The sequence below is a fragment of the Glutamicibacter sp. genome (assembly GCF_050701915.1).
Classification (GTDB): domain Bacteria; phylum Actinomycetota; class Actinomycetes; order Actinomycetales; family Micrococcaceae; genus Glutamicibacter.
Genome location: NZ_JBOGEG010000025.1, coordinates 1 through 54662 on the forward strand (window position 1 = coordinate 1; position 54662 = coordinate 54662).

The window sequence follows — 54662 nt, forward strand, 5'->3', positions numbered from 1 at the left end:
GGCCAGGCATGAAAGCCTGGCCCCTCCACTTGTTTAAACGCTGTTCCTGTTGACTTGCCTTGCGGCCGGCCTATTATCGAAGTACGGCCGAGAAAGCATCGCACCTGTCCGCAGGACCGGCGATCGCCTCAATAGTATTTGCTGTAATTGCTATTGGAATCGCCTTGTTCACGCTGAATATCCCGTATACCTCGATCAAAGTTCTGCTGATCCTGGTTGCTGTCGCGTTTATTGCCGCCGCCGGGGCAACTATCGCAATCGCCCTGACCCGGTTCAGGCAGTCCAAGGACTGGGGAGACTAGTGGGATGCTTCTTCAGCTTCAATTATTGAAGCGAGTGCCAGGTCTTCAACGGTAAGCATCACGGTGCTATCCCGCCGATCAAATAACTGCAGGGTGATGCTCCGGCCATTGCAGTTCCAAATGCAGACTGGCTGATCTTCATCGTCCCAAGGGCGCTCCGGAGCTCCATACAGTTGGGATAGCTGCGCCTGCAGGACTTCATAGCCGTACTGGGCCACTGGGTCCTGGGGGTTCAGCGAACCGTAGAGGTGGGTGCAGACACTGAGGAATTGCTGACGGTAAGTATCCCAAAAACTCACCATTGTTCCTGGCAGGCCGAGGTCTAAGCTCGTCATTTGATGTGGTGAATCGTGGTCTTCGGCATCAACGTTGGTACCCGAAACGAATCCAAGGGCACCTAACAAGACTTCACGCTCAACTTCGGTCTTGGGCCAAGGGCCTTGGACCAGGCCCTGAACAATAAGCAGGAGGTCGCGGGGACCAGGGGACAAGCTTGGGGCTGAGTCTGGTTGCAGCATACTGCGAGCCTACCTTTGACGCATGGTCTCTCGGAAGATGCCCGTGTAATTGTGCTCCGCTAACAGGTTCTGCATCCGACGCAGATGCTGGGCAGATATCGCCGATGCGAACGGGCCGGGCTCTGCTTTCCCGCCGGTTTCCTGATGACGCAACGACGCTGCTTGACGTGACTGGCCGGGAATCCTACAGTCAAGGCACCGGGGACCTGGCGGTAAGGCTATAGCTACAGGAGCTTCTGATGGGCCAACTGACATTTAGCATCAACGTCACGCTGGATGGCTGTGTAGATCATCGCGAAGGCATCGCCGACGACGAATTGCACGACTACTTCACGCGACTGATGAATGCGCATGGAGCGATGCTCTGGGGGCGTGCCACCTACGAGCTGATGGAAGATTACTGGCCGGCCGTCGCTCATGGAGATATCTCTTCGCCTCCAGCTCTGCTTCGTTGGGCGCAACAGCTGGAGGCGAAGCCCAAGTACGTTGTCTCGAGCACCCGCACCGCGTATTCATGGAATAATTCCCATTTGCTAAGCGGAGATCTACGCGCCTCCGTGCTGAAGCTGAAGGACCAGTACCCCGATGGGGTGCTGCTCGGTAGCGGCAAATTGGCAACGGCTCTGGACCGGATGGAACTCATCGATGAATACCACTTCCTAGTCCATCCAGTTATCGCCGGACATGGTCCAACCCTGTATGAGGCAGGATTGCAGGATTCCCGCCACCTCCAGTTCATATCAGCGCAGCCCCTGGCCAGCGGGGCAATCGCAGCCAGCTATCGGCGCGCAGGCTGAATCCCATGACGATGACGATTTTGCCTTGGAATTTCGGGGCATAATCAGGAAAACGGACACCTTTTCTTGCCGGGTAACTTCGTGTATTGCACGATGGCAGCATGCGCTTGTATGCGCAGGTCGAAGACATGAACGCAGTCGAAGAAATAAGCGTCTGGGCAGAGGCCAATCTACGTTGCCAGAGAGCGAGGATCGCGTAGCGTAGGAATTATGGATACGCTTTTTTTCGCCCATCGCGGCAGCTCCCATAAATATTCGGAGAACACTCGTGCTGCCTATCTGCAGGCCATCGACGAAGGCGCCGATGGAATCGAATGCGACGTCCATCTGAGCAAAGACGGAATCGTCGTCTGCCACCACGATCCAACAGTCGACCGCACCTCGGATTCAACTGGTCTCGTAGCCGGATATACCTTGGCGGAAATGAAAGCCATGGACTTCACCGGAGTCGTTCCGAGCATGGTCCCGGCCGAGTATGGGGCTGAGAATGAACAGCTTATGAGCCTCGGCGAACTTTTCGAGCTCATTGAAGCACGTGGCAAGCCAATTGGCCTGGCTATCGAAATCAAGCATCCAAGCCCATATGGCCACCTGCTCGAAAAGGGTGTGCTGCAGGTTCTCGCAGCCCATGGCTTCGACCCGCAGACGGGCACGGCCGGCTCGCAAGGGCAGATCGCGGTGACCCTGATGAGCTTTGAGCCGAATTCCCTGCGCTATCTGGCACGCACCGTCAGCACTTCACTATTGTGCCAGCTGATGACCGAGGTCAACCCGGACTATGTCCGGCAGCTCATTGATTCCGGCGACCTGGGGCGAGCAGGTGTCTACGATGTTCTTTACCGCTCCGTGACTGAAGGAATCGAACTGATCAACGCAGGAGGAGCTGGCATCATTGGATCCGGGGTCGCCTGGACCCGAGCCAATGAGCATCTTGTGCGCCGATGGCTGGAACAAGGGCTGAAGGCGCGCATCTGGACGGTTGACCGTCCCGCGGATGCGCAATTCCTGGTGGATCTGGGTGTCGGGGAATTGACGAGCAACCGCCCGGCAGAACTGCGCAAAGAATTGGAGCTGAGCTAGGCCACATGAACACCGGAGAAATCGCACAGGTCAACCTGTACCTGCAGGACACGTACATTTTTGCTGCGGAGGCCCGAGTCATTGCAACGGGAAGCGGCGAAGACGGGCAGTGGATTGCCCTGAGCCCCAATATCTTCCATCCCCGTGGTGGAGGCCAGCCCGAAGACTCAGGCACCGTGGACGGGCTGCCTGTCTCAGTCCAGCGCGACGCGAATGCACTGGTGGTCTTGTACGGCGCCGGCGCCCGGCAGGTGGGTGATCAGGTCCTAGCTGAGATCGATGGCGAGCTGCGCCTTTCCCATGCCGCATTGCACACCGCAGGGCACGTCCTGGGCTTCGCTGGCGAAGACCGCGGCTGGCAGCACCAGGGCCACTCGCACTTCCCTGGGCAGTCGCGCCTCGACTTCGATCCGGCCAGCGTCGACCTGCCATTGGGCGATGAGAACGAACGGGCCGCCGCCAAGGCCTGGCTCCAAGGACGCGTCGATGAACTCATCGCTGGCGGCGGAGAAATCACAACGGCCACCGATGCTCAGGGCATCCGTACCGTGAGCATCGCCGGGGTGAATGCCGAACCTTGCGGTGGCACCCACGTGAAGCACCTGAACCAGCTGCAGCACGTCGAGATCGGCGACGCAAAGGTCAAGCGCGGTGTCTACAAGGTCAGGTACGATGCACGCCACGTCCGCTAGCTGGTTCACTCCGGCGACCAGGATGGGCCTTTCCATCGCGATCGCCACCGGGCTCTACGGCATTTCCTTCGGGGCCCTGTCCATTGCTGCAGGACTGGATCTGTGGCAAACCGTTGCCTTGAGCGCCTTGATGTTCACCGGCGGATCGCAGTTCGCCTTTATCGGCGTGATCTCAGGCGGAGGTGCTGCCTCGGCAGCGTTCTCCGCCGCTTCGCTGCTGGGAATCCGCAATGCCGTGTACGGGATGCAGATCAAGCAGGCATTGCGGCCTTTGGGACGGCATGTGCCCTGGATGGCCCAGGTGACCATCGATGAATCCACCGCAGTCAGCTTGGGGCAATCGGACCTGGCCGAGAAGCGCCGTGGTTTCTTCACCGCCGGGGTGGGCGTCTACGTCCTGTGGAATCTGTTCACCCTCGTCGGAGCCTTGCTCGGAGAACGCATGGGGGACCCCGCGGCTTGGGGGCTCGATGGCGCCGCGGTCGCCGCCTTCATCGGTTTGCTCTGGCCGCGCTTGAAGTCAGTTGAACCGGTCATGATCGCGATTGCGGCCGCAATCCTCACCGCGCTGGCTGTGCCGGTCACCGCGCCGGGCTTGCCGATTCTGGTAACCGCGGCCTGCGCTGCGATCTACGCGGTGGCCACCGGCCGCCGGACCCCGGCTGCGACCGAGCACGGCGATCTGGAAAGCATTGAGGAGGACCAGCCTTGAGCGAATTGAGCTGGTGGATTCTGGGAGCCTGCCTGACGGCCTACGCAATCAAGCTCTGCGGCTACTTTGTGCCACGCAGGGTTTTGGACTCGCCGACCATGTCCCATGTCGCGGCCACGCTGACCATCGCGTTGCTCGCCTCATTGGTGACGGTCAATGCCTTCACCTCGGGGCAAGAACTGGTTATTGACGCCCGTATCGGTGCCCTCGCGGCTGCGATTATCGCCCTGGCTTTCAAAGCACCCTATCTTGTCGTCGTTGTCGTGGGTGCGCTGGCGGCCATCGTCTTGAGGGCGAGCGGACTAGCTGCCTAAATATTGCCTGCAAGGCTGATGACAAGCTCAAGGCGTAGTGGGACAGTGGAAGCATGATTGTAGCTTTCTCAGTAGCGCCCAGTAATGACAACCCCAACGGTTCGGTCCACGACGCAGTGGCCGAAGCGGTGAAAGTCGTCCGCGATTCCGGCCTTCCTAATCGCACCAGCTCCATGTTCACCGAGATCGAAGGTGAATGGGACGAGGTCATGGAGGTGGTCAAGCAGGCCACCATGGCTGCCGGCCGATTCGGTTCGCGCGTATCGCTGGTGCTGAAAGCCGATATTCGGCCCGGTTACGAAGGTGAGCTTGACGGCAAAATCCAGCGGCTGGAGAAGGCTATTAAGGATAGTGAGGAGAACATGTCGTCATGATCCACCATTCAGCCGAACACCATGCCGCAGCCGTTGATGAATACTTGGAACGGGAGCTGGGGCTACGCGTTGATGCCTTGGAAGCAGGCCGCGAGCATTCCCATAGCGCCGGGCTGCCGCGGATTGAAGTCAGCCCTGCCCAGGGAAAGTTCCTCCAGCTGCTCACCGAGATCATAGGTGCCCGCAGGGTCCTTGAAATCGGAACCCTCGGCGGCTACTCGACCAGCTGGCTCGCCCGTGGCGTCGGAGCGACCGGTACCGTCATCAGCTGCGAATTTGAACCCCTGCATGCCTCGATTGCACGTGAGAATTTGCAGCGGGCAGGGCTTTCCGAACGTGTTGAAATCAGGTTGGGTGCGGCTCAGGGTTCCATGGATTCGCTGATTTCCAAGCGCGTTGCACCATTTGACCTGATCTTCATAGATGCCGATAAACGCAACAACGTACCCTACCTCGAACGCGCATTGGAGCTGGCGCATTCAGGCACCGCGCTGGTGCTCGACAATGTGGTGCGCAGCGGTGCGGTCTTGGATGACCCCACCCAGCATGGGACGCAAGAAGCCGATGTTCGCGGAATCCAGGACTCTTTGCGGTGGTTGCGCGACGACCCGCGCGTATCAGCCACCGCGCTGCAGACTGTAGGCGTCAAGGGGTGGGACGGTTTCGCGCTAGCGCGGGTCCTCTAGTGGCTGAAGCTAGTGCGTTGGATAGCGCTCGGGGAGCTCGAATTCGAGTTCCCCGGCTTCGTCGTGCTTGAACGGCGGCGACTTCAGGATCAAGAAGTACACGCCCAATCCGCAAAGAACACCCATCGGCGGGCCTACCCACAGGGCATAACCGGTATTGCGCACCAGGCCAGCAACCACGGGGCCGACCAGCATGGGAACGATGTAGTAGTAGTGGTCTGGTTCGGCAGGGCCCCAGAAGCGTTCGAACCTGGCCAAAATGCTGAAGCCGGCGGCTAAAAGGACGCAGCCGAGCAAAATCACCCAGAAGGTCGAGGAAAGGCTAATGGTCAGGGTCAGGGAACCGACAAGGCCACCGGTCAAGGCAGCGTATTTTGTATTCCGGTTCAAGTCCGACCCCCTTTGAGCCAAAAAGTTTACGACTACATGAATAGTTTTTCAAACATTTGGACAGTCCGCAATACTACTTTAGTAGGAGGGGGCCTTGGTGCGTTGGAAGAAAATAGCGAAGTCACTGCCGTAGGCTAGAGATGTGCCACAAATGAACGACTATCGAATCCGACTGGCTACTGAACAAGACGTCCGCCCAGCGCTGCAAATGAAATTGCAAGCCTGGAGAGAAGCGTACGCCACACTTCGCGATGAATCCTTTTTCGCCCACCACGAAGGCCAACTTGATGGCCAGGTAGCCTGGTGGGAACGCGGGCTGGCATCCGGAGCGCAATTCTTCATCGCGGAAGACCGCGATGGTCGCATCATCGGGTTAGCCGGCGGAACACCGGCCATCGAAGAAGACCAGGACACCGGAGTGGACGTCGAATTGGGCATGCTCTATGTCCTGGAAGAGTACTACGGTACCGGACTGGGCCAGCACCTCTTTGATGTAGTCCTTGGACAGCACGACGCCTTGGTTTGGGTCCTGCAAGGCAACGAGCGGGCCCTGGCCTTCTTCGCGAAGCAGGGATTCACCCCTGATGGGACCAGTGAAGACCTGACTGGCAGCTGGAACGGCTTAATCGAACAACGAATGGTGCGCGCGCGTGGCTAGGGATACCAAGGAATCAATGCTCGGAGAATTTCCGATTGACACCGGAACGGCGATCATTGAAGCTGATCCCTACGGCGCCAGCCGCTATATCCTGAAGGTCAACGGCGTGCCGTCCTCCCATGTGGATCTGGACGACCCGACCTACCTCGATTTCGAGTACATGCGCTGGATGGAACCGGTCTTCGCCATCGGTTTCCCGACCGGGCAATACGACGGCCGCGCCCGCAAACTGCGCGTGCTCCACCTCGGCGGAGGTGGCTGCTCCATGGCCCGCTGGGTCGCGGCCAGCTATGAAAACGCCCGGCAGGTCGTGGTGGAGCTGGATGCCAAGCTGGCAGAGCTGGTGCGCGTCCACTTCGACGTTCCGCGCGCTCCCCTGGTTCGCCTGCGCGTGGGAGACGCAGCCCAGGTGCTGCCCACCTTGAGCGATGCGAGCCGCGATGTGATCATCCGCGATGTCTTTGCCGGAAGCACCACCCCGCGCGTGCTGACCACGGCGGACTACGCCCGCGAAGCCCAGCGCGTGCTGGATGCCGGTGGCGTCTACATCATGAATTGCGGCGATACCGCGGACCTTTCCGGGGCCAAGGCAGAAGCCGCGACGCTGCTGGAGGTCTTCGAGCATGTGGCGATGGTCGCCGACCCGCCGATGCTCAAGGGCCGCCGTTACGGGAACATCGTGTTCCTGGCCAGCGACGAACCGCTCAAGCTCGGCCCTGCATTCGAACGCAGCCTGCGTACCGCGCCGTTGCCGGCGCAGCTGGTTTCCGGGGCGGCAGTGCAGCGCTTCGCCACCGGGGCTGCGCCGATCACCGGCTAGCTCCCGGTCCCCATCCGGTAGCCGCTACCGTCTGCCGCGCGCTGCAGCAGGCCGTGGTCAACCATGTAGCGGCGGAGCAGCGCGACATCCGGGTGGAATACCCGCAGGCGTTCGTTGAGCTGCTCTTCGCGCAGTTCGTCCTCGGCTCCAATCACCGCATTGCGCAGGTAGACCAGCACTTCGTGGCGGTCCGCTGGTTTCGCTGGGAGGGCATGGAGCCTGTGCCCGTCGAAGAAGCGGCGGATCCCGTTGCGGTCGGCCTTCGCAGCCGAGGCAGAAGCCAAGGTCTTCTCCAGCAGTTCATCGTTCAGCGCCCAGCCGGACCCCTCTTGGCGGAGAAGCCCGATGCTGGCCCAACGCTCCAAGTCCTTGCGTTCGGACTTATTGGCCGGCTCGGGTACCCCGCACCCGCTCAATACCGCCCCGAGAAGCCGCCGCATCGAGGGGTTCTTCAAGCCTGCGGCCACCTGGATCCACTGCCCAGCGGGGTTCTGCTGTTCGCTCATAGAGCCCATCCTAGCCAGTTCCCGCCGGTGCGAAGGCAAAAAACGCCCCGCCATCGCCGGAGCAATGACGGGGCGCCTGAGGGGCCGCGGGGCTACTTGACCCCGGCCCACATCTCAATCAGGCCGATGCCGAAGAACAGCACGAAGGCCGCGGAAACAACCCACATCAATGGGTGGATTTCCTTGGCACGGCCCTGGGTGGCGCGGATGAAGACGTAGGAGATGAAGCCAGCGCCGATGCCGTTGGCGATCGAGTAGGTGAATGGCATCAGGGTGAAGGTCAGGAAGGCCGGCAGCGCGATGCCCCAGTCGTTCCAGTCGATCTTGGAGATCTGGGTGATCATCATGAAGCCGACGACCACCAGTGCCGGAGCCACGGCTTCGAAAGGCACCAGGTAGATCAGCGGGCTCAGGAACATTGCGACGATCATCAGCAGGCCGGTGACTACCGAGGCCAGGCCGGTACGCGCGCCTTCGCCAATGCCGGCGCCGGACTCCACGAAGATCTGCGCCGAGGAGCTGGAGGTGCCGCCGCCGACGATCGCGCCGGCCGCGTCCACCAGCAGGACCTTGTCCACGTCGGGGATCTGCCCGTTCTCGTCCATGGAACCGGCTTCGGAAGCCAAGCCCACCATGGTGCCCATGGCATCGAAGAAGATCGAGAGCAGGATGACGAAGGCCAGCAGCGAAGCGGCAGTGACGCCGATCTTGCTGAAGGCGCCGAACACGCTGACCTGGCCGATCAGCGACAGGTCCGGAAGGGTCCACTCCGGCAGCGAAGGAACCACCAGCGACCAGGTATTGGTTTCCATCTCGCCGACGTGGAAGACGGCTTCGAGGATGTTGGCAAGGATCGCGGAAGCGACAATGCCGATCAGGATCGCGCCCTTGACCTTGCGCACCACCAGGGCCATGGTCAGCAGCAGGCCAACGACGAAGACCAGGATCGGCCAGCCCATCAGCTCGCCATCGAAGCCCAGGCCCACCGGAACGGTGGTGTTCGCGGCATCCGGAAGGCGCTGGACGAAGCCGGCGTTGACCAGGCCGATCAGTGCGATGAACATGCCGATGCCCACCACGATCGCGGTCTTCAATCCGGCTGGAACCGCGTTGAACACCGCGGTCCGGAATCCTGTGAGCACCAGGCCGAACATGACCACACCCGCAATGAGCACCAAGCCCATGACATCGGCCCAGGTCAGTTCCGGGTTGGTTGCCACAGTGATAGCGACGAAGGCATTCACGCCCAAGCCGGTAGCCATGGCGAATGGGTGGCGGGCCCAGATGCCCATCAGGATGGTCAGGATGCCGGCGACAAACGCGGTCACCGCGGCAACGCGCTGGATGCCCAACTCGCCGCCCGAGGAATCGGCACCGGAAAGAACCAGCGGGTTGAGGACGACGATGTAGCTCATCGCGAAGAAGGTGGCGATGCCGCCGCGAACTTCGGTAGAGAACGTTGAACGCCGTTCCGAAATCTTGAAGTATCGGTCGATGCGCGCGGCCATAGCATTCCCGGACGCGGTTTGTGTGGAGGAGGACATGGAAAAATTCTATGACGTTTTAGGCACTGATTCATATCGATCTGAGCGTTCAGTAGGCTGTACGCGAAAACTTTAGACCCAACTCACACCTAGAACTGCGGAAGCAAGTACATTGGTGGTAAGGGAAATCACATCCCGTTATATCTGAGGTAGTTGAGGAGCGAGTCTGATGAGTGACGAAGCACCAGTCGCAGCAGAGAAGATTGAAGGAATTGTCGTTGGCGTGGACGGATCCCAGCAGAGCAGATGTGCTTTGCGCTGGGCCGAGCGCGAAGCGGTACGCCGCGGCAGCGTGTTGAATATCGTGTCCGCTTACACCATCCCGGTGTTCGCCGCGTCCTCCATGGACGCCGGCTATTCGACCCTGGATGATGACCTGATCCGTGGGGGAGCCGAGGACATTGTGCGCCAGGCCCGCGCTGACCTTGAAGGCAGCACGGCGACCATCCGCACCTATATCGAATCCGGTGACCCGTCGGGCGTGCTGCTGGACCTGAGCCAGGACGCCGAATTGGTAGTTGTCGGAACCCGTGGCCGCGGCGGCTTTGTTGGCCGCCTGCTTGGCTCGGTTTCCTCGGCGCTGCCAGCGCACTCCAAGTGCCCTACTGTCGTGGTTCCGCTGGCCATGGCCAAGGAGCAAGAAGAGGCCGGCGCCGCGGTAGCGCCCGACCGCAACTGCATCGTGGTCGGCGTTGACGGGTCTGACCGCGCTCGTTCAGCGGTGCTGGCGGCCGCGGACGCGGCTATTGCCAGCGACCTGACGCTGCGCCTGATCTGCGCGGTGCCGCCGGTGGGGGCGGCGCTGGCATGGATGCCAGCGACCGTGGACCAAGAAGCCGTGCTGGAAGACGTGCGTTACCAGATGAGTGTGGGCGCTAAATGGCTGAGGTCGCACTATCCGGCGCTGAAGATGGAAACCGATGTGGTCTCCGGGCCTCCCGTTGAGGTGCTGATCCGCGAATCCGAGCATGCGGTACTGACCGTGACCGGCTCGCGTGGCCGCGGCGGCTTTACCGGGATGCTGCTTGGTTCAACCTCGCAGGGCGTCTTGCACCACTCCAAGGGCCCGGTGATGGTCGTGCCGGACTCGGATGACCCTCGCCTGGAGAACCGCAAGGACTTCGATACGCGGGAGCAGGAGCAGTGACCGTGCCCCTGTAGCCAGAATGCAGGAAGGCCGCACACCCAAAGGGCGTGCGGCCTTCCTGCTCGAGGGGATCTCGCTTAGTAGCGGGCTGCCTTCGGGTAGAGGTTGTTGACGTAGCTCAGTGGAGTCACCGAGATGCCGACGCTCGGGTTGCGAGCGTGGACTACCTGTCCGTTGCCGATGTAGATAGCTACGTGGTAGAACGAGGAACCGCCGTTGGAAGACGAGAACACCAGGTCGCCTGGGCGCAGGTTGCTCAGCGACACGTACTGCGGAGCGCTAGCGAACTGCTGGGACGAGGTACGTGGCAGGCTGATTCCGGACTTGCCGAAGGCTCGCTGAGAGAAGCTCGAGCAGTCAAAGGCATCGGGACCGTTGGCGCCGTAGACGTAGTACTTGCTCGGATCATCTGCGGTCTTCAAGGCCCAGGAAAACGCTGCAGAGTAGTTGTTGCTGGACTGCGGAGCGACCTCAGGCTTCGGCTCTGGCTTAGGTGCTGGCTTTGGTTCCGGCTTAGGCGTCGGCTTCGGGGTGACCTTCGGCTTTGGCTCCGGCTTTGGTTCCGGCTTAGGCGTCGGCTTCGGGGTGACCTTCGGCTTTGGCTCCGGCTTTGGTTCCGGCTTAGGCGTCGGCTTCGGGGTGACCTTCGGCTTTGGTTCGGCCTTTTTGGTTGGCTCTGGCTTCGGTTCGGCCTTTTTGGTTGGCTCTGGCTTCGGTTCGGCCTTTTTGGTTGGCTCTGGCTTTGGCTCGGCCTTTTTGATTGGCTCTGGCTTCGGCGCTACGGGAGGCTGGACAGCTTCCGGTTCCTCTTCAACCTTCTCGGGCTTCGGCTTGACCGTTTCCTCTTCAGGTTCGGTCTGCTCCAGCTCACGTGGCTTTTCAACCGAGAGCGGCTGAATGGAGTCTTGCTTCGCTTCGGGAACCTTGGCGGTTTCCTCTTCGGCGATAGCGTCCGCGAGAGCTTCTTCCTGCTCCTGCGCTTCGCGCTCTTCAACCGCCTGGCGAACCTCGGACTCTTCCTTCTGCTTCAAGGTAGCGAGGTGGCCGATCAAGTCATCGCGCAGCTGCTTCTCAGGTGCGATAGCTGCTTCGTAGGTGGATAGGGTGCTGTTCGCGGTCGCTGCGGCTGCGTCATAGTTGGCTGCAGCTTCTTCGGCGGCGTTCTGCGCCGCATCAGCATATTCCTGCCAAGCCGAAACGAGGCCTTCGGCCTCGGTGGCGGTGTTGACGGACTGAACCTTCTGTTCGCTCAATGCGTCGATGGTAGCGGCCTTGTAGAACAGGTCGCCTTCCTGGTTGTCGTCAAGGAGCAGGCTCAGGGTCGAGGTGCCTGCGCCATTGCGGTAGATATCCGAAGCGATAGCGCCCAGATCGTTGCGGCTCTGCTCCAGGTAAGTCTTGGCGTACTCGAGCTGTTCAACGGCCTTCTCGGCCGCAGCGGTGCGCAGATCGCGCTCTTCGCCGGCGGTGAGCAGGGATTCCTGAGCCTGAGCGGCCTCAGTTTCAACGCGCTGCAGTTCGGCGCGGCTGGAAGCCAGGGATGCTTCGATGCGCGCGATCATCGCGTTCGTCGAAGCCTTATCCTTCTTTGCTTCCTGGACTTCTGCGTCCGAAGGCAGCGCGGAAGCGTTAGGTGCGGCAGTGATAGCCACAGACTGAGGAAGCAGAGCTGAAGTAGATGCGGAAGCGGGCAGAGCGCCTGCAATGCAGGACACCGCTAGGGCTAGGGTGCTTGCAGCAACACCGAGCGTGTGGCGAGTAGCCATATCGTTCCTCACTAAGTACTTGGATGACGCGGAGTGCGTGAGTCGTGACCTTCACCGATGAGTAGGTCACGATTCGGATAAGACTCCAAATAGCACATTAGGCCAATTAAGACACGCTTGGCAACAATGTTCACATCAGTCACATGAATCCCATCCGTGTAATTCACCTGGGTATTCTGCGGTGATCTGCGTAGATAGCGGCATTTGGGATCTGTGTGGCTGATCAAGAGTGGCTGGGAAATTACTTAGACATGTATCTCGCCCCGTTACCAAGGCATTGATCGTCATGAAGCTTGGGTAACGTGCGGGACGGATAAATATGGCTACAAAAAAGGGGTGCCTTTAAAAGGGGAGGGTACTCCCGAAGCGCGCAAAGCCCCTTACGTTGCCGGCGGGCGCTAGCTTCGTGCTTCGCTTGCGGCCTCGGCTCGTTGGGTCCGCTTCGGAGCCGCTGGCTCCCAGGGTGTAGTCGCTTCGAGTGGGGATGCGGGACCGCGCTCCTAACCGGCAATCTCCCCGCTGCCCTTGGCGCTTGGCGGCGGCACCCGGGCCGTTGGCCGGGCAGGGGCACGGGGCATGTCAGGCTCCACCGGCTTCCTCCTGCCGGCAGCACCTATGATCCTCGGATTGAAGGGCTGCCAGTGGCGCTAAGGGCAATCGAACGGCGCGCCTATCGTTGCGAGCCGGCTTTTGGGCGGCGTGACCGCCGGTGCGACTGAACCCAGGGGTGAATTTCAAACACCACGTCTGTGCCCTGGGTCTCTTTCAACCTCGATGCGACCACCGCATTCCGGTATTTTTGTGAGGCAGATCTCAAAAGAAGATTTTGTGGATACGGCGCTATGACCACCCTAAATCGTGCAATTTCGCATCGTCGATTCCGAAGTGATGGGCCACTTCGTGCATGACTGTAACTCCGATTTCTCGCACTACATCTTCACGTGTTTCGCAGGCTCTGAGCGTCGGATTCTTGAAGATCGTTATGCGGTCGGGAAGTGCGCCCGTGCCCCAGTCCAGGTCTCGTTCCGTGAGTGTGATGCCCTCGTATAGCCCCAGAATCTCAGGGTTTTCGGGTTCTCCTGGGAGTGGCTCGCACTCATCTTCGATGAAGAAAATGACATTGTCCATCATTGCGAATGCAGCCTCCGGAATGGCGTCGATGGCCTGCTCGACCAAGGTCTGGAATTCGTCGTCATCCATCTCAAAAAGCATGCTCCCAGACTATGCCTGCGCACCCGATTTGGCATGGGCAAAACTCGTCCGGGTTCCGATTTTGCAAAAGCAAAAAACACTGCGTATAGTTATTGGAGTCCGCTACGGAGAAGCAAGAAACCGAAGCGAACAACTTAGGCCCCCATCGTCTAGCGGCCTAGGACACTGCCCTTTCACGGCAGCGGCACGGGTTCGAATCCCGTTGGGGGTACAAACAACCACTTTGTGGTTGTCAGATGGAGAAATCCATTGGCTTGCGAAAGCAAGGCCCTGTAGCGCAGTTGGTTAGCGCGCCGCCCTGTCACGGCGGAGGTCGCGGGTTCAAGTCCCGTCAGGGTCGCTCAATTTACTATTGTAATAGTAAATTTGGTGTCCACTTAGTGGTACCAGGCTCTGTAGCTCAGTTGGTAGAGCGTTCGACTGAAAATCGAAAGGTCACCGGATCGACGCCGGTCGGAGCCACGCAGGCCCTCGGTTTATCCCGGGGGTTTTACTGTGTGACTTGAATTTATTCAAAGCACTAGGCCCTGTAGCGCAGTTGGTTAGCGCGCCGCCCTGTCACGGCGGAGGTCGCGGGTTCAAGTCCCGTCAGGGTCGCACACTAAACAGAAGCTCCGGATTCCGGAGCTTTTGCTGTATCCAGGGGCAATTAGTTCGCGCGGCCAAGATGCCGCGGACCAATCCAGCGATTGCTCAGCCGCCGGTATGCGGCTGCAGCGCTAGTCATGTCCTCGTCTTCCAATGCCTGAATGCCGTGCATCAAATCGTTCACGGAATCATCGGGCCACACAATTTCTGCCAACAGGCCATAATCCAGTTCTATGACCGAGCGGCTGTCGAAGGATTCCAGCCAGCCGCCAAGGCTGCCCAGCTCTTCGAAGAGCTGCGACTGCGGCGCGTGGGATGCCAGCGCTTGGACTGCCCAAGCCAAGCGGTCAATGGCCTGTTCAAAGGTGGCGTACATGCGGACCGCCTTCAGCTGCTCACCGCTGTGAACCAGCTCGTGCTCGTCATCCTCGCGGAAGAGGGCAAACCAGCCCAGCGGGATGCCCCATGAAGAGGTCCTCGTGTGCAGATGGGTCAGGTCATTGGCCAGGCGGTCGGCATCAACGCGTTGCGCGTTAGCCTGCCGCGCTGCCGGCGGTACCAGCAGGTCGAAAACCTCGGTCCGCATGGCTTCTTCGGCTTGTTCGGCAGCGAGCAGGCTACGTGCCTGCAGTTGCCCCGGGCAGTAGCGGGTGTGCTCGGTGCCTTGGTAGTCCAATGACTTCACGCTGCGGAAGAATTCCGGCTCGTTGTGCGGGAACGGGTCGGAGACATTGCGCAGGGTGCGGCTCCAAAGCCGTTCGTTTTCAAAGGCATCCCACTGCTCCCCGGTGCGCCGCGGGGTGCGCAGGATGATGGACTGGGCCCAATCCTCAAAAGCATCCAGCGGCTCGTAGACGCGCAAGTGCGCTGTAGCGGCGGTCAGCTCTGCGGCAGGCCCAGTCATCTTTGCCGTCATGACTAGTCGGCCAGCTCCACGATGACCGGGGCGTGGTCGCTGGCGCCCTTGCCCTTGCGTTCTTCGCGGTCAATATTTGCGCCGGTTACACGTGCGGTCAGCGCCGGCGAGGTCAGTGAGAAATCGATGCGCATGCCTTCGCCCTTCGGGAAACGCAACTGCGTGTAATCCCAATAGGTGTATTCGCCTTCGGTGTGCGGGCGCACGACGTCGGTGAAGCCTAGCTCCTCGAAGGCGGCGAAGGCGGCACGCTCTGGCGCCGACACATGGGTCAATTTGTTCTCGATGAAGAAGTCGATATCCCAAACGTCTTCGTCCTTTGGCGCGATGTTCCAATCGCCCATCAATGCAATCTGCGCCTCGGGGTTTTCCTGCAGCCACCCGGCGGATTCCTGCTTGAGCACATCCAACCAGTTCAGCTTGTAGCCCATGTGCTCATCAGCCAACGCGCGTCCGTTAGGTACATACAGGCTCCAGATGCGCACCCCGCCACAGGTTGCCGCGATGGCGCGAGGTTCTTGGATCGGGTTCTTTCCGGCCTTGCCGAACTCTGGCTGCCCAGGGAAGGTGCGTTCAACATCGTCGAGACCAACGCGAGAAGCGATGGCAACGCCATTCCACTGGTTGACTCCGAAGTGCGCTACCTCGTAATCGTTGTTCTCGAACAGTTCCCAGGGGAAATTGTCGTCTTTGCACTTAGTTTCCTGGATAGCCAGGACATCTACATCGGTACGTCGCAGCCAATCCTCAACACGGTCGGCGCGGGCTCGTAGCGAGTTCACATTCCAGGTTGCAATCTTCACTAGTTCAACCTATCAAGTTTGCTGTCTTGTGCCACTTCAATTTAGTTGGAAGTCCGAGTATATTCGACACTAGTAGGTGACCTCAATCACTCAAAGGAGAGTCTGTTGCCTGAGATTCTGACCGAACGCCGTGGGCACCTGGGACTCATTGCGCTGAACCGGCCGAAGGCCCTGAATGCCCTGAACGCGGACATGTGCCGGGAATTCCTCGACGCACTACTGGAGTGGCGCGATGACCCGGATATTGCCCAGGTTGTGGTTATGGGCGCAGGAGAGCGCGGCCTGTGCGCAGGCGGGGATATCGTAGCGATCTACCGGGATATCGTGGACCGCAGCGGTGCTTCGGCGGAATTCTGGCGCATCGAATATCAGCTCAACGTCCTGATCGACGAGTACCCTAAGCCGTACATTGCGCTCATGGACGGAATCGTCCTTGGCGGCGGCATCGGCATATCGGCGCATGGCAGCCATCGTATTGTTACCGAAACCAGCCGTTGCGGCATGCCGGAAGTCGGTATCGGATTCTTCCCGGACGTGGGCGGAACGCATTTGCTGGCGCGTGCGCCGCATGCCGCCGGACGATTGGCGGCATTGACTGGAATGAAATTTGGCGCAGCCGACACAATCGCTTTGGGTCTGGCCGACTCCTACGTGCCGCGAGCCCGGATCCCGGACTTGCTCGCTGACCTTGAAACCCGGCCTGTTGTGGCGGTGCTGGCCAACTATGCCGAGATTCCGGAGCCTGGATTCCTGCAAGAAGAATGGGTGCAGGCCTTTGGCGAGGCAAGCACCCCAGCGGTCATGCGTGCCCTGGAGCAATGCGACTGCCCGCAAGCCCAAGGGGCGCTGGAGGCATTGGGCGCCGCATGCCCAAGCTCGGTGCGCCTGGTCGAGGAACTGATACGCCTGGCTGGAGCTGATTTGAGATCCGACCTGCAGCGAGAGTATCGGGCTGCCGTTCACCGGCTTGATGACCCCGATTTCGCCGAAGGCATTCGCGCCGCAGTCATCGACAAGGACCGCAATCCGCAATGGTCGGAAGTAGTCCCAGGGCAAAGCCCTGGGCAACGCACGCAACGGCACCTGGCGCCCCTGCCCGGGGCAGAACTAACTTTCGCACTGCTCGGTGAAGATCTAGAGGAAAAGAGCCACTCATGAGCGCAAAACCAGTCATCGGATTCCTGGGCATGGGCCATATGGGACTGCCCATGGCCATCAACCTGCACAAGGCCGGCTACCGGATCAGGGGCTTCGACGTGGTTCCTGCCGCGGTGCAGGCCGCCCAAGAAGCAGGCATCGACACCGTGGCTACCGGCGCCGAGGCGGCCGCCGACGTGGATATCGTGATCACCATGTTCCCTTCGGGCAAGCACGTGCTCGATGCCTACCGTGGATACCTGCTCGATAGCGCCAAGCCCAATACGCTGTTCCTGGAGTGCTCCACCATCGACGTGGCCCAGGCCCGTGAAGCGGCGCAGCTCGCGGTCGACGCGGGGCATCGGAGCGCCGACGCCCCGGTGTCCGGAGGCGTGGTCGGGGCAGAAGCGGGGACTTTGACCTTCATGCTCGGTGCGCAGGCCGAAGATCTTGGAGAGATCACCCCGCTGCTTGAGCATATGGGCAAGCGAATCGTGCACTGCGGCGGATACGGTGCCGGCCAGGCCGCCAAGGTCTGCAACAACATGTTGCTGGGCATCTCGATGATTGGCGCTGCCGAGGCCTTCGTGCTCGGAGAACGGCTGGGCTTGGAGCACCAGGCTCTATATGATGTCATTTCCTCGGCCTCGGGACAATGCTGGTCGGTCACCACCAATTGCCCGGTGCCCGGACCTGTGCCAGCTTCGCCTGCCAATCGCGATTACCAGCCAGGATTTGCCGCCGCGTTGATGGCCAAGGACCTCGGCCTGGCCGCTAGCGCATTGGAAGATACGAGCACCGATGCCCAGCTCGGTTCATTGGCCGCCGCGCTGTACCGCAAGTTCAGCAATGAAGGCAATGCAGGGACCGACTTCTCCGGGATCATCAACGCGATCCGCGATGGATCGCTATAGGAAGTCCCCAGAGGCCTTGCGGAAGCGGGCCAGGATTTCGAAAATTTCGGTTGCGTCGGTGCCGGAAAGATTGCTCTGGGCAAAGAGCTTTTCGTTCAGGTCGTCGCGGGCCGCAGGCAGCACTTGCTGGCCTGCGGCCGTGAGCTCCAGAAGGCGGGTGCGGCCGTCGGTTGGGTGCGGGATGCGCCGCACCAAACCGGTGGCTTCCAGCCGGTCTACCGAGTTGGTCAGGCTGGTGGCGTGCACCTGCAAGAGCTGGCTGGCCTGGCTCATGGGCAGGGAACCACGCTTCGAGAAGCCGAGCAAGGCGAGTACTTCAAATCGCGCAAAGGTCAGTCCGTGCGGCTTGAGGATGGCATCGGCTCGCTGCAGGTAAATCGATGCCGTGCGCATCACCGCGGTAATTGCGGCCATGGAGTCGGCCTCGGCTGACCACCCATGGGAAATCCACTGTTCCCTGGCTTGCGCGATTGGATCGCGTGAGAGCGGAGAAGTCATTTGCATACCCCCAAAAGAAGACTTAGTCCAACAATATACTTGGACTTCCTATGGTTTGGAAGGAATCCCCGGATGGACCTCTTGAATGTGGCCGGACAACTGAGTGAAACCGAACGGCAGCGACTGCTTGAAATCAGGCAGGTAGCGCAGCATGAGGTGCGCAAGCAGTCCGTTGGCTATTGGAACCGCGAAGAATTTCCAACCGAGATGATCGGAAAACTGGCCAAACTCGGACTGGGCGGATTGCAGCTAGGGGACAGCTCGCATCTGCTGCGGGGACTGATTCATGCAGAACTCGCCCGCGCCGATATTTCAACCTCGTCCGTGGTCGGCATCCATAACGAACTAGTGCTCGGGATGATCCGCGAATTGGGGTCAGAAGAGCAGCGCGCGCAGTGGCTGGGCAAGCTCGCCGGCTTTGAAGCCTACGGCGCATTTGCGCTGACCGAACCGGAACATGGATCGGATATCGCCGGCGGCATACGGAGCACCGCGCGGCGCGACGGTAACGAGTACGTTCTCAACGGCGCCAAGCGCTGGATAGGCATGGGCACCTTCAGCGATTTCGCGCTGGTCTGGGCCAAGAACGAAGAAACTTCGCAGGTCGGGGCCTATCTCGTTGAAGCGAATCGCCCTGGATACAGCACCTCCAAGATCGAAAACAAGATCGGGCTGCGGATCATGCAAAACGCGGATATCCAGCTGGACAATGTGCGGATTCCCGTTGCGAATAAGCTTCCAGGGGTGACCAGCTTCGCTGCCGCAAACCAGTTATTGATGCAATCTCGCGCTTGGGTGGGGTGGCAGGCTGTAGGAGCGATGATGGCAACGCTCGACATCTGCAGGGACTACGTCGCACAGCGCCAGCAGTTCGGGCAGCCACTGGCCGCATTCCAGTTGATTCAACAGCCCCTGGCCGAAATTGCAGGCAATCTGAGCGCCTGCCTTTCCATGATGTGCGACATTGCCCGCAAGCAAGAGTGCGCGGAATTGCAAATGGTGGATGCGGCAATGGCGAAGTCGACTGCCACGCGCCTGGCGCGGGACTCGGCCGCCCTGGGCCGAGCGATGCTTGGCGGCAATGGCGTCGTGAGCGATTTCGAAATGGCCAAGGTCTTCTGCGATGTTGAAATTCTCCATACCTATGAAGGCACCTATGAAATCAATTCGCTGATTGTGGGACGTGCCCTGACCGGAGTGAGTGCCTTCGTGTAGCCGGGACTTGCGTCTTCCGGAATTTTCCAAAGTAATCCATAACAAGTACTTTCCAATGTGGAAAGTACTTGTTATGGTTGAGGAACCCGGAAGGCCAAAGTCAAAGGAGCAGGACAATGAAGATGCCATTCAGCACCTGGTACACCATCATCACCGTCGCGGCAGGTCTGGCCTTCGCGGCAATGGCCCTGGCCGCCTATGCCACGGGCAACAACTCCCTGATCTTCATCGGCATGGGCTTCTTCATGGCAATTTGCATGACCATGACGTCCATCCACGCGCAGCGTCAGCAGAAGGCTCGAAAGGCGGCCAGCAAATGAACTCCGGCAAGAAAATGAGCCCCGAAGAGCAACTCGCCGCCCTGGGGCTGGCGCAGCAGGGAATGCAGCGTGCCGCCGGGTACGGAGCCAAATTGCTGGGCACCTATTGCATCATCTTGGGAGTGCTCATGGGCGCTCTGGCCGCACTGCTGCAGGTTTATCGTCCCGATGTGAATTTCATCGGCTTCATTGTCATCATGGCATTGTTCTGCGTAGCCGTTGTAGCAATATCCTTGGCCTACGGGAAGCTCTACCGCTCGCTGCCGCGCGGGCATTCCAAGATGTACCTTCGGGGGTTCATCGCCAGCATGGTGCTTTATGCGGTGGCAGTTGCATTGCTCGGAGCGGGGCCCATGGGCTGGGGCGCCATCGCGTTGATCTGGATTATCGTTGCTGCGCCTTTGGCGCTGACCGGAATTGCGATGGTGCGCAAGTGAGTGCCCACGCTCGCGAACGGCTCAACGACGACTTCTCCAACCCGGTGCGGCTTTCGCTGATGGGTTCCTTGCAAGCCGTGGATGAAGCTGACTTCAAATCCTTGAAAGAAGCCATCGGCATTTCGGATTCTGTGCTGTCGAGGCACTTGAGTGCGCTGGAGGCCGGCGGGTACGTGCAGATCAAGAAGGGGTATGTGGGCAAAAGGCCTCGTACCTGGGCGAAGCTGACTTCGGCCGGGCAGGAGGCCTTTGCGCAACATGTTCAGGCGCTGAAGGAAATCACCGGCCTGGGGTAATTCCTCAGGCGCGCCACCATTTGTCCCAGTAGGTGGCCGGTACGGTGCGCTTATGCCGTGATCCCAAGAAGCGCCGCTCAATGGCTTCGGCCGCCGAAGGCTCAATCTCGTGGCCTTCGAGGTAATCGTCAATCTGCGGATAGGTCAGGCCGAGCTCCTCTTCATCTGCACGCAGCGGCTGGCCGTCCAGCAGATCCGCCGTAGGCTCCTTGGCCCACAGCAGCTCAGGAGCCTGCAGCTCGCGCAGCAGTGCCTGGTTCTGGCGCTTATTCAGCCCGGCCAGGGGCAGGAGGTCCGCTCCGCCATCGCCGAACTTGGTGAAGAAGCCGGTGATCGATTCGGCCGCGTGATCGGTGCCCAAGACCAGCATCCCGCGGTCGCCAGCCATGGCATACTGCATGATCATCCGGGTGCGGGCCTTGAGGTTGCCACGGTTGAAATCGCTCAGCGCCAGGTGGCCCGCATCGGCCAGAGCTTCATCGAAGGCGGCGACAGGCTTTTGAATGTTCACCTCGAACTGCTCATCGGCAGCCACGAAATCCATGGCCGCTTCCGCATCGGCTGCATCCGTCTGCACGCCATGTGGCAGGCGCACCGATACGAATCGGGCCTCGCCGCCTGCTTCGCGCACCTCTTGAACGGCCAGCTGGGCCAAGCGGCCAGCCAGCGTTGAATCGATACCGCCGGAAATGCCCAGCACGAAACCCCTGGCCCCGGTAGCTGCCAGATAGTCCTTGAGGAAATCGATACGACGGCGAATCTCGTCGGCCGCGTCGATTTCCGGGCGCACGCCCAGCTCTTCAATGATCTTTGCTTGCAGTTCACGCATGCTTCTAATCCTAGGCATGAGCCATCGCCGTGCGGTACCGCTGCACAGGCTGGCAGCGAAAGTTAATCTGTTCTCAATAAATCCCGGAGGGACTATTCGGAAACCTGGTCTGGATCCCAGCCGAGATTACGGGCGATCTTCTCCAGGGTTTCGACCACGGCGTCATATTCGGAACCGTCCAGATCCTGTCCGAACTGAGTGCGGATCTTTTCCACGAGCTCACTGAGCTTGAGCAACGAGGTGTGGCCCCGATCAGTGATGGAATACTCGCCGTTGATTGCCGTAACCCAACCGGATTCGATCAACTCGGCAAGGTGCTCTCTCAATGATTGCGGTTCATCCGGGGAGGCGAAGAACGGGGAAAGCCCGGCGTCCAGTTGCGCCTCGGTGGCAGGTTGCTGCTCCAGCAGGTTAAGCACCTGCCATTGCCTGCGTGTCACACCGTGTTCTTCCAGAGTCGCTGCAAACTGCTCGTCAATCAGCGAATCCACCAATTTCAGCCAGTAACCCAAGGGGCGTTTTGCGTTCATGGAATCAGCCTAGCCATGATGCCGACTAGAATCGAGGGTATGAGCGAAACCAGCGCCCGTGAGCGACTAAAAGAACTGATCCAAGAACTAGCCATTGTGCGCGGCAAGGTCACCTTGTCCTCGGGCAAGGAAGCTGATTACTACATCGATCTGCGCCGTGTAACCCTGCATCAGGAAGCATCGGGCTTGGTTGGCGAAGTCATGCTTGACCTGCTGGACGAAGCCAAGCTGGAATTCACCAATGTTGGCGGCCTGACCATGGGCGCTGACCCGGTAGGCACCGCCATCATGCACACCGCACGTGCCAAGCAGCGCGCCATCGATGCATTCGTGGTCCGCAAGGCGCAGAAGTCCTACGGCATGGGCCGCCAGGTCGAGGGGCCGAGCGTCGAAGGCCGCGATGTCATCGTGCTCGAAGATACCTCCACCACCGGCGGTTCGGCGCTGACCGCTGTCGAAGGCGTGCGCAAGGCCGGCGGCAACGTGATTGCCGTGGCCGTGATCGTTGACCGCGACACCGGGGCCAAGGAACGCATCGAAGAAGAAGCCGGTGTTCCGTACCTGTTCGCCTACGGCAAGAACGAGCTGGGGCTGTAGCCAGCAAGAGATTCCCTGAACAGCACCTCGTTGCCCGCCGGAAAATTCCCGGTGCGCGGCGAGGTGCTTTGCTTTGCCCGCCTAGCTGCTGCGCGCGGGGCCGGTGGTCTTGCGCACAACGAGCACCGCTGGCAGGTGTCCCGGGGATTGAACGTTCTCGCCCGCAAGCAGGCCCAGCAGCATATTCACCGCCTGGGCGCCCATCTCATGCAGCGGCTGGCGCACGGTGCTCAGCGGGGGAGTGGACTGCGCCGCGGCGGGGATGTCATCGAAGCCGATGATCGAAAGATCGCCGGGAACCGCTAGCCCGCGCTCGCCGGCCACCTGCAAGGCGGCCAGGGCCGAAAGGTCGTTGGCCGCGAAGATCGCGGTGGGTGGTTCGGGCAGGTCGAGCAGGTCATTGGCGGCCTGCACTGCGGCGTCATGCTGGTAATCGCCATCGTGCGTCAGCCGCTCGTCGAATTCCACGCCGGCCTCTTCCAGCGCCCGGCGGTAGCCCTGCTCGCGCAGGTGCGCGGATGCCAGGTCCCCGCGTCCGCGGATATGCCCGATCCGGCGATGGCCGAGATCAAGCAGGTGCTTGGTGGCGGTGTAGGCCCCGGCGCGGTTGTCCACGTCGATGGCAATCGGCATTTCGGGCCCGGCGTGCGGGTCGATGGCAACGACCGGCACCGAGCTGTGCGGGACTTCTACGGTGGGGGTGACGATGATGGCCCCGTCGATCAGCGTTCCGCCCAAGCGGGACAGGGAGCGCCGCTCCCAGCCGGCATGCCCTTCGGGGGAAAGGTTGCCCGCGTAGGCCATCAGATCGTATTGCGTTCCGCGCAGGGTCGCGGAGATGCCGTTGAGCAGGCCCAGCGAGAAGGGCTCGAACTCCGCTACCAGAATGCCGATGATATTGGTGCGGGTGCTGCGCAGCGAGGAAGCGACCAGCGAGGTCTCGTAGCCCAGATCGCTGATGACCTGGTGGACCTTGGCGATGGTGGCCGGGGCGACCCCGTAGCGGCCATTGACGACCTTGGACACGGTTGAGACGGAAACCTGCGCGGTGCGCGCGACATCGTTGATGGTCACGCGTGCGCTGGAGGGCTCGCCAGGGATCTGCTCCCGCTGGGCACTGGCGAGCTCGGGGTTTCCGGTCTGAGGGGTCATCACCTGACTAACAGTAGCGCAAAATTTCCCCGGAACCCGGGACTTCGCGGGGAAACGGCAAGCAATCGAGGGCAGATTGATAACGTTTTCGCAATGGATTTCGAAAACGTTATCGAAAACGATTGACATGACCTGCGTCACGGTGCAATTCTTGGTGGAGCCAATCGCCTGCCGTCCGATGCCGGCAGGCCATCATCACAGCTGAGGAGCACGAGCATGTTACCCAAGATCCGAGGTGCGCAGATTCTGGCGCTGGCCGCCACGACTGCCCTGCTGGCCACTGGCTGCGCCTCCGGCGTAGGCCAGGAAGGGAAATCGGCAGACGGAACCACCACCATCACCTGGTGGCACAACTCCAACAATGGCGACGGCAAGGCATACTACGAACAGGTAGCAGCCGACTTCGAAGCCGCCCATGAAGGGGTGGACGTCGAAGTCAGCGCAATGCAGCACGAGGACATGCTCACCAAGCTCGATGCAGCCTTCCAGAGCGGCGATGCCCCGGATGTCTACATGGAACGTGGCGGCGGGGAGCTCGCGGCCCACGTGGCCGCGGGACTGACCAAGGACCTGACCGAGGCGGCCTCCGAGGAAATCGCCTTCCTCGGCGAGAGCGCCGGCGGCTGGCAGCTCGATGGCAAGACCTACGCATTGCCGTTCTCGCTGGGCGGGGCCGGGTTCTGGTACAACAAGGCGCTGTTCAAGGAAGCGGGCATCGACTCGGCCCCGCAGACCTTCGATGAACTGATCGAGGCCACCGGGAAGCTGAAGAAGGCCGGTATCGACCCGATTTCCATCGGGGCGGGCGACAAGTGGCCAGCTGCCCACTACTGGTACTACGCGGCCGTGCGCGAATGCTCCCAGCAGACCCTGGCAGACTCGGTCGCCAATCTCGATTTCAGCGACCAGTGCTTCACCAAGGCCGGGGAAGATGTGGACCAGCTGATCAAGGCCGAGCCATTCAACCCGGGCTTCCTCTCCACCCCGGCGCAGTCCGGACCGACCTCCGCTTCGGGCCTGCTGGCCACCGGAAAGGTAGCCATGGAACTGGCTGGCCACTGGGAGCCAGGAGTCATGCAGGGCCTGACTGAGGATGGTGCTGGCATGGGCGATGACACCGGGTGGTTCCCTTTCCCCGCCATTGAAGGCGGCCAGGGCGACCCGGCCGCGCAGCTGGGCGGAGGCGATGCCTGGGCCGTTTCCGAAGGCGCCCCGGATGCGGCGGTGGACTTCGTGAAGCACATGCTCTCCGACGAGGTCCAGCGCGGTTTCGCCGAACTGGACATGGGCCTGCCGACCAACCCGGCAGCCAAGGATGCAATCTCGGATCCGGCACTGGCCTCGCTGATGGACGTGCGCGACAAGGCACCGTACTTCCAGCTGTACTTCGACACCTCGTTCGGCGCATCCATTGGCGGCGCCATGAACGATGAAATTGCCCTGCTCTTCGCCGGCAAGTCCGACGCGCAGAAGATCGTCGACGCCAGCCAAGATGCCGCTGACCTGGAGAAGTGATCCTCGCCGTGGCCCAAGAAGTAACCTATGCCGCCAGCTCATCAGCTAGCGGCGGCACCGAGCTTGCCGAAAAGGAGCGTTCCAAGGCAAGCGCGCTGCCGCCTCCAGGAGGCGCCAAGCGCGCACGCAGGCCAGCAGAGCGGCGCAAGAATCTGGAGATCCTGTTCTTCGTCAGCCCGGCATTGCTGCTGATCGCGGTCTTCATGCTGGTCCCCATCATCCAGGCAGTGCGCTTCTCGGTGTACAACTGGAAGGGCTTCGGCCCGCTGGTGGACTTCGTGGGCTTCAAGAATTACGTCCGGGTGCTGGGCAACGAGGTGTTCACCGACGCCCTGGTCCATAACCTGGTCATCATCGGCGGCTCCATCGCCCTGCAGCTCCCGATCGGCCTGGGCATCGCCCTGCTGCTGAACCGGAAGATGAAGATCCAGTCCCTGCTGCGCACCATCATCTTCGTGCCCTACGTGCTTTCCGAAGTCATTGCCGGGGTGGTCTGGTTCCAGCTGCTGCAGCCGCAGTACGGGGTCATCGACACCATCATGTCCAAGCTGGGGATCCAGGGGCCGGCCCAGGGCTGGCTGGGTACTCCGGAACTCGCCTTGTGGACCGTGCTGGGCGTACTGACCTGGAAGTACCTGGGCCTGGCGGTGATCTTGTTCCTCGCCGGTTTGCAGGGCGTGCCTTCCGAGCTCTACGAGGCGGCAGAGATCGACGGTGCGTCCTGGTGGCAGATCCAGCGCAAGATCACCATCCCGCTGCTGGGCCCCACCCTGCGCACCTGGGGATTCCTGTCCATGATCGGCTCGCTCCAGCTCTTCGACATGGTCTGGATCCTCACCGGCGGCGGACCGGCCAACGCCACGACCACGATGGCCAGCTTCCTGGTTTCGGAAGGAACCAAGCGCCAGAACTTCGGGATCGCCGCGGCCGCCTCGGTCATCTTGTTCATCGTCGCACTGGTTCTGGCCATCTCCTACCAGCAGTTCATCCTCAAGCGGGATTCGCAGCCGGATGACGAGCGCACGAAGCGGAAGAAGGCCAAAGCATGAGCGCCACCTTGGGCACCCGCCCGCAGCACACCCCTGCCCAGGCCCGTCGCGCCAAGAAGCGCAATGGCCGGCAGGGCGGAAACGTCCTGGTCTACGCCATCGCCCTGGCGGTCGTAGCGATCACCCTGGGCCCGGTGCTCTACGGGGTGCTTGGCGGCTTCCGCACCAACGCGCAGCTGGCCGGGAATCCGGCAGGCCTTCCCGAGCCGTGGGTGCTGGAGAACTACGCGGTCGTGCTGAAGAACCCGGATTTCTGGCAGTACGCGCTGAACTCCACGATGATCGCGGTGATCACCACCGTCGTCGTGGTGGTCTTCGGCATCATGGCGGCCTACCCGCTGGCCCGCTACAAGTTCCGCCTGCGCGAACCGATTTTCATGGTCTTCGTGCTCGGCTTGCTGTTCCCCGCCACCGTGGCGATTGTTCCGCTGTTCATCCTGATTACCCGCGATCTGGACATGGGCAACACCTGGTGGGGCGTGGCCCTGCCGCAGGCAGCCTTTGCGCTGCCAATGACCGTGGTCATCCTGCGCCCCTTCCTGATGGCGCTGCCCCAGGAATTGGAAGAGGCCGCCCAGCTCGATGGCGCAAGCCGCATCGGCTTCTTCTGGAGAATCCTGCTGCCGCTGTCCGGGCCGGGCATGGTCACCGTCGGCGTGCTGGCCTTCGTCGGCTCGTGGAACGCCTACCTGCTGCCGCTGTTGCTGCTGCAAGGGGATATGCGCACCTTGCCACTGGGCGTCGCCGACTACTCGAGCGAGCACTCGGCGGATACCGCCGGTGTCTTCGCGTTCACCGCGCTGGCCATGATCCCGGCACTGATCTTCTTCCTGGCCATGCAGAAGCGCATCGTCAATGGGCTGCAGGGCGCAGTCAAGGGCTGATCGGGCCCGCCTCAAGCAATCGAAATCTTTGAAGACAAGGAACTGCCATGAAAACCGTCGAGCAAACCTGGCACGACATCTCCCTTCCTGCTGAACAGCGCGTCGCCGCGCTCATGGATGAAATGACCCTGGAAGAGAAGGCCGGGCAGCTGGGCTCGTTCTGGATTCGCCCGGAGGAAGAAAACCAGCACGGCGAAGGCAATGTCGCGCCGATGGCCGATACCTTCACCGCAGGCCCCAGCTTCGAAACCGCCATCAAGGACGGCTTGGGGCATATCACCCGCGCCTTCGGCACCATCCCGCTGGCCCCCGCCGAAGGCCGCGAACGCCTGGTCGAGCTGCAAGAACAGGTCATTGCCGCGAACCGCCTGGGCATTCCGGCCATCGCCCACGAGGAGTGCCTGACCGGCTTCACCACCCTGGGCGCGACCTGCTACCCGGCTTCCATTGCCTGGGGCGCCACCTTCAACCCGGAACTCATTGGCGGCATGGCCCAGCGCATCGGTGCCGACATGCTGAAGATGGGCGTGCACCAGGGCCTGTCCCCGGTCTTGGACGTCACCCGGGACTACCGCTGGGGCCGGGTGGAAGAGACCATGGGCGAAGACCCCCACCTGGTTGGAGAGCTGGCCGTAGCCTACGTGCGCGGCCTGCAGGACTCAGGGGTGCACGCCACCTTGAAGCACTTCGCCGGCTACGCGGCCTCGCAAGCCGGACGCAACCACGCGCCGGTCTCCATGGGCCCGCGCGCCCTGGAAGATACCGTCTTCCCTCCGTTCGAACGCGCAGTTCGCGAGGGTGAAGTGAAGTCCGTGATGAACTCCTATGCGGACGTGGATGGCGAAGCGCCAGCGGGCAGCCACCGATTGCTCACCGAAGTGCTGCGTGGCCGCTGGGGCTTCGCGGGAACCGTCGTGGCCGACTACTGGTCCGTCAGCTTCCTGCACAGCATGCACGAAGTCGCAGAAGACGAGAACGCGGCGGGCCGGCTGTCCCTGGAAGCCGGCATGGACGTTGAGCTTCCGGAGACCACCGCCTTCGCCAACCTGGCCCAGGCCGTCCGCGCCGGAGAACTGGAGCAGGAAGTCCTGGACACCGCGGTACGCCGCGTGCTGGCCCAGAAGCTGCAGATGGGCCTGCTGGATCCAGGCTGGAACCCGCGCAAGGCCTGGCTGGGCGATGACGTGGAACTGGACTCGGCGGATAACCGTGCCCATGCCCGGAAAATGGCCGAGGAATCCATCATCCTGCTGCGCAATGAGCAGATTCTCCCCTTGGAGAACCCGGCACGTTTGGCGGTCATTGGCCCCAGCGCCTCCCAGCCGCGCACCCACCTGGGTTGCTACTCCTTCACCAACCACGTCTACTCGCGCTTTGCCGAGCAGCAGGACTACGGCGTGCCGATGGCCTCGATCCTCGAAGCCTTGCAGCAGGCTCCTGCGCTCGCCGGATCGCAGATCGAGTATGCCCGCGGCGTGGACTTCACCGATCTGGATGATTCAGGCATCGCCCAGGCCGTCGAAGCGGCCCGCAGCGCCGAAGTCGCGGTGGTTACCGTCGGCGACCTCGCCGGCCTCTTCGGCCGTGGCACCTCGGGAGAAGGCTGCGACGTTGTCGACCTGCGCCTGCCCGGGCGGCAGGCGGATCTGGTGGAAGCCGTGCTGGCGACCGGCACCCCGACGGTGCTGGTCCTGGTCACCGGGCGCCCGTACTCGCTGGGGCAGTTCGCGGGTCGCACCGCGGCCATCATCCAGTGCTTCATGCCGGGTGTGGAAGGCGGGCCGGCGCTGGCCAGCGTGCTGACCGGCAAAGTCAACCCCTCGGGCAAGCTGCCGGTGCAGATCCCCGACCATGTCGGCGGGCAGCCGGGCACCTACCTGGCCTCCAAGCTGGCGTGGCATGCCGAAGGCGTAACCAACCTCGATCCCCGTCCGCTGTACCCCTTCGGCTACGGCAGCTCCTACACCAGCTTCGAAATCTCCGGGTTGGAGCTGTCGGAAACTGGTATTGCTACCGACGGAACCCTCCGGATCAGCGCCACCGCAACCAATACCGGAGCGCGCTCCGGAGCTGAAGTGGTGCAGTTGTACCTTGCTGATGCGGTGTCGCAGGTGGTGCGCCCGCGCCGCTGGCTTGCCGGCTTCGCCAAGGTGCAGCTCGAGGCGGGGGAGTCGAAGCGGGTCACCTTCACGCTTCATGCCGACCGCACCTCGTTCACCGGGCTGTCCGGAAAGCGCATTGTGGAACCGGGCAAGTTCACCGCGCTGGTGGGATCGAGCAGCGAGGATCTCGCGGCGCAAGCCGACTTCCGGATCACCGGCAAGGTGCGCGAAGTGGCCGAGGGCCGCGTGATGGACACCCCGGTGGACATCGCGTAGCCGCTAGGCGGTGCGCCGCCGCAGTGCAGCTTAGAGAACGTATGTGCCGCTGCGCCCCTACTAGGGTGGCGCAGCGGCTGCACGCTAGTGAACTAGTTGCCGTTTAACCGTGCAACGCATGCCCGAATTTCGTCCGCGAAGAGGTAGATATCTTCCAACTCGTCAATCGGATGCCGGATCTCCTTCTTTTCTTCGTCAAGAAGGCCGATGTATTTCTGGGCTTTTGCATTGAAATGGAGCCGGGCGATCGTTCGTCGATTGTTATCGTCTAGCAAGATCCCAAAATAAGTTTTGCTATCCCGGTGGGTCACACGATTCGGCTTGACTTCGCTACACGCAATTGCCTTGACAATTTGGTATCCCGCGAGTTCTTCTTCGGTGGTAACTACGCCGGTCTTATCCGATTCTTCTTTCGCTTCGACTGCGCTTTCAGCCGATTTATGAACTTGCTCCGAAGTTAGTTCGCCTCCTGGAAGCGGTAGTTCTATGGTGTCGCCGTCACGTAGCGCATTTTTAAGTCTTTCATGCACTTTTTCTTTCAAAAATTGCTTAGTTGCTTTACCAACCAACTCAGTGAAAAGTGATAAATTATCCGCGGTTGCTCGGCGTTCTGTTACCTTTGCCATCAGTAACCGAACGAAATCCTTTCCAGGTTCCTTGAACTCATTGCCGATTTCGCGCTTGAGCGCTCCGACATATTTGAGCTCCTCAGCTGAGTTCAATACGGAATCTAGATTGAATGTTTCTTTAGTAAGTTTTGAGAGTTCGGGGTAGACAATTTCGTCAATGTCCAATAGATCAAGCACGAGGAACGGCTTTTGGTCCATGATATTCGGAGCGTCTAGATCCGTGAAAAAATGATAGGCCTGGCCATTGGTCAACACGCCGATTCGCGCGTTGGTAACTGAGAAGTACCGAAAGAGCTGCGAGGCATGTTTGACGTTGAGCGGGTCACCGACGTGTTTGCACTCGATCAGGATCTGGACCTCGCCATCTTTCATGATTGCGTAGTCAACTTTTTCCCCTTTTTTCATCCCGTGGTCAGCAGTAAATTCCGGAATCACTTCGAGGGGATTGAATACGTCGTATCCCAAAACACGCGAAATAAATGGCATAACGAATGCGTTCTTCGTTGCTTCTTCAGTTTGGATCGAATCTTTCTGTGCGCGTAATTTGGCGGAAAGATCTTCAATGCCTTCTATGATCCCCAATTCAACCCCTCAATTTTGAAATTGCAATAGTCTGATACAACCGTGTGACTGGTACTACATTTTTGATGCTATCAGACCGACGCGACAATAACGCTTGGTCTGGATTCTGTTCTACCGGGTGAACTTAAATTGGGATTCAATGAATATCTCGAGAATGCGTTTTTGATATAGGAATTGGGTCAGGATATCCAATCGTCGGAGTGTTTCTATGCGGTGCGCCGCCGCAGGGTCAGGGAACCGACCAGCAGGGCGGCGGCGATCCAGGCGACGATGACCAGCATGCTGCTTGCCGTCGCCGAATCCACTGTTCCCGCCGCGGCATCCGAGAGGGCATCGATGGCGTGGGACAGCGGAAGCCAGTCGCCGATGGCCTCCAGCACGCCGGGCAGCTGCTCGCGGGGCAGGATGATGCCGGCCAGCAGGAACTGCGGGATGACCAGCGCGGGCATGAACTGAACCACCTGGAATTCGGTGCGCGCGAAGGCGCTGGCCATCAGGCCGAGGCTGATGCCCAGCAACGCGTCGAGGGCGGCCACCGCAAACAGCAGCCAGAAACTGCCTTCGATCTCCAAGCCGCAAACCCAGATGGCGAAACTGACCGCGATCATGGTCTGGAGGATCGCAACCAGGGTGAACGCCAGCGCATAACCGAAGATGAATTCGCCCTTGGCCAGTGGCATGCTCAGCAGGCGCTCAAGGGTTCCGCTGCGCCGCTCGCGCAGTGTTGCGATGCTGGTTACCAGGAACATGACCACGAATGGGAACAAGGCGATCATGGCCGGCCCAATGCGGCTGAAAGCCGGGGTATCGGTGAAGATCCATGCGATCAGGCCGATCAGCAGGCTGGGCACGATGAGCATCAAGGCAATGGTCCGCGGGTCATGGCGCACCTGGGCCAGGACCCGCCCGGCGGTGGCGAGCGTCCGTTTCATGGCTGGTTCCCTTCGGCCGCGGCCCGATGCTTCGGTGCAGGTGCGGCGCCCCTTGGCGGCTGCCCGGTGCCGCCTGCCGCGATCAGGGCAACGAAGGCATTCTCGGGATTGTCTGCACCGGTTGATTCCATAAGTGCTGCCGGGGTCATCTGGCCGAGCAGCTTTCCCTCGCGCAGCAGCAGGATCTCATCGCAACGCATGGCTTCGTCCATGACATGGCTGGAGACGACAAGGCAAAGGCCGGTGGCCGCCAACTGCGAGAACATCGCCCACAAATCCGCACGCAGTACCGGGTCCAAACCCACCGTGGGTTCATCCAGGATGACGATTTCGGGCGAGCCGAGCAGCGCGATGGCCAAGGACACCCGATTGCGCTGTCCGCCGGACAGATCCATGGCCAGGCGGTCAGCCTGGTCCGCCAGGTCCGTGGTTTCAAGGACCCGATCCACTTCTGCTGCAGGCTGCCCGAGGATCTTGGCGAAGTAGGCGATGTTCTGCCTGACGCTCAAATCGTCATAGACGCTGGCTGCCTGGGTCATGTAGCCGACCCGGTTGCGCAGGGACTTGTGCCCCGCGGGCTTTCCGAGAACGGCGACAGTACCGCTGCTGATTATCTGGTTGCCCACGATGCTGCGCAGCAAGGTGCTCTTGCCGCTGCCACTGGGGCCGAGCAAGCCGATGATCCGTCCCGGCGCGAGTTGGAAGCCCACTTGGTCCAGGACCAATGCCCTTCCGCGTCTGACGTCGAGCCGCTGCACATCGACACAAGCCATTTTATTCATCACATAATGAATTAGAGACCCATGCCAGCAGCATGTCAATGGTTCAACGCAGGCAATTCCCCGGTGAGGTAGCGCTGGATGGTGGGAGCTACCAGCTCAATAACCTGCTCATCATCCATGGAGGCCAAAGGCTCCAAGTCAATGATGTAGCGCGCGACAATGAGCCCAACAATCTGGCTGGCCACCAGGGCTACCCTCGGCTCGGCGCTTTCTTCCGGCAAACGCGCACCCAAGCGCGAGAAAATCTCCTTCTGCAGGAAGGGGCGGAGGATTTTCGTTGCGCTGCTGCTGGAAATCAAACCCCGGACCATTGCCGTTGCGGCCGTGCGGAAAGCCGGCTTGCGCCAGGTAGTGAGCAATGCGCGAGTCAGCGCTTCGCCCATCTCCTCCAGCGGCGCTGTTGCCGCCTCGGCGATGATTTCCCCGGGGTTGACGGGGATGCGCATGGTCTGGACAAACAGGTCGTTCTTGTCCTTGAAGTAGTGGTGCACCAGTGCTGGATCCACCCCGGCTCGGCGCGCTACCGACCGGAGGCTGGCTGCCTCGTATCCGGCATGGGAGAACTCCTTGGACGCGGCTTTGAGGATCGTCGCTTTAGTTGTCCCCGTGGTGCTGCCCTTGGGGCGTCCACGCTTCCGCGCACTCGGGACCTCGTTCGGTACTTGCTCGCTCACGATTTCAGCATACTTCCGGAACCTTGCAACAACGCAGAAAGGCCGGGCAAAAGCCCGGCCTTTCTGGGATCCGCTAACTGCTACTTCTTTGCTGCAGGCGCTTCCGGTGCAGTGGCACCCTTGGCGAGTTCCGCATGCAGATTCGCCACGGATGGGAACTGCAGGTCTGGGCGGAACGGGAAGGTGTCCATGTCTTCGCGGGCGGTGATGCCGGTGTAGACCAATGCGGTCAGCAATCCGGCTTCCATGCCCGCAACGATATCGGTGTCCATGCGGTCGCCGATCATTGCGGTGGTTTCCGAGTGCGCATCGATTCGGTTCAGGGCAGAACGGAACATCATCGGGTTCGGCTTGCCCACCACGTATGGCTCGCGGTTGGTCGCACGCGAGATCAGGGCCGCGATCGCACCGGTGGCCGGCATGATGCCTTCGGTGGAGGGTCCGGTAGCGTCCGGGTTGGTGGCGATGAACTTCGCCCCGCCTTCGATCAGGCGGATGGCCTTGGTGATGGCTTCGAAAGAGTAGGTTCGGGTTTCGCCCAGCACAACGTAGTCAGGGTTCTGATCGGTCATGATGAAACCGGCATCATGCAGTGCAGTGGTCATACCGGCTTCGCCGATAACGAAGGTGCGGCCGCCGGGGCGCTGGCGAGCCAGGAACTCTGCGGTGGCCATCGCGGAGGTCCAGATGTTCTCCTCCGGGACGTCCAGGCCCGATGCCAGCAAGCGCGCACGCAAATCGCGCGGGGTGTAGATGGAGTTATTGGTCAAGACCAGGAAGCGCAGGTTGTTATCGCGCCAGTAGCTCAGCATCTCGGCGGCGCCCTTGATGGCCTGGTTCTCGTGAACCAATACCCCGTCCATGTCCGTGAGCCAGCATTTGATGTCGTGGACAGTTCGCGTACCGCGGATTGATGTTGTCACGAGGCGTGGATCCTCCCTAGGAAAATATGTGGTGGGAGCTATCGGCACTGAAAGTATCCCGTTCTATTAAGAGATTACACAGGCTCACGCAAATGCGCCGTGAACAAGGGCACGAACATAACGAACTAGGCTTAATACTGTGAACGAAGAAACGCATGAACCAGTTAATGATCCCAGCGCGCAGCATGTCATCGGAGTGGGCCCCTGGGAAGGGGAACTGCCAACCGACGGGAAATATGATCCCCAGCTGCTTGCCGAGGGCGACCGGCGCAACGTTGCGGACAAGTACCGCTACTGGACGATGGACGCCATCATTGCTGATCTTGACGAACGCCGCCATGATTTCCATATCGCCATTGAAAACTGGCAGCACGATATGAACATCGGCACCGTGGTGCGCAGCGCTAACGCCTTCTTGGCCAAGGAAGTCCATATCATCGGCCGTCGCCGCTGGAATCGACGAGGCGCCATGGTTACTGATCGTTACCAGCACGTACGCCACCATGCAACGGTGGAGGAGTTCGTTGCCTGGGCTGAGGGCGAGGGATTGACGATTCTGGGAATCGATATCTTCCCGGACTCCGTTCCACTGGAAACCTACGACCTGCCAAAGAACTGCGTGCTGGTCTTTGGGCAGGAAGGTCCCGGGCTTAGCCCGGAAGTCCACGCCGCGGCCAAGGACACCTTGTCCATCGAGCAGTTCGGCTCGACTCGTTCAATCAATGCGGCTTCCGCAGCCGGAATTGCTATGCACGCATGGGTGCGCAGGCACGTGTTTGGGCAAAAAGTAGGTTAACAGGAAATTTAATACTGACGAGTTTAGTCGAGCATCTGGATTAGTTATCATTTTCAGCCTACGCTGGGTTTTAGTTATGAAAACGTGATCTGGGAGAGGGCGGTCGTGAAACGACGTCATCAAGTGAACCATGACTTGTTGTTGCCGGGGCTGCCTCGGCGCAGAAGGCCACTGGTTATATGGTCGACTTCTATCGTCGCCGCGTTAGGGCTGACGGGAGCCTTGGCGATCCCGATCATGGCTCAGGTCGGCGACTCCAGGCAGGGCGACATCCCTGTGGGCATCGATGCCGTTGCTGATCCGTCATTGTTCAACGGAACTGTCTATGTCAGTGCCGACGCTCCGCTGAACGCATTCGGCGGTTCCGGCAAGGAGCTGGCCATTGACGGCCGTCCAGTTGGAATGCTTGATGGTGCTGATGCTGATTCCGAGGCGTCCAGCATTGACAACGAATCCTCAGCTCTGCTCGCGGGCATGGTCGGTGAACTCGGCAAATTGCCTGGCGACCTGCAACTGATGCACCCGGTCAAGACCCGTCGAATTTCCAGCCCTTATGGCTGGCGCTCCAACCCTACCGGCCCTGGCAACCAGATTCACATTGGCCAGGACTACCCGATTTCTTGCGGCTCGCCGGTCTACGCTTCTGAAGCCGGCACGGTGACCGTATCGGCATGGGCCGGGCACTCCGGCATGCGAGTGACTATTGATCACGGCAGCAATGTCCAGACTGGCTACAGCCACAATTCGAAGTTGATTGCCAAGGTGGGGCAACGGGTTGAGCAGGGTGAGCTGATTGCCCTGGCTGGCACTACCGGCAACTCGACCGGTTGCCATGTGCACTTCGAAGTCATCATCGACGGCCGTTGGCACGATCCGCGTAACTACCTGCCAACCATTCCGGGGCAGCGCCAGGCAATGATTAATTCGCAGCGGCTGACGGTCAATGCGGGCAGTGCCCCGAAGGGCAACGGCTCGCGGGTTCCTGATCGGGCTCCAAGCGGTCCGGATCCAGACGTCATTGTCCCTGAGGATGACACTCCAGTCATTCCACGGCCGAAGCCGACCCCATCGGAGTCGCAGCGCCCGTCGCCGAGCGAGAGCGAGAGCGAAACTCCAAGCGGTTCGCAGTCTCCTGACGGTTCACAGAGCCCTGACGGTTCACAGAGCCCTGACGGTTCACAGAGTCCAAGTGGTTCGCAGAGTCCAGGTGGTTCGCAGAGCCCAGACGATTCGAAGAGTCCAGGCGAGAGCGAATCCACGGCACCTGAACCCACGGAAGAGCCTGAGGTGGAGGTCACTTCGAATCCGGAAAAACCAACGGAGTCTGAAGAAGTCGTTACAGATCCTCCAGCCGGCTCAGATTCTGCACCGAAGACGGATTCGTCGAAGTCGACCTCTACCGGAACTGAAACTCCGACAGCTTCCAAGAGCTCTGCATCAGTGCCAAGCACCACGACCAAGACGCAGCTAGCTCCGTCGGGAAGCACTTCTGTAAGCGCAACAACCGAATAGAGAACGTAAAAAGCCAGCGGCCAACCGTAATGAGACAAGCTCTCATCTGGGTTGGCCGTTTGCTTTGCGGTAAACCGCGGAATTCCCCGTGTCACGATACGAGATTTAGGGCTTAGTTAGTGACATAGCCGATAGGATGGATGGCGAACCGCCGTCAATGGAGACGCGTAACCTCGCTAATCACCAGGAGTGAAGCATGCCTATCGCAACCCCCGATAAGTACAATGCAATGATCGATGCTGCCAAGGCAGGCGGCTACGCCTTCCCAGCAGTGAACGTGACCAGCTCGCAGACTCTGAATGCCGCAATTCGCGGCTTCGCAGAGGCTGAATCCGACGGCATCATCCAGGTCTCCACCGGCGGCGCCGCATACTGGTCTGGTGCATCCATCAAGGATATGGTTACCGGCTCGCTGGGCTTCGCAGCCTTCGCCCGCCAGGTTGCCAAGAACTACGGCGTAAACATCGCATTGCACACCGACCACTGCCCAGCGGACAAGCTGGACGATTTCGTGTTGCCGCTGCTTGCCGCTTCGGAGGCTGAAGTCGCTGCAGGCCGCGATCCATTCTTCAACTCCCACATGTGGGACGGTTCGGCTGAAACCCTCGAAGAGAACCTGCGTATTGCTGCTGAACTGCTGCCACGCACCGCTGCCGCGAAGCAGATCCTCGAAGTTGAAATCGGTGCCGTTGGCGGCGAAGAAGACGGCGTCGAGAACGCGATCAACGACAAGCTGTACAGCACCGTCGAAGATGCCATGGCTACCATCGAGGCTTTGGGCGCCGGCGAAAAGGGACGCTACATCACCGCGCTGACCTTCGGCAACGTCCACGGCGTGTACAAGCCAGGCAACGTAAAGCTGCGCCCAGAGATCCTGAAGGATATCCAGGCTCAGGTTGGCGCCAAGATCGGCAAGGCGAACCCATTCGACCTGGTATTCCACGGCGGATCGGGCTCTTCTGAGCAGGAAATTGCTGACGCAGTAGCCTATGGCGTGATCAAGATGAACATCGACACCGACACCCAGTACGCCTTCACCCGCCCGGTCGCTGGCCACATGCTGGGCAACTACGATGGCGTGCTGAAGATCGACGGCGAAGTTGGCAACAAGAAGACCTACGACCCACGCGTGTGGGGCGCCAAGGCTGAAGAGTCCATGGCTGCCCGCATCGTTGAAGCTGCCCAGCAGCTAGGCTCGGCCGGAAAGTCGCTGAAGTAACCATGGTCGGAGAGAATCTACTGGGTATCCCAGAGACACTGTTGCCCGAGGAAACCGACTTACTGGCACGCTACGAAGCCGGTGACGAAGCGGTAGATCTTGCTGCTCAGTTCCCTGCATCTTCGCTGGTTTGGGCGCTGCTTGCCAACGAAGCGCACAGTGAGGGCCGCATTGTGGAGTCCTACGCGTTCGCACGCGTTGGCTACCACCGCGGCTTGGACTCCCTGCGCAAAGCCGGCTGGCGCGGACAGGGCCCTGTGCCTTGGCGTCATGAGCCAAACCGCGGCTTCCTGCGTTCGCTTTACGCGCTGGGCCGTGCAGCTGCCGCCATCGGGGAGACTGAAGAAGTCGACCGTATTGGCAAGTTCCTCAATGACTCGGATGCCACTGCCAAGGCTGAAATCGAAGCTGGCAAGTAAGCGATATTTCAACCGCAAACGGCGGCTATTCTCGCAAAGAGAATAGCCGCCGTTAGCTGTTTAACGCATCGAGGGCGTGCTCAAGAAGTAAGAGAAATCGGGTGCGCGGAAGCTGAGTAATACCTGCCAGACGTCATCCTCTCCGTCAGCAGAAGGCAAACATACAGGTCAAGACTCATTCAGTAACATGAGGGCGTTCTCATGTTGTTCTACTTTTGGACTCATTTAGTTCACCTAAAGTTCATTTAGAAGGGATCGTCACTTCACACCTTTGAAAGGGATAGCAATGTTGTCATTCTGGATGGGACTAGCGTCCAACGTCATCGGCATTACGGTTCTCGTGTACTTCGTGTACTTCCGCCGCCACTTCCGCCGCGACCTCGTGCTGGCTTATATTGCTTTGAGCATGGGCATCTTCGCTGTCACCTTGTTGCTCTCGGGTAGCGGCGCGGGCATGGGGCTTGGCCTGGGCCTCTTCGGCATTCTCTCGATTATCCGCCTCCGTTCGGACACCCTGACCCAGGAAGAAGTGGCCTACTACTTCATTTCACTGGCCATCGGATTGGTCAACGGCCTGCACCCGGACCCGGCATGGCTGGCTCCAGCGGCCACCGCGGCCCTGGTCCTGGTGATGTTCCTCGCTGACCACCCGAGCTTCGCTCCACGCACCGAGCGCCAGACCGTGACCCTGGAGCGTGCCTACCCGAAGAAGGCGGATCTGCAGGCTGCATTGGAAGAACTGCTGGATGCCAAGGTGCTGCGAACCGTAGTTGTCGAGTTGGACATGGTCCGCGACCTGACCATCGTTGATGTCCGCTTCCGTACCAACGCTGCCGGCAGCAAGTCCAATGCCAAATCCAGCGCATCCGAGAGCTTCTCCGGCACTTATGAATTGGCGAACAGCCAGTCCGCACCGGCAGCGCAGAACGGAGCCAAGCAGGAGACGTGGTCCTGATGACTACGCTTGCAACCAAGGGCGCGGACCTCGTTGCCTCCCAGGCGCGCGCGGCTCTTGAAGAAGCCGTCATCGCCCGGGAACCGATCAGTCTCGAAGACGTGATCTCCGAAGCCGCGCTGCAGACCCGAGTCGACAAGAAGTTCCTGCTGGCCCCAGAGGAGTTCACGGCCTTATCCGAGCGCTTGGGCGATAAATTCAAGATCATGCAGATCGATGGCCTGCGTACCTTCCGTTACGAATCGGTGTATTTCGATACCGAGGACTACGACCAGTACCGCGCCCACCGCCAGGGACGGCGCCGGCGATACAAGGTGCGCTCGCGCACTTATGCTGACACCGGGCTGTCGATGTTCGAGATCAAGACCAAGGGGCTTCGCGGGTCGACGGTGAAGCACCGCGTCGAGCAGGATCTGGACAGCGCGGGCGAGCTGACCGAAGAGAACCTGGAGTTCCTGGAATCGGTTCTGCGCCGCGAGTACGGGCAGGAAGTCCCCCAGCTGCAGCCAGTGCTGGACAGCGCCTACCGGCGTGCAACTTTCGTGAACCCCATCGACGGCGAACGGCTGACCTGTGACGTCGAGCTGGAATACGCCAACGGCGAATCGAGGGTTGACGGACCAGACTTGATTGTCGTGGAAACCAAGTCCGCTGATGGCCGGGGAGCTTCGGACCAGGCCTTGGCCGAGCTGGGCATCCGAGAGGTATCGATGTCCAAGTATTGCATCGGCATTGCACTGCTGAACCCGCAGCTGCCGGCCAATCGCTGGAGCCGTTTGCTCCAGCAGAGCTTCGTCCCGGATCCGACGCTGCGCTAGATCCCGTGCAGGATTCGGCTACCGCTCCGAGGCGAGTCGGTAGCCGAATCCGCGTACCGTCTCAAAACGTTCCGAGCCGAGCTTGTTGCGCAGGTAGCGGACATACACATCCACCACGTTGGATCCGGGGTCGAAATCATAGCCCCAGACCCGGGAAAGCAATTGCTCGCGGCTCAGCACCTGGCCCGGGTTGCGCAAGAAGGCCTCGGCCAAGGCGAATTCACGCGCGGAAAGGTCGACTTCGCGCTCATTGACCGTCACCCGGCGGCGCAGCAGGTCCATGATCAGGTCCTCGTGGGCCAGCGAGGAAACTTCGGGTGCGTTGTCCTCGGCGCGCAGGCGCAAGCGCACCCGCGCCAGCAACTCATCGAAGTGGAATGGCTTGGCCATGTAGTCATCGGCGCCGTTCTGCAGGCCGGCTACAGTGTCTTCCACGCTGCCCCGTGCGGTCAAGATGATCACCGGGGTATCGATCTGCGCGGCGCGCAGACGCCGCAATACCGAGAAGCCGTCCTCATCTGGCAGGCCAAGGTCGAGGATGATCAGCTCATGATCACCCTCGATGGCCTGGGTGAAGCCATCATGTCCGGTTTCTGCGATGGATGAGGTCAGTCCCGCAGCACGCAGCCCCTTGGCTACGAACGAACTGATTCGCGGTTCGTCTTCAATGATCAGTATCTGGCTCATGCTTCCTTGCTTCCAGTCGTCAATGGCATGTCAATGTAGAACGTGGAACCCTTGCCATGTTCCGAGTTCACCCACACGCGTCCGCCGTGGGTCTCCGCTATGGCCTGCACGATGTTCAGCCCCAGACCGGACCCGGAAGAACGAACAGAGTTCTGGCCCCGTCCAAAGCGCTCGAAAATACGTTCAAGATCTTCAGCCTGTATGCCCACGCCCGCATCGGATACCCACCAGCGCAAAGTGGTGTTGCCATGCCCATCCCGGACGATCTCGTTGCCCAAGCCGATGCGGCTATCCGCAGCAGAGAACTTCACCGCGTTGGCACAGAGCTGAAGCATGGCCTGGGTGGTCCGGATCGGGTCGAGAGCCACGGTGGCCTCCGTGCGGTAGTCCACGCGCCACTGGCGCGGACCGAGGCCGCGGGCCTTGTCGAGGATGTCGTCAAGCAGCTTGCCGACTTCTGCCGGCTCCACCTGGAGGAAATCCGTGCGGTTGGACTTTGCCAGGGTGACCAGGTCATTGATCAGCAAGGACATGCGCCCGAGCTCATCCATGGCGATATCGCGGCTCTGGGCAACGTCGTCGGGATCGTTGGGATCCATCAGTTCCAGATGCCCGTTGATGATAGTCACCGGCGTGCGCAGTTCGTGCCCGACATCATCAAGCAGCTGGCGTTGGGAGCTGAGCGCGCCTTCAAGGCGATCCAGCATTTCGTTGACTGTGACCGTCAGTTCGGCGAATTCGTCATTTCCGGAAACTTCAATGCGCTGGGATACGTCGGTCTCCGAGATCTGCTGTGCGGTAGTTTGCAGGCGGCGAATCGGGTCGAGCATTCGTCCAACCACAAGCCAGGCGGCCAGTGCGGCCACGAGCATGACCGAGGCGCCGACGGCACCATAGATCATGAAGTTGCGGTCGTTGGCGATGGCCTCGGCAGAGTAGTCATAGGCCAGCACGAAGGCGCCATGCTCGTGGTCTGCAGGGAGGCTAACCGGAACAACGACGGCGCGGTAGGTCGTGATGTCCGTGTCGACAGTTCCCAAGCGGATATGGTTGGCGTCCTGGACGCTTCTGGCCCATTCGAGGAATTCCGGATCATCTTCCAGTCGGGTGTTGACGATATCCGGTGCGGTCCAACGCACCTCGTCACCAACCAGGGAGAGCATGCCCTGCTTCGGGGAGGGCAGGGTGCGTTGCATTGCGATATACAGCAAGTCTTCGGCGTGCTTGAAGCGTTCCATGGTTCGCGGATCGACACCAGTATCGGTGAGAACTTCGAATTCCTTGACGGTGCGGGTCAATGACTCGTCGAGGCGTTCATTGAGTTCGTGGCGTTGAACCGCAAAGCTCGCGGTACCCGCTGCCAGCAGGGCGAGGCCTACCAGGAGCATCATGCCGGTCAGGACCCGTGCTCGGATGGACCACCGGCGTTCTGGCGCTCTAGTCATCGTCGTCGTCGTCATCGTCATCGTCGTAGTCGTCGTAGTCGTCATCGTCGTCATCATCGTCGTACTGGGTGCCCGAAGGAGGCAGCGGGACGACGGTCTTCTTTGGCGGTGCTGGTGCTGGTGCTGGAGGTTTCGGCTTGGGCTTCGGTGTCGGGGTAGCGCTAGGCTTAGGCTTTTCCGAGGTTTTCGGCTTGGCGGAGGTGCTCGGGCTGGAGGACGGCTTTTGGGATTCAGTCGCCGGGGCAGAAGGCGAAGAGGAGGGGCTGTTGGGGGTGCCGCTCGTCGGAGACGGAGTTGCTTCTTCGAAGATGAACCCTTCCCCGAGGTCCTGGTCCGCCGGACCTTCCAAGGCTTGGCTGATTCCGAAAGCGCCAAGAAACACGACTGCGATTACAGCGATTGTCGCAAAGACGCGGCGCAAAGCTTCCTTTCCCATGTTTTTCATTGTGGCTGAAATAAATGAGATATAGATGAGAGACGCCGTTAGATGACGAAAAGCCTGTCTCGGCTAAGCCAGGTGCTCGAAGATAATTACCGTCTGGGTGGATGAGAACGCGCGGTTGGAACCCAAGTGCGCGGCCACGAATGCCCGTAGGTCTTCGATGCTTCGGGTAGCCACCCGTACCAGCAAATCCGGCGAGCCGCCAAGAACGAAGACTTCCTTGACCTCGGCGAGCTCTTTGAGCTGATGCGCCGAGGAGAGCAAGCGGTCTCGGGCTGTGGACGAGACCACAATAGAGATCATGGCGTTGACGGCCACGCCAAGTAGTTGCTCATTGATCGCAGCATGGTAGCCGGTGATCACCCCCGCCTTGGCGAGGGCTTTCACCCGGCCCAAGCATGTGGACGGCGCCAGGCCGACTTTTGCAGCCAGGACGTTATTGGCAATTCGAGCATCCTTGCTCAGCTCGGTGAGAATGGACAAATCCGCTTCGTCTACACGAACAGGATTCGGCTTGGCATCGCCTTGAACTGTCCATAATGAACCTGCCACGGTTGATCAACTCAATTCTTTGGGAAAGTTCAGATTTAGTCGCACTATATCGAATCTGATTCTACGATGGAAACACCATGGAGAACGGAAGTTCTCCCGCTTTGATCTTGGCTGAACAGGAGATCCAATGACCACGGAACTGACCCGAGAGACCCTTGCCCAGTTGGACGCGGCAGACCCGCTGGTGGCCTTTGGCGACCGCTTCAACCTCCCGGAAGGCGTCATCTACCTCGATGGCAACTCATTGGGCGCGTTGCCAAAGGGTGCGGCCGAACGTGCCGCCAAGGTGGTGACCGAAGAATGGGGCCAGGGCCTGATCCGTTCCTGGAACACCGCCGGCTGGTTCGAGATGCCGCTGAAGCTCGGCGACAAGCTGGGGCGGCTGCTGGGCGCGAACCCCAGCGAAACCGCGATCACTGATACCACCACACTGAATCTGTTCAAGGCCTTGGCATCGGCACTGCGCACGCAGAAGGCTGATGCCCCGCAGCGCCGGGTGATTCTCACCGAACGCGACAACTTCCCAACAGATATCTATATCGCCGAGGGATTGGCTGATCTGGTCAACTCGCTCTCGCAGGAAACAGGTGTGGCCTATGAAGTGAAGCTCATCGATGGCGAGGTGTCGCTGCGCGCTGCACTGGACGAGACTGTCGCCGTGGTTGCCCTGTCGCACGTGAACTACCGCACCGGTTCCATGTGGGACATGGACGAGACCACCGCAGCAATCCACGGCTCCGGAGCCCTGGTGGTCTGGGACTTGGCCCATGCCGCGGGTGCAGTGCCGATTGACCTGAATGCAGCAGATGCCGACTACGCCGTGGGCTGCACCTACAAGTACCTCAACGGCGGCCCGGGCTCTCCGGCTTTCATCTGGGTCAATGCCCGCCACCATGAACGTTTCTGGCAGCCGCTGTCCGGCTGGTGGTCGCACAAGTCGCCCTTCGAGATGGCTGATAGCTACACTCCAGCAAATGACATTCGCCGCTTCATGTGCGGCACCCAGCCGGTCACTTCGCTGGCCATGATCGAGGTTGGCCTGGACATCGCGCTGGAAGCGGACATGGACAAGGTGCGTGCCAACTCGCAGGAACTGGTGGACCTGTTCATCGAGCTGGTTGAGACCCGCTGTGCCGGCTACCGCCTGGAACTTGTGACTCCACGCGAACATGCTGCTCGCGGAAGCCACGTCAGCTTCCGCCATGAGCATGGGTACGAAATCATCGCTGCGCTCATTGACCAGGGTGTCATCGGGGACTACCGCGAACCTGAAGTCCTGCGCTTCGGCATCACCCCGCTGTACCTGACGCGCACCGATATCTGGGATGCCGTGGAGAAACTGCGTGAAATTCTGCACACCAATGCCTGGCAGCGCGAAGAGTACGCCGTGCGTAATGCCGTGACATAACGCAAATTCCGCCGCTTTCAGGCCTTGGTGCCCCGAAGCCAGCGAATCTGCGCGAGAGTAACCTTAAGAGCAGCACGGCATTTTCGATGCCGTGCTGTTCGCATAGGTCTAAAGGGAGCATCGTTGGGCAAGCAGCCGGTACGCGCCACTGAAGTCGGTTCGGGTTTGAAGAAGTCGCTGACTCCTGGGCAGATGTCCATGATCGCGCTGGGCAGTGCCATCGGCACCGGCCTTTTCGCGGGCAGCAAGCTCGCCATCGCCATGGCCGGTCCCTCGGTGATCATCAGCTACCTCATTGGCGGCGTAGTCGCCTTGCTGGTCATGGGCGCATTGGCGGAAATGACCGTTAAGCAGCCGGTGGCCGGTTCCTTCGGGGTCTACGCCGAACGCTACCTGGGACGTTTCGCTGGATACCTGACCAAGTACCTGTACTGGTCTGCGCTGATCTTCGCTGTGGGCACCGAAGTCAGTGCGGTAGGCGAGTACATGCAGTACTGGTTCCCCGAGATTCCAGGGCTGGTTTGGGTCCTTGTCTTCTCGGCCGCGCTTCTGGGCGTGAACTTCTCCAGCGTGAAGATCTTCGGAACCACCGAATACTGGTTCTCCGCGATCAAGGTCTTCGCGGTGGTCGCGTTCATCATCATTGCCCTCTGGCTGGTCTTCCACGACCCCAGCGACCAGTTCGGGTTCCATAACTACTCGGCTGAAGGCGGTTTCTTCTCCAATGGCCTGTTCGGCATGTGGACCGCTGTCATCGTGGCGATCTTCTCCTACATGGGCATCGAGGCGATCTCCATTGCCGCCGCCGAAGCAAAGAACCCCAAGATCGCCGTGCGCAAGGCCTTCAAGGTCTCCTTCCTGCGCTTGCTGCTCTTCTACGTGTTCACCATGGCCCTGATCCTCGCGGTGGCGCCCACCAGCGAACTGCTGGCCGGCGGATCGCCATTTGTCACTGTGATGTCCCAGATGGGTATCCCCTTCGCCGACTCGGTACTGAACTTCGTGCTCATCATTGCCGCGCTCTCGGCCATGAACGCCCAGCTCTATGCGGCAACCCGCATGCTGCATTCGCTGGCCGATTCCGGGCACGCACCGCGCCTGGCACACCGGACCAACAGCGCGGGCGCTCCTATCCACGCGGTGTGGATGTCTGCCGGAGGCATCGCCGTGGCAGCACTGGTCTACGCGATTGTTCCTGAGGGAGGCTTCGGCATCATGATGTCGCTGGCTACCTTCGGCGCCCTGGCGACGTGGTTCATGATCCTGGTGACCCACGTGTCCTTCCGCCGCCAGGTGCGCCTGGACCGGGCCGTCCTGGAGTACAAGTTGCCAGGATACCCGGCCGCGTCGATTCTCGGCTCGGTACTGCTTGGCGGCCTGCTGGTGACCTCGTTCTTCGTGCCGGAATTCAAGTACACCCTGATCTTCGGTGTTCCCTTCGTCATCGTGATGTCGGTGCTCTACAGGCTGGTTTTTGCCGGCAAGAAACAGCCGGCGGCGAAGTAGCAGGGCAATCATCCGCGGTGCTGGTTCGCTGGAGATCTGCGGCGCGGGCACTAAGATCTTAAGGGGCCTGCCAGTTGGCAGGCACCGCAACTTTCGAGGAGCAATGGTGGCCAAGCTGTATTTCCGCTACGGAGCGATGAACTCGGGCAAATCCACGAGCTTGCTGCAGGCTGCCTTCAACTACGAGGAACGCGGCCAGCGTATCCTGCTGGCCAAGCCGGGGGTTGACACCAAGGGCGAGAAAACGATCGTTTCCCGCCTGGGAATCGAACGCGAAGTCGACTTCAGCGTGGGGCCGGAAGAGAACCTCCGCGAGAAGTTCGCGGCCCATTGCCTCGGCGATGACCCTGATGCCTTGCTGCCGCATGTGGATGCGCCGCCGGTAGCCTGCCTGCTGGTCGACGAAGTGCAATTCCTCTCCCGCACCCAGGTCGATGATCTTCTGCGCATTGCCGTGCTCGATGATGTCCCGGTGCTCGCCTACGGTATCCGTACCGACTTCCGCACCCGTGCCTTCCCGGGGTCGGCACGCTTGATGGAACTGGCGCACTCCCTTGAAGAGCTGAAGACCATCTGCCGTTGCGGGCGCAAGGCCATGTTCAATACCCGCCGGTCAGGTGACCACATTGTTTTTGATGGAGACCAGGTCGCTATCGACGGTGAAGAGGTCTGGTACGAGTCGCTGTGCGCTGCCTGCTATCTGGAAGCATCCGGCGGCAAGCTGAGCTAGCTCGGTGGGCTAGCCGGTAGCACTTAGGGCCGGCAGCTTCGCGCCGGCCGAAAGCCGCCGGCGGCCGGTTCACCCAGTGGCGGCCAGCCGGGTAATGCTGGCCCCGGCCCATTCAGCGTTTTCGCTGCGATGACCCATTCAAGGATGAACCTCCAGAATGAAGATTCATCCTGCTGGCTTTGCCTCCGGTGCATCGGGATCTCCCGAAGGCGCGGTGCTGAAGTCCACGGATGCGAATATTCATCGGCACCGGTTCGTGCCGGACAGCTAGAGGGCGCAAAACCCATGGCGGAAAGAACCGCCTGCTTGCGGCCGCAAGCAGATACCAGGGAGTCCAGGAGGGAATCGTGAAGAAGGAATTGACGCATGCTTCGATGCATGATGCGATCGAGCAAGGGCGTACTGCCGAGGCTGTCGCCATGGCAGTGCTCCACGACCCTGACATGCTGGTCGAAGAGCTCGGCTACCACCGGATCACGCAGGACGCCCAACCATACTGGGACTTCGCGCAGGAATGGATCGCCGCCGCCCGGGTGCTCGACAAGCCCGTGATCGCTCGTTGGGTGGCTGACATTGCCCTGGCCGAGTTCGCGTATCTGGAAATCCAGTGCGAAGCAGCCCAGCTGCTTGTCGACTCGGTGCAGGAAGCGAAGAACTACCTGGCTAGTTTGATTGAGGACGTCTCGGTCCTGAGCGATAACCCGGAAGCTGCCTTGACCAAGAAGGAAGTTCGAGAATTGACCGCTAGCGCGCGGGAGCTGGCAGAACTGAGAATTCCCGGCGCGAGGCGTTAGCCGATGAGGCCGGCAACGGCCCGCTGCAAGCCCCAGTCGAAGCCATCAGCCAGTGGTGCGTCGACATCGAGCTGCACGAGGTTCTGGCGGTAGGCAACCGAGCCGAGCACGTGGTTCAGCAAAAGCTGCTGGCCATGGCGGGCATTTTCGGCAGGCAGCCCCGCTGCTTCCAGCAGGGTGCGAAGCTGCAGCACCGGCTGGAGCTCGGTGGCCTGCATCGCGGTGGCGACTTCGATGACCTCGGGGCTGTCCTGAATCGGCAGCAATGCGAGGTAGAGCTTGCGTGCTAGCTGCAGGATCGCCTCGGATGGGGAGTTGTAGTCCCCGGCAGCCACCGACAGCGCAGGGGTGTTCAGCAGCTGGGCCGCAACCTGCGCCAGCAGCTCCTGCTTGTTCTTCACATGCCAGTAGAGCGCACCGACCTGGACATCGAGTTCCTTGGCCAATCGGCGCATCGACAAATCAGCCAACCCGAACTGTTGCAGGATGCCGACCGCGGTGTCCACGACCGTTAACTGAGTCAATGCCATGGTGACAAGTCTAGTCGCAACGCCTGCGTGCGCTTAGGCTCCAAACACCGTGCGGTCCAGGAAGTCGTTGCGGAACTTGCCGGACGGATCCAGGCGCTGCGCCAAAGCAATGAAGTCGTTGAACTTCGGATACAGCCCGGCCAGCTGCGCGCAGGTGGCTGCGAAGAGCTTGCCCCAATGCGGGCGTGCCGCAAAAGGCGCCAGTGCTTCCTCGATCCGTGGAAGGAGCGCCTCGACAGCCTCCTGCTGGGGCTTCCAGGTGAAGTGCAGGGCGATGCCGTCGCGGCCGTAGTTTCCACTGAGCCACAGTTCATCGGCGGCAATGGTGCGCACTTCCGAGACCAGCAGCAGAGGAGTGATGGCGGCCGAAAGCCTGCGGATAGCCTGGATCGCTTCTACCGCGTGCTCGCGCGGGACCAGGTATTCGGTCTGCAATTCATCGCCGGCACTGGGGGTGAAGTCCATGCGGAAATGCGCCAAGCGATCCGACCATGCGCCGGACTGGCCCAACTGGATGCTGCAGATCCCGCCATCGGCACCGGGCAGCGGGTGCAGTGCAGCGGTCGCCGGGAACCCGCCGAACCGGCCCTGGTCAATATGCTCTACCAGCGCATCGCCGACGCGGCGCTTGAGCCAGGCCTGGCCTACCTGCTCGCCGCTCCAGTCGGTGAACAGGCTGACGCTGTAGGCCGAAGCCTGGATGGTGTCAAAGCCGTCGAGCACCTTGTCCCAGGACAGGTCCTGGTACACGGTCTGCTGCACCTCGAAGCTCGGCACGATATCCAAGGTGAGGTGAGTCAGCACGCCCAGCGCGCCCAGGCCGACCACGATGCCATTGAAATCCTCGTCGCCGCGCTGCACGCTCAGCTGCGAGCCATCGGCCAGCACCAGTTCAACTGTGCGCACGGCGGTGGCGAGGTTGCCATGGGTTTCGCCCGAACCGTGGGTTCCGGTGGATACTGCGCCGGCCACCGAGATATGCGGCAGGGAGGCGAGATTGTGCAGGGCGTAGCCGGCGCGTTGCAGTGCATCGGCCAGGGCTCCGTAGGTGGTGCCGGCGCTGACGCGCACGGCCATGGCCAGCTCATCAATCTCGATGGCTTCTGGCATCTTGGCCAGGGTGATCATGGTTTCGCCGGTATCGGCGATGTCATTGAAGGAGTGGCGGGAGCCCAGGACCTTCACGGCCTTGGCTGCGCGAACAAGCTCCTGCAGCTGCTCGAGGCTGGCGGGATGCAGCAGTTGCGTGGCCCGGTATTCAAGATTTCCCGCCCAGTTCAGTTCCTTGTTGCGCAGTTCCACGGCTAATCCCTACTTATCCAGCCACTGGCTCTTGACCAGTGCGCGGTAGCGTTCTAGTACCTGCGGAGTCGATTCCGCCGCCGGGACCTGCGTGGTGTCCCGGGTCCAGTCCGGGAAGGCTCCGGCCAGCACGCCGGCAGCCTGGCGGGCCGCGCCATCGGCGACGTATTCGCCCGGGGCCGGGACCGTAATCGGCAGGCCCAGTACCTGGGCGGCGATCTGCTGGAGGGCGCGGGACTGCGCTCCGCCGCCAACCAAGATGATGCGCTGGGCTTCGACGCCCTGGGCTTCGAGTGCGCGCAGGCCGTCGGCCAGCGAGCAGATGACCGCTTCCACGGCGCTGCGGGCCAGGTTGGCCGCGGTGTAGTTGGCGCGGGTGATGCCGTGCAGCGAACCGGTGGCCTCTGGCAGGTTCGGGGTGCGCTCGCCGTCGAAGTACGGAAGCAAGGTCAGCCCATCCGAGCCGGGGTTGGCCGACAGTGCCAAGTCGTTGAATTCTTCGAGGTCCACCTGCAGCAAGCTTGCGGTGGCATCGAAGATGCGGGTGGCGTTCAGGGTGCACACCAGCGGGAGGTAGTTGCCGGTGGCATCTGCGAAGCCGGCCACCAGGCCGGAGGCATCGGCCGATGGGGTATCGGCGACCGCGAAGACGGTGCCGGAGGTGCCCAGGGACATCACGACGTCGCCCACCTTGGCGCCCACGCCCAATCCGGCGGCGGCGTTATCGCCGGCGCCCGGACCGATGCTGGCCCCTGCCGGGGTGGTGCCGATGGAATCCAACGGGCCGGCCACGGCAGGCAGGATCGGGACGTGGCCCAGATGCTGTTCGAGCGCTTCGAGGTCGTAGGCGTTTTCGGTGGCGCGGTAGTAGCCGGTGCCCGAGGCATCGGAGCGGTCGGTGGCCAGCGCGGCCAGGCCTTCGGCGCCGGAACCCGGACCGTAGCCCGCCAAGCGCCAGGACAGCCAGTCATGCGGCAGGCAGATGGCGGCGACCTTGGCCGCGTTTTCCGGTTCGTTGTCCTTCAGCCAGCGCAGCTTGGCCAGCGTGATGGAGGAGACCGGGAGGGTGCCGGTGCGCTGCGCCCAGTAGGCGGCACCGGCTTCGGCGTTGCCGTTGCCGGCTTCGGCGATGATGTCGGTGGCCGCCGTGGCGCTGCGGGTGTCATTCCACAGCAGCGCCGGGCGGATCACGGCGCCGGATTCATCGAGTACCACCATGCCATGCTGCTGCCCGCCCACCGAGATCGCAGCCACGTCGTCCAGGCCGCCGGCCTGGGCAATGGCTTCCCGCAGTGCGGAGAACCAGAACTGAGGATCCACTTCGGTGCCCTCGGGATGCGAGGCGCGTCCGGAGCGGACCAGGGCGCCGGTTGCGGCGTCGCGGATGACCACCTTGCATGATTGGGTGGACGAGTCGATGCCGGCAACGAGCGTCATTGTTCGGGCTGCTTTCTGCGGTGGGTGGGTGCGTAGCGGTTTAGCGGGCGTTGAGCAGGTGCTCGATGGCCAGCTGGTTCAGGCGGATGAACGCGAAGTTGCGCTGCGCCGCGGCGTTGGCGTCGAAGTCGGCGAAGCTGGCGGCATCGTTCATCAGCTGCGCTGCGGTTTCGCCCTCGTCCAGGGTGCTTTCGCCCAGTTCGAAGACGCCCGAGAGCTTCATGGCTTCCTGGACCTCTGGGTCTGCGCGGAAGGCCTGTGCGCGTTCCTTGAGCATCAGGTACATGGACATGTTGGCCTTGGCCGAGTCCCAAACGCCGTCGTAGCCGTCGGTGCGCGAAGGCTTGTAGTCGAAGTGGCGTGGGCCGTCGTACTTCGGGCCGCCGGTTGGGAAGCCGTTTTCCAGCAGGTCAACGGTGAAGAATGCGCTGGTCAGGTCGCCGTGGCCGAAGACCAGGTCTTGGTCGTACTTGATGCCGCGCTGGCCGTTGAGGTCGATGTGGAACAGCTTGCCTGCCCACAGTGCCTGGGCGATGCCGTGGGTGAAGTTCAGGCCAGCCATCTGCTCGTGGCCGGTTTCAGGGTTCAGGCCAACGATGTCGCCGTGTTCCAGCTGCTCGATGAAGGCCAGGCCGTGGCCCACGGTGGGCAGGAAGATGTCGCCGCGTGGTTCGTTCGGCTTTGGCTCCAGCGCGATGCGCAGGTTGTAGCCCTTGTCCTTGATGTAGCCGGCTGCGGTGTCCACGCCTTCGCGCATGCGGTTCAGCGCTGCTGCCAGATCCTTGGAGCCGTCGTACTCGGCGCCTTCGCGGCCGCCCCACATGACGAAGGTTTCGGCACCCATCTGCGCAGCCAGATCGATGTTGTGCAACACCTTGGACAGTGCGAAGCGGCGGATCGAACGGTCATTGGAGGTGAAGCCGCCGTCCTTGAACACCGGGTGGCTGAACAGGTTGGTGGTCACCATTGGGACTTTCAGGCCGGTTTCTTCCAGGGCTGCGCGGAAGTCCGAAAGGATCTGCTCGCGCTGGGACGCGGTGGCGTCAAAAGGAATCAGGTCATTGTCGTGGAAGGTGATGCCGTAGGCGCCCAGCTCAGCGAGCTTGTGGACAGCTTCCACTGGATCCAGGTTCTTGCGGGTTGCGACGCCGAATGGATCGGCACCGGTCCATCCCACGGTCCACAGGCCGAAAGTGAAGCGGTCGGCGGCGGTTGGCTGAAGAGTCATGAGATGCATCCTTGGATCGGGGTGGTATGGCTTCCGCCATTTAGTTTATGTCCTGAACTATATGGGTGGCAATACGCTAGAGTCAATAGCGAGCAGTGAACGATTCGTCCCAAAGAATTCTCAAGGAGAAGGCATGCGCCAACCAGCGTCTAGCGCCCGTGCCGCAAGCTCTTCGGCCCCGGGTAACGTCGGAGACGTGCGCAAAGCCAACCTGGCCAGGGTCCTGGCGGTGATCGCATCCGCAGGGGAAGACCAGCGGTTATCACGCGCCGATATCGCCCAACTCAGCCAGCTCACCAAGGCCTCGGTCTCCAGCCTGGTCGCTGATTTGCTGGCGGCCGGACTAGTTATCGAAATTGGCGTGCACCGCGACGGGGAACGCGGGCGGCCCTCGGTGGGGCTCATCCTGAACCCCGCACGCTGTGTCATGGGCATGGAAATCAACGTTGACTACATAGCCGCCGGACTGGTGGACCTCAGCGGCAAACTGCTGGCACACGAAATCCTGCCCCGTGCCAACCACAGCTCAACAGCCGGCGAAGTGCTCGCTGCGCTGGGAGAGCTGAGCCAAAGGCTCCAAGCTGCCGCCCGGGCCCAAGGGCTAATGATTCTCGGCGGCGGGTTGGCTGTTCCTGGTTTGGTCAACGAGGAGCGGTACACCGTCCTGCAGGCCCCTAACCTCGGCTGGGAGCGGCAAGACCTGGATGTCGCAGCATTGCTGCCCGACGCCAAAATCCGCTTCAGGCTCTTTAACGAAGCCAACGCCTCAGCGCTGGCCCAGCAGCAGTTGATGGACGTCCAAGAACGCGACTTCCTGTTTGTCTCCGGGGAAGTGGGCATCGGTGGCGGATTGATAATCGACGCTGAACTTTTTGCCGGTCCCCAGGGGCATGCCGGCGAACTCGGGCATGTGGTGATTGCCCCCGAGGGCAGGGCCTGCAGCTGCGGTGGTCGTGGTTGCTTGGAAACCATTGCCGGGCAGGAAGCGATCCTGGCTGCCGCTGATCTAGGGGCGGTGGTCGATAGCGTTTCGCGCCAACAGCGGATCCACCAGCTATTCCAAGCGCTGGAAACCGGAACCGAACCCGCGGTGAGCGCGGTAGCCGAGGCCGGAAAATCCTTGGGAATTGCGGTGGCCTCGGCCATGCGCCTGTATGACGTTTCCACGGTAGTCTTTGGCGGGCACTTTGCCGCCCTGGAACAGTGGCTGCGCCCTGCCATGGAAGCCAGCCTCCAGGTGCACGCGCCGAGCATCGCCGGCCAGGCTCGACTGCTGTGCTCGCCGCTGGGCCAAACGGGTGCGCTGGTCGGTGCCGCGCGCAGCGTGACGGGGGACCTGCTGGAGGCACCACATCAGCTGGTGGGTTAAGAGACGCCTACCGGCTGCTGCAGTTCGGTCACCCAATCACCTTGGTCTTCGGAGATGGCACGCACGTAGACTTCGCGGCACGGACCGGTCGGAACCAAACCGCGGGCTAGGACTTCTTCGTGCACGGCCTGCCAGCTTTCATGGATGGTGTCCATGGAGCCGAGGTGCACTCCGCAGATGGCTTCGGGCACCGCGGGGAGCTCGATGATTTCGACATCGGCGAGGTTGGGAGCGTTAGTGGCGTATCCGGCAATGACCTCTACTCCATCCTCAGTTCCGTTGTATTGCGCAATGGGCGTGGCAAGGCTTTGGCCCTGAATGGACTGCGCGATTCTGTCGAAGAGCGGGCCGATGCGACCAGCGATTTCAGGTTGCTCGGAGACCGTGAAGCGGCCTGCGGCCAAGCGCACTGCGGGCAGTGGCTTGTGGATGATTTCAATGCGTGACATGAGATTCTCCTTTGAGATCAAGCGCAGGCGCCGTTGCACATCCTGCAGCCGCTGCGTGGCCAGCCGGTGCTCGGCCTCGACCTGCGTGGCACGATTGTGCAAGTGCTCAGCAATCTTTTCCGCGGTGGCTCCCTGATCCAGGATCAGGGAAACCTCGTCCAAGCCGAAACCCAGCTCGCGCAAGGCCACGATCTGATGCAAGCGCTGGAGCTGGGAAGGGTCGTAGGAACGGTAGCCGCTGTACGGGTCTACATGGGCGGGCTTGAGCAGCCCGGCGGTATCCCAGTGCCGCAGCATGCGGTGGGTAACCTGGCCGATCTGCGCAAACGCCCCGATGGATAGCATGATTCAGTTCTCCGCCCTCACACTGTGTCAGGGTCAAGCCCTTGGCTGGTTTTGGAATAATTGTTGCATCGTGAGGGTTCTCCCGGGCGGTTTTGGCGGCCGGCAAAGTTCAGGAATCTCCGAGCCGCTGCGCATGAATCATTGGATGAGGTAGCAGTTGGCTATAGTCTTCGAGGGTGAAGACCCGTCAAAGCACCTTGCGCTGCCTGAACCTGGCTCGGATACTGTGGGCGCTGGCCACCCTGGGCGCTATCGTGGCGACCTACGCCGACACTGCCTCACGGGGCCCGGTGCAACCGCTGAATTTCTTTGGCTACTTCACCATCCAGTCGAATCTGGTGGTGGTTCTTGCCGGGCTTACCGCAGGGCTGATGGGCCTAGCCAAGGGTGCTTCGATGCCCCGCTGGGTTGTGGGCCTGCGTGCCTTGGCGAGCCTGTGCATGGTCGTGGTCGGGCTGATCTACATCACCTTGCTGGCACCCTTGGGGGCCGCGGGCGGGGTGCCTCTTCCTTGGGCGAATTGGGTAATGCATATTCTCGGCCCTCTGCTGGTTCTGGCCGATTGGCTCTTGGCCAGGGACCGTACTTCCCTGTCCTACCGGGCGGTGCCGCTATTGCTGA

General features: G+C 61.1%; 60 protein-coding genes and 4 tRNA genes (1 of these 64 running past the window's edge). 38 read left to right on the forward strand and 26 right to left on the reverse strand.

Translation table 11 applies throughout. The features are described from left to right. Window positions 1–164: 164 nt before the first annotated feature. Window positions 165–302, forward strand: coding sequence for a hypothetical protein (locus ACRDT3_RS13640; RefSeq protein WP_431493497.1), 138 nt, complete (start codon window positions 165–167; stop codon window positions 300–302). Here ACRDT3_RS13640 and ACRDT3_RS13645 read toward each other — a convergent pair. After that, on the reverse strand, window positions 299–820 hold the full coding sequence (locus tag ACRDT3_RS13645) for a hypothetical protein (RefSeq protein WP_431493498.1): 522 nt from the start codon (window positions 818–820) through the stop codon (window positions 299–301). The genes ACRDT3_RS13640 and ACRDT3_RS13645 overlap by 4 nt on opposite strands. Before the next feature lie 239 nt (window positions 821–1059). On the opposite strand from ACRDT3_RS13645, the gene ACRDT3_RS13650 reads away from it, so the two are divergent. The 7 genes from ACRDT3_RS13650 to ACRDT3_RS13680 all read left to right on the forward strand — a co-directional run bounded on the left by ACRDT3_RS13650 (window position 1060) and on the right by ACRDT3_RS13680 (window position 5475). Continuing rightward, entirely contained in the window at window positions 1060–1617 is a 558-nt protein-coding gene (locus ACRDT3_RS13650) for a dihydrofolate reductase family protein (RefSeq protein ID WP_431493499.1), read from the forward strand. A gap of 210 nt (window positions 1618–1827) precedes the next feature. Further along, window positions 1828–2697, forward strand: a complete 870-nt coding sequence (locus ACRDT3_RS13655) for a glycerophosphodiester phosphodiesterase (RefSeq protein ID WP_431493500.1) — start codon at window positions 1828–1830, stop codon at window positions 2695–2697. A 5-nt stretch (window positions 2698–2702) separates the two neighbouring features. Beyond that, entirely contained in the window at window positions 2703–3389 is a 687-nt protein-coding gene (locus ACRDT3_RS13660; RefSeq protein WP_402697445.1) for a hypothetical protein, read from the forward strand. Beyond that, window positions 3370–4101 (forward strand): AzlC family ABC transporter permease, encoded by a 732-nt coding sequence (locus ACRDT3_RS13665; RefSeq protein WP_286134236.1) that lies wholly within the window; start codon window positions 3370–3372, stop codon window positions 4099–4101. Before ACRDT3_RS13660 ends, ACRDT3_RS13665 begins: the two co-directional genes overlap by 20 nt. Next, complete coding sequence (locus ACRDT3_RS13670; protein ID WP_431493501.1) at window positions 4098–4415, forward strand: AzlD domain-containing protein; 318 nt, start codon at window positions 4098–4100, stop codon at window positions 4413–4415. The genes ACRDT3_RS13665 and ACRDT3_RS13670 overlap by 4 nt, the downstream gene beginning before the upstream one ends. A gap of 53 nt (window positions 4416–4468) precedes the next feature. Continuing rightward, entirely contained in the window at window positions 4469–4789 is a 321-nt protein-coding gene (locus tag ACRDT3_RS13675; protein ID WP_073707284.1) for a thiamine-binding protein, read from the forward strand. Then, on the forward strand, window positions 4786–5475 hold the full coding sequence (locus ACRDT3_RS13680) for an O-methyltransferase (RefSeq protein WP_431493502.1): 690 nt from the start codon (window positions 4786–4788) through the stop codon (window positions 5473–5475). Before ACRDT3_RS13675 ends, ACRDT3_RS13680 begins: the two co-directional genes overlap by 4 nt. A 9-nt stretch (window positions 5476–5484) precedes the next feature. Here ACRDT3_RS13680 and ACRDT3_RS13685 read toward each other — a convergent pair whose 3' ends face one another. After that, window positions 5485–5865, reverse strand: coding sequence for a hypothetical protein (locus ACRDT3_RS13685; protein ID WP_431493503.1), 381 nt, complete (start codon window positions 5863–5865; stop codon window positions 5485–5487). 151 nt (window positions 5866–6016) lie between these two features. On the opposite strand from ACRDT3_RS13685, the gene ACRDT3_RS13690 reads away from it, so the two are divergent. Together ACRDT3_RS13690 and ACRDT3_RS13695 are read left to right on the forward strand one after the other, a co-directional pair. Continuing rightward, on the forward strand, window positions 6017–6523 hold the full coding sequence (locus ACRDT3_RS13690) for an N-acetyltransferase family protein (RefSeq protein ID WP_431493504.1): 507 nt from the start codon (window positions 6017–6019) through the stop codon (window positions 6521–6523). Window positions 6524–6539: 16 nt separating this feature from the next. Then, the gene (locus ACRDT3_RS13695; protein WP_431493505.1) at window positions 6540–7343 is read left to right on the forward strand and encodes a spermidine synthase; all 804 of its coding nucleotides are present in this window, start codon (window positions 6540–6542) and stop codon (window positions 7341–7343) included. Here ACRDT3_RS13695 and ACRDT3_RS13700 read toward each other — a convergent pair. Continuing rightward, window positions 7340–7849, reverse strand: coding sequence for a DUF2087 domain-containing protein (locus ACRDT3_RS13700; RefSeq protein ID WP_431493506.1), 510 nt, complete (start codon window positions 7847–7849; stop codon window positions 7340–7342). The two genes, ACRDT3_RS13695 and ACRDT3_RS13700, sit on opposite strands and share 4 nt — an antisense overlap. Before the next feature lie 92 nt (window positions 7850–7941). Beyond that, window positions 7942–9393 carry an NCS2 family permease gene (locus ACRDT3_RS13705; RefSeq protein ID WP_431493507.1) on the reverse strand — a complete coding sequence of 484 codons (1452 nt, stop codon included), beginning with the start codon at window positions 9391–9393 and terminating at the stop codon, window positions 7942–7944. 169 nt (window positions 9394–9562) lie between these two features. On the opposite strand from ACRDT3_RS13705, the gene ACRDT3_RS13710 reads away from it, so the two are divergent. Continuing rightward, complete coding sequence (locus ACRDT3_RS13710; protein WP_431493508.1) at window positions 9563–10540, forward strand: universal stress protein; 978 nt, start codon at window positions 9563–9565, stop codon at window positions 10538–10540. Between the two features lie 77 nt (window positions 10541–10617). Here the strand turns inward: ACRDT3_RS13710 and ACRDT3_RS13715 are convergent, their stop codons facing one another. Together ACRDT3_RS13715 and ACRDT3_RS13720 are read right to left on the reverse strand one after the other, a co-directional pair. Beyond that, window positions 10618–12306, reverse strand: a complete 1689-nt coding sequence (locus ACRDT3_RS13715) for an NlpC/P60 family protein (RefSeq protein WP_431493509.1) — start codon at window positions 12304–12306, stop codon at window positions 10618–10620. 840 nt (window positions 12307–13146) lie between these two features. Next, the gene (locus tag ACRDT3_RS13720; RefSeq protein ID WP_431493510.1) at window positions 13147–13506 is read right to left on the reverse strand and encodes a metallopeptidase family protein; all 360 of its coding nucleotides are present in this window, start codon (window positions 13504–13506) and stop codon (window positions 13147–13149) included. Between the two features lie 150 nt (window positions 13507–13656). Here ACRDT3_RS13720 and ACRDT3_RS13725 point away from each other — a divergent pair. The 4 genes from ACRDT3_RS13725 (at window position 13657) to ACRDT3_RS13740 (ending at window position 14115) form a co-directional block, all read left to right on the forward strand. Continuing rightward, window positions 13657–13729 (forward strand) — tRNA-Glu (locus ACRDT3_RS13725). Between the two features lie 55 nt (window positions 13730–13784). Next, window positions 13785–13858: transfer RNA gene (locus tag ACRDT3_RS13730), tRNA-Asp, on the forward strand. A 49-nt stretch (window positions 13859–13907) separates the two neighbouring features. After that, window positions 13908–13980: transfer RNA gene (locus ACRDT3_RS13735), tRNA-Phe, on the forward strand. Window positions 13981–14041: 61 nt separating this feature from the next. Next, window positions 14042–14115, forward strand: a tRNA-Asp gene (locus tag ACRDT3_RS13740). A 52-nt stretch (window positions 14116–14167) separates the two neighbouring features. On the opposite strand, the gene ACRDT3_RS13745 is transcribed toward ACRDT3_RS13740, so the two are convergent. Next, window positions 14168–15010 carry a hypothetical protein gene (locus tag ACRDT3_RS13745; RefSeq protein ID WP_431493511.1) on the reverse strand — a complete coding sequence of 281 codons (843 nt, stop codon included), beginning with the start codon at window positions 15008–15010 and terminating at the stop codon, window positions 14168–14170. A gap of 14 nt (window positions 15011–15024) precedes the next feature. Further along, the gene (locus ACRDT3_RS13750) at window positions 15025–15825 is read right to left on the reverse strand and encodes an exodeoxyribonuclease III (protein ID WP_431493512.1); all 801 of its coding nucleotides are present in this window, start codon (window positions 15823–15825) and stop codon (window positions 15025–15027) included. Between the two features lie 105 nt (window positions 15826–15930). Between ACRDT3_RS13750 and ACRDT3_RS13755 the strand changes: the two genes are divergently transcribed. Further along, the gene (locus tag ACRDT3_RS13755) at window positions 15931–16983 is read left to right on the forward strand and encodes a 3-hydroxyisobutyryl-CoA hydrolase (RefSeq protein WP_431493513.1); all 1053 of its coding nucleotides are present in this window, start codon (window positions 15931–15933) and stop codon (window positions 16981–16983) included. Beyond that, a complete protein-coding gene (gene mmsB / locus ACRDT3_RS13760) occupies window positions 16980–17876 on the forward strand; it encodes a 3-hydroxyisobutyrate dehydrogenase (protein ID WP_431493514.1) in 897 nt (298 codons plus the stop codon). Before ACRDT3_RS13755 ends, mmsB begins: the two co-directional genes overlap by 4 nt. Here mmsB and ACRDT3_RS13765 read toward each other — a convergent pair. Then, a complete protein-coding gene (locus ACRDT3_RS13765; protein WP_431493515.1) occupies window positions 17871–18374 on the reverse strand; it encodes a MarR family winged helix-turn-helix transcriptional regulator in 504 nt (167 codons plus the stop codon). The two genes, mmsB and ACRDT3_RS13765, sit on opposite strands and share 6 nt — an antisense overlap. A gap of 72 nt (window positions 18375–18446) precedes the next feature. Here ACRDT3_RS13765 and ACRDT3_RS13770 point away from each other — a divergent pair, with 72 nt between their 5' ends. The 4 genes from ACRDT3_RS13770 (at window position 18447) to ACRDT3_RS13785 (ending at window position 20642) form a co-directional block, all read left to right on the forward strand. Continuing rightward, entirely contained in the window at window positions 18447–19589 is a 1143-nt protein-coding gene (locus ACRDT3_RS13770; protein ID WP_431493516.1) for an acyl-CoA dehydrogenase family protein, read from the forward strand. Between the two features lie 116 nt (window positions 19590–19705). Beyond that, on the forward strand, window positions 19706–19909 hold the full coding sequence (locus tag ACRDT3_RS13775; protein WP_431493517.1) for a hypothetical protein: 204 nt from the start codon (window positions 19706–19708) through the stop codon (window positions 19907–19909). Continuing rightward, window positions 19906–20346, forward strand: coding sequence for a hypothetical protein (locus ACRDT3_RS13780; RefSeq protein WP_431493518.1), 441 nt, complete (start codon window positions 19906–19908; stop codon window positions 20344–20346). Before ACRDT3_RS13775 ends, ACRDT3_RS13780 begins: the two co-directional genes overlap by 4 nt. Then, entirely contained in the window at window positions 20343–20642 is a 300-nt protein-coding gene (locus ACRDT3_RS13785) for a winged helix-turn-helix domain-containing protein (RefSeq protein WP_431493519.1), read from the forward strand. Before ACRDT3_RS13780 ends, ACRDT3_RS13785 begins: the two co-directional genes overlap by 4 nt. 4 nt (window positions 20643–20646) lie before the next feature. On the opposite strand, the gene nadE is transcribed toward ACRDT3_RS13785, so the two are convergent. Next, window positions 20647–21471 (reverse strand): ammonia-dependent NAD(+) synthetase, encoded by an 825-nt coding sequence (nadE, locus tag ACRDT3_RS13790; protein WP_431493520.1) that lies wholly within the window; start codon window positions 21469–21471, stop codon window positions 20647–20649. Between the two features lie 92 nt (window positions 21472–21563). Next, a complete protein-coding gene (locus ACRDT3_RS13795) occupies window positions 21564–22001 on the reverse strand; it encodes a MarR family winged helix-turn-helix transcriptional regulator (RefSeq protein ID WP_431493521.1) in 438 nt (145 codons plus the stop codon). A gap of 39 nt (window positions 22002–22040) precedes the next feature. Here ACRDT3_RS13795 and pyrE point away from each other — a divergent pair, with 39 nt between their 5' ends. Then, window positions 22041–22598, forward strand: coding sequence for an orotate phosphoribosyltransferase (pyrE, locus tag ACRDT3_RS13800; RefSeq protein ID WP_431493522.1), 558 nt, complete (start codon window positions 22041–22043; stop codon window positions 22596–22598). Between the two features lie 81 nt (window positions 22599–22679). On the opposite strand, the gene ACRDT3_RS13805 is transcribed toward pyrE, so the two are convergent. After that, window positions 22680–23750, reverse strand: a complete 1071-nt coding sequence (locus ACRDT3_RS13805) for a LacI family DNA-binding transcriptional regulator (protein WP_431493523.1) — start codon at window positions 23748–23750, stop codon at window positions 22680–22682. A gap of 216 nt (window positions 23751–23966) precedes the next feature. On the opposite strand from ACRDT3_RS13805, the gene ACRDT3_RS13810 reads away from it, so the two are divergent. The 4 genes from ACRDT3_RS13810 to ACRDT3_RS13825 are packed head-to-tail and all read left to right on the forward strand — an operon-like array spanning window position 23967 to window position 29576. Next, on the forward strand, window positions 23967–25265 hold the full coding sequence (locus ACRDT3_RS13810; RefSeq protein WP_431493524.1) for an extracellular solute-binding protein: 1299 nt from the start codon (window positions 23967–23969) through the stop codon (window positions 25263–25265). Window positions 25266–25273: 8 nt separating this feature from the next. Next, window positions 25274–26314, forward strand: coding sequence for a carbohydrate ABC transporter permease (locus tag ACRDT3_RS13815; protein ID WP_431493525.1), 1041 nt, complete (start codon window positions 25274–25276; stop codon window positions 26312–26314). Beyond that, window positions 26311–27198 (forward strand): carbohydrate ABC transporter permease, encoded by an 888-nt coding sequence (locus ACRDT3_RS13820; RefSeq protein ID WP_431493526.1) that lies wholly within the window; start codon window positions 26311–26313, stop codon window positions 27196–27198. The genes ACRDT3_RS13815 and ACRDT3_RS13820 overlap by 4 nt, the downstream gene beginning before the upstream one ends. 47 nt (window positions 27199–27245) lie before the next feature. Continuing rightward, window positions 27246–29576 carry a glycoside hydrolase family 3 N-terminal domain-containing protein gene (locus ACRDT3_RS13825; RefSeq protein WP_431493527.1) on the forward strand — a complete coding sequence of 777 codons (2331 nt, stop codon included), beginning with the start codon at window positions 27246–27248 and terminating at the stop codon, window positions 29574–29576. 92 nt (window positions 29577–29668) lie between these two features. Here ACRDT3_RS13825 and ACRDT3_RS13830 read toward each other — a convergent pair whose 3' ends face one another. The 5 genes from ACRDT3_RS13830 to ACRDT3_RS13850 form a co-directional block, all read right to left on the reverse strand. Further along, the gene (locus ACRDT3_RS13830) at window positions 29669–30787 is read right to left on the reverse strand and encodes a type I restriction endonuclease (RefSeq protein WP_431493528.1); all 1119 of its coding nucleotides are present in this window, start codon (window positions 30785–30787) and stop codon (window positions 29669–29671) included. 206 nt (window positions 30788–30993) lie between these two features. After that, window positions 30994–31719: an ABC transporter permease gene (locus tag ACRDT3_RS13835; protein ID WP_431493529.1), complete on the reverse strand. Its 726-nt coding sequence runs from the start codon at window positions 31717–31719 to the stop codon at window positions 30994–30996. Next, complete coding sequence (locus ACRDT3_RS13840) at window positions 31716–32492, reverse strand: ABC transporter ATP-binding protein (protein ID WP_431493530.1); 777 nt, start codon at window positions 32490–32492, stop codon at window positions 31716–31718. The genes ACRDT3_RS13835 and ACRDT3_RS13840 overlap by 4 nt, the downstream gene beginning before the upstream one ends. A gap of 44 nt (window positions 32493–32536) precedes the next feature. Further along, complete coding sequence (locus ACRDT3_RS13845; RefSeq protein ID WP_431493531.1) at window positions 32537–33175, reverse strand: TetR family transcriptional regulator; 639 nt, start codon at window positions 33173–33175, stop codon at window positions 32537–32539. Between the two features lie 80 nt (window positions 33176–33255). Further along, complete coding sequence (locus ACRDT3_RS13850; RefSeq protein ID WP_431493532.1) at window positions 33256–34098, reverse strand: HAD-IIA family hydrolase; 843 nt, start codon at window positions 34096–34098, stop codon at window positions 33256–33258. A gap of 139 nt (window positions 34099–34237) precedes the next feature. On the opposite strand from ACRDT3_RS13850, the gene ACRDT3_RS13855 reads away from it, so the two are divergent. The 6 genes from ACRDT3_RS13855 to ACRDT3_RS13880 all read left to right on the forward strand — a co-directional run bounded on the left by ACRDT3_RS13855 (window position 34238) and on the right by ACRDT3_RS13880 (window position 39817). Continuing rightward, window positions 34238–34894 carry a TrmH family RNA methyltransferase gene (locus tag ACRDT3_RS13855; protein WP_431493533.1) on the forward strand — a complete coding sequence of 219 codons (657 nt, stop codon included), beginning with the start codon at window positions 34238–34240 and terminating at the stop codon, window positions 34892–34894. A 222-nt stretch (window positions 34895–35116) separates the two neighbouring features. Then, window positions 35117–36406 carry a peptidoglycan DD-metalloendopeptidase family protein gene (locus tag ACRDT3_RS13860; protein WP_431493534.1) on the forward strand — a complete coding sequence of 430 codons (1290 nt, stop codon included), beginning with the start codon at window positions 35117–35119 and terminating at the stop codon, window positions 36404–36406. A 196-nt stretch (window positions 36407–36602) separates the two neighbouring features. Beyond that, the gene (gene fbaA / locus ACRDT3_RS13865) at window positions 36603–37625 is read left to right on the forward strand and encodes a class II fructose-bisphosphate aldolase (protein WP_431493535.1); all 1023 of its coding nucleotides are present in this window, start codon (window positions 36603–36605) and stop codon (window positions 37623–37625) included. A gap of 2 nt (window positions 37626–37627) precedes the next feature. Then, window positions 37628–38044, forward strand: a complete 417-nt coding sequence (locus ACRDT3_RS13870; protein ID WP_431493536.1) for a DUF3151 domain-containing protein — start codon at window positions 37628–37630, stop codon at window positions 38042–38044. 286 nt (window positions 38045–38330) lie between these two features. Next, window positions 38331–38999: a DUF4956 domain-containing protein gene (locus ACRDT3_RS13875; protein WP_431493537.1), complete on the forward strand. Its 669-nt coding sequence runs from the start codon at window positions 38331–38333 to the stop codon at window positions 38997–38999. After that, window positions 38999–39817, forward strand: a complete 819-nt coding sequence (locus ACRDT3_RS13880) for a polyphosphate polymerase domain-containing protein (RefSeq protein WP_431493538.1) — start codon at window positions 38999–39001, stop codon at window positions 39815–39817. The genes ACRDT3_RS13875 and ACRDT3_RS13880 overlap by 1 nt, the downstream gene beginning before the upstream one ends. An 18-nt stretch (window positions 39818–39835) precedes the next feature. Here the strand turns inward: ACRDT3_RS13880 and ACRDT3_RS13885 are convergent, their stop codons facing one another. The 4 genes from ACRDT3_RS13885 to ACRDT3_RS13900 all read right to left on the reverse strand — a co-directional run bounded on the left by ACRDT3_RS13885 (window position 39836) and on the right by ACRDT3_RS13900 (window position 42943). Continuing rightward, on the reverse strand, window positions 39836–40504 hold the full coding sequence (locus ACRDT3_RS13885; RefSeq protein ID WP_431493539.1) for a response regulator transcription factor: 669 nt from the start codon (window positions 40502–40504) through the stop codon (window positions 39836–39838). After that, entirely contained in the window at window positions 40501–41949 is a 1449-nt protein-coding gene (locus ACRDT3_RS13890) for a sensor histidine kinase (protein ID WP_431493540.1), read from the reverse strand. Before ACRDT3_RS13890 ends, ACRDT3_RS13885 begins: the two co-directional genes overlap by 4 nt. Then, window positions 41942–42385 (reverse strand): hypothetical protein, encoded by a 444-nt coding sequence (locus ACRDT3_RS13895; RefSeq protein WP_431493541.1) that lies wholly within the window; start codon window positions 42383–42385, stop codon window positions 41942–41944. Before ACRDT3_RS13895 ends, ACRDT3_RS13890 begins: the two co-directional genes overlap by 8 nt. A 72-nt stretch (window positions 42386–42457) precedes the next feature. Continuing rightward, complete coding sequence (locus tag ACRDT3_RS13900) at window positions 42458–42943, reverse strand: Lrp/AsnC family transcriptional regulator (protein WP_431493542.1); 486 nt, start codon at window positions 42941–42943, stop codon at window positions 42458–42460. Window positions 42944–43070: 127 nt separating this feature from the next. On the opposite strand from ACRDT3_RS13900, the gene kynU reads away from it, so the two are divergent. From kynU to ACRDT3_RS13920, 4 genes are all read left to right on the forward strand, one after another. Beyond that, on the forward strand, window positions 43071–44351 hold the full coding sequence (kynU, locus tag ACRDT3_RS13905; RefSeq protein WP_431493543.1) for a kynureninase: 1281 nt from the start codon (window positions 43071–43073) through the stop codon (window positions 44349–44351). Window positions 44352–44474: 123 nt separating this feature from the next. Continuing rightward, window positions 44475–45857: an amino acid permease gene (locus ACRDT3_RS13910; RefSeq protein WP_431493544.1), complete on the forward strand. Its 1383-nt coding sequence runs from the start codon at window positions 44475–44477 to the stop codon at window positions 45855–45857. Window positions 45858–45963: 106 nt separating this feature from the next. Beyond that, window positions 45964–46587: a thymidine kinase gene (locus ACRDT3_RS13915; RefSeq protein WP_431493553.1), complete on the forward strand. Its 624-nt coding sequence runs from the start codon at window positions 45964–45966 to the stop codon at window positions 46585–46587. A 347-nt stretch (window positions 46588–46934) separates the two neighbouring features. Next, window positions 46935–47381, forward strand: coding sequence for a hypothetical protein (locus ACRDT3_RS13920; RefSeq protein ID WP_431493545.1), 447 nt, complete (start codon window positions 46935–46937; stop codon window positions 47379–47381). On the opposite strand, the gene ACRDT3_RS13925 is transcribed toward ACRDT3_RS13920, so the two are convergent. From ACRDT3_RS13925 to xylA, 4 genes are read right to left on the reverse strand one after another with little or no spacing between them, the layout of a single operon-like run. Then, entirely contained in the window at window positions 47378–47911 is a 534-nt protein-coding gene (locus ACRDT3_RS13925; RefSeq protein WP_431493546.1) for a TetR/AcrR family transcriptional regulator, read from the reverse strand. The two genes, ACRDT3_RS13920 and ACRDT3_RS13925, sit on opposite strands and share 4 nt — an antisense overlap. A gap of 33 nt (window positions 47912–47944) precedes the next feature. After that, complete coding sequence (locus ACRDT3_RS13930) at window positions 47945–49213, reverse strand: FAD-binding protein (RefSeq protein ID WP_431493547.1); 1269 nt, start codon at window positions 49211–49213, stop codon at window positions 47945–47947. A 9-nt stretch (window positions 49214–49222) separates the two neighbouring features. Beyond that, entirely contained in the window at window positions 49223–50650 is a 1428-nt protein-coding gene (gene xylB / locus ACRDT3_RS13935) for a xylulokinase (protein WP_431493548.1), read from the reverse strand. A 40-nt stretch (window positions 50651–50690) separates the two neighbouring features. Continuing rightward, window positions 50691–51878: a xylose isomerase gene (xylA, locus tag ACRDT3_RS13940; protein WP_417364588.1), complete on the reverse strand. Its 1188-nt coding sequence runs from the start codon at window positions 51876–51878 to the stop codon at window positions 50691–50693. A 133-nt stretch (window positions 51879–52011) separates the two neighbouring features. On the opposite strand from xylA, the gene ACRDT3_RS13945 reads away from it, so the two are divergent. Further along, window positions 52012–53247, forward strand: a complete 1236-nt coding sequence (locus ACRDT3_RS13945; protein ID WP_431493549.1) for an ROK family transcriptional regulator — start codon at window positions 52012–52014, stop codon at window positions 53245–53247. On the opposite strand, the gene ACRDT3_RS13950 is transcribed toward ACRDT3_RS13945, so the two are convergent. Beyond that, a complete protein-coding gene (locus ACRDT3_RS13950) occupies window positions 53244–54041 on the reverse strand; it encodes a MerR family transcriptional regulator (protein ID WP_431493550.1) in 798 nt (265 codons plus the stop codon). The two genes, ACRDT3_RS13945 and ACRDT3_RS13950, sit on opposite strands and share 4 nt — an antisense overlap. Before the next feature lie 176 nt (window positions 54042–54217). On the opposite strand from ACRDT3_RS13950, the gene ACRDT3_RS13955 reads away from it, so the two are divergent. Then, window positions 54218–54662 carry the 5' portion of a Pr6Pr family membrane protein gene (locus tag ACRDT3_RS13955; protein ID WP_431493551.1) on the forward strand. The gene runs 209 nt beyond the window's last position, so the window shows 445 of its 654 coding nt (coding positions 1–445); the start codon lies at window positions 54218–54220; the stop codon falls past the right edge of the window.

What these genes read in the sequence shown, in the direction of transcription:
- ACRDT3_RS13690 (WP_431493504.1), top strand. Translation starts at nt 6,017, where the DNA reads ATGAACGACTATCGAATCCGACTGGCTACTGAACAAGACGTCCGCCCA.
- ACRDT3_RS13885 (WP_431493539.1), bottom strand. Translation starts at nt 40,504, where the DNA reads ATGAGCCAGATACTGATCATTGAAGACGAACCGCGAATCAGTTCGTTC.
- fbaA (WP_431493535.1), top strand. Translation starts at nt 36,603, where the DNA reads ATGCCTATCGCAACCCCCGATAAGTACAATGCAATGATCGATGCTGCC.
- kynU (WP_431493543.1), top strand. Translation starts at nt 43,071, where the DNA reads ATGACCACGGAACTGACCCGAGAGACCCTTGCCCAGTTGGACGCGGCA.
- ACRDT3_RS13895 (WP_431493541.1), bottom strand. Translation starts at nt 42,385, where the DNA reads ATGGGAAAGGAAGCTTTGCGCCGCGTCTTTGCGACAATCGCTGTAATC.
- ACRDT3_RS13820 (WP_431493526.1), top strand. Translation starts at nt 26,311, where the DNA reads ATGAGCGCCACCTTGGGCACCCGCCCGCAGCACACCCCTGCCCAGGCC.
- ACRDT3_RS13710 (WP_431493508.1), top strand. Translation starts at nt 9,563, where the DNA reads ATGAGTGACGAAGCACCAGTCGCAGCAGAGAAGATTGAAGGAATTGTC.
- ACRDT3_RS13775 (WP_431493517.1), top strand. Translation starts at nt 19,706, where the DNA reads ATGAAGATGCCATTCAGCACCTGGTACACCATCATCACCGTCGCGGCA.
- ACRDT3_RS13650 (WP_431493499.1), top strand. Translation starts at nt 1,060, where the DNA reads ATGGGCCAACTGACATTTAGCATCAACGTCACGCTGGATGGCTGTGTA.
- ACRDT3_RS13765 (WP_431493515.1), bottom strand. Translation starts at nt 18,374, where the DNA reads ATGACTTCTCCGCTCTCACGCGATCCAATCGCGCAAGCCAGGGAACAG.
- ACRDT3_RS13950 (WP_431493550.1), bottom strand. Translation starts at nt 54,041, where the DNA reads ATGCTATCCATCGGGGCGTTTGCGCAGATCGGCCAGGTTACCCACCGC.
- pyrE (WP_431493522.1), top strand. Translation starts at nt 22,041, where the DNA reads ATGAGCGAAACCAGCGCCCGTGAGCGACTAAAAGAACTGATCCAAGAA.
- ACRDT3_RS13925 (WP_431493546.1), bottom strand. Translation starts at nt 47,911, where the DNA reads ATGGCATTGACTCAGTTAACGGTCGTGGACACCGCGGTCGGCATCCTG.
- ACRDT3_RS13810 (WP_431493524.1), top strand. Translation starts at nt 23,967, where the DNA reads ATGTTACCCAAGATCCGAGGTGCGCAGATTCTGGCGCTGGCCGCCACG.
- ACRDT3_RS13890 (WP_431493540.1), bottom strand. Translation starts at nt 41,949, where the DNA reads ATGACTAGAGCGCCAGAACGCCGGTGGTCCATCCGAGCACGGGTCCTG.
- ACRDT3_RS13715 (WP_431493509.1), bottom strand. Translation starts at nt 12,306, where the DNA reads ATGGCTACTCGCCACACGCTCGGTGTTGCTGCAAGCACCCTAGCCCTA.
- ACRDT3_RS13720 (WP_431493510.1), bottom strand. Translation starts at nt 13,506, where the DNA reads ATGGATGACGACGAATTCCAGACCTTGGTCGAGCAGGCCATCGACGCC.
- ACRDT3_RS13840 (WP_431493530.1), bottom strand. Translation starts at nt 32,492, where the DNA reads ATGGCTTGTGTCGATGTGCAGCGGCTCGACGTCAGACGCGGAAGGGCA.
- nadE (WP_431493520.1), bottom strand. Translation starts at nt 21,471, where the DNA reads ATGCGTGAACTGCAAGCAAAGATCATTGAAGAGCTGGGCGTGCGCCCG.
- xylB (WP_431493548.1), bottom strand. Translation starts at nt 50,650, where the DNA reads ATGACGCTCGTTGCCGGCATCGACTCGTCCACCCAATCATGCAAGGTG.
- ACRDT3_RS13875 (WP_431493537.1), top strand. Translation starts at nt 38,331, where the DNA reads ATGTTGTCATTCTGGATGGGACTAGCGTCCAACGTCATCGGCATTACG.
- ACRDT3_RS13795 (WP_431493521.1), bottom strand. Translation starts at nt 22,001, where the DNA reads ATGAACGCAAAACGCCCCTTGGGTTACTGGCTGAAATTGGTGGATTCG.
- ACRDT3_RS13825 (WP_431493527.1), top strand. Translation starts at nt 27,246, where the DNA reads ATGAAAACCGTCGAGCAAACCTGGCACGACATCTCCCTTCCTGCTGAA.
- ACRDT3_RS13835 (WP_431493529.1), bottom strand. Translation starts at nt 31,719, where the DNA reads ATGAAACGGACGCTCGCCACCGCCGGGCGGGTCCTGGCCCAGGTGCGC.
- ACRDT3_RS13945 (WP_431493549.1), top strand. Translation starts at nt 52,012, where the DNA reads ATGCGCCAACCAGCGTCTAGCGCCCGTGCCGCAAGCTCTTCGGCCCCG.
- ACRDT3_RS13655 (WP_431493500.1), top strand. Translation starts at nt 1,828, where the DNA reads ATGGATACGCTTTTTTTCGCCCATCGCGGCAGCTCCCATAAATATTCG.
- ACRDT3_RS13870 (WP_431493536.1), top strand. Translation starts at nt 37,628, where the DNA reads ATGGTCGGAGAGAATCTACTGGGTATCCCAGAGACACTGTTGCCCGAG.
- ACRDT3_RS13880 (WP_431493538.1), top strand. Translation starts at nt 38,999, where the DNA reads ATGACTACGCTTGCAACCAAGGGCGCGGACCTCGTTGCCTCCCAGGCG.
- ACRDT3_RS13805 (WP_431493523.1), bottom strand. Translation starts at nt 23,750, where the DNA reads ATGACCCCTCAGACCGGAAACCCCGAGCTCGCCAGTGCCCAGCGGGAG.
- ACRDT3_RS13780 (WP_431493518.1), top strand. Translation starts at nt 19,906, where the DNA reads ATGAACTCCGGCAAGAAAATGAGCCCCGAAGAGCAACTCGCCGCCCTG.
- ACRDT3_RS13645 (WP_431493498.1), bottom strand. Translation starts at nt 820, where the DNA reads ATGCTGCAACCAGACTCAGCCCCAAGCTTGTCCCCTGGTCCCCGCGAC.
- ACRDT3_RS13660 (WP_402697445.1), top strand. Translation starts at nt 2,703, where the DNA reads ATGAACACCGGAGAAATCGCACAGGTCAACCTGTACCTGCAGGACACG.
- ACRDT3_RS13770 (WP_431493516.1), top strand. Translation starts at nt 18,447, where the DNA reads ATGGACCTCTTGAATGTGGCCGGACAACTGAGTGAAACCGAACGGCAG.
- xylA (WP_417364588.1), bottom strand. Translation starts at nt 51,878, where the DNA reads ATGACTCTTCAGCCAACCGCCGCCGACCGCTTCACTTTCGGCCTGTGG.
- ACRDT3_RS13675 (WP_073707284.1), top strand. Translation starts at nt 4,469, where the DNA reads ATGATTGTAGCTTTCTCAGTAGCGCCCAGTAATGACAACCCCAACGGT.
- ACRDT3_RS13695 (WP_431493505.1), top strand. Translation starts at nt 6,540, where the DNA reads ATGCTCGGAGAATTTCCGATTGACACCGGAACGGCGATCATTGAAGCT.
- ACRDT3_RS13705 (WP_431493507.1), bottom strand. Translation starts at nt 9,393, where the DNA reads ATGTCCTCCTCCACACAAACCGCGTCCGGGAATGCTATGGCCGCGCGC.
- ACRDT3_RS13665 (WP_286134236.1), top strand. Translation starts at nt 3,370, where the DNA reads ATGCACGCCACGTCCGCTAGCTGGTTCACTCCGGCGACCAGGATGGGC.
- ACRDT3_RS13745 (WP_431493511.1), bottom strand. Translation starts at nt 15,010, where the DNA reads ATGACTGGGCCTGCCGCAGAGCTGACCGCCGCTACAGCGCACTTGCGC.
- ACRDT3_RS13700 (WP_431493506.1), bottom strand. Translation starts at nt 7,849, where the DNA reads ATGAGCGAACAGCAGAACCCCGCTGGGCAGTGGATCCAGGTGGCCGCA.
- ACRDT3_RS13680 (WP_431493502.1), top strand. Translation starts at nt 4,786, where the DNA reads ATGATCCACCATTCAGCCGAACACCATGCCGCAGCCGTTGATGAATAC.
- mmsB (WP_431493514.1), top strand. Translation starts at nt 16,980, where the DNA reads ATGAGCGCAAAACCAGTCATCGGATTCCTGGGCATGGGCCATATGGGA.